This is a genomic window from Actinomadura livida (assembly GCF_014648675.1).
Taxonomy (GTDB): domain Bacteria; phylum Actinomycetota; class Actinomycetes; order Streptosporangiales; family Streptosporangiaceae; genus Spirillospora; species Spirillospora livida.
In genome coordinates, this window is record NZ_BMRO01000008.1 from 111,503 (window position 1) to 166,553 (window position 55,051).

55 protein-coding genes and 1 pseudogene (1 of these 56 only partly in view) are annotated in these 55,051 nt (G+C 70.5%); 28 read left to right on the forward strand and 28 right to left on the reverse strand.

All coding sequences use genetic code 11. The features are described from left to right. The 4 genes from IEZ03_RS20235 to IEZ03_RS20250 all read left to right on the forward strand — a co-directional run. Window positions 1–46: the end of a carbohydrate ABC transporter permease gene (locus IEZ03_RS20235; protein ID WP_229808427.1), read on the forward strand. Its footprint begins 836 nt before the window's first position; 46 of the gene's 882 nt are visible here — the last part of the coding sequence; its start codon lies off the left edge, out of view; the stop codon is at window positions 44–46. 35 nt (window positions 47–81) lie between these two features. Continuing rightward, entirely contained in the window at window positions 82–1,497 is a 1,416-nt protein-coding gene (locus IEZ03_RS20240; protein WP_184880309.1) for a GH1 family beta-glucosidase, read from the forward strand. Next, window positions 1,494–2,486: a LacI family DNA-binding transcriptional regulator gene (locus IEZ03_RS20245; protein WP_184880311.1), complete on the forward strand. Its 993-nt coding sequence runs from the start codon at window positions 1,494–1,496 to the stop codon at window positions 2,484–2,486. The genes IEZ03_RS20240 and IEZ03_RS20245 overlap by 4 nt, the downstream gene beginning before the upstream one ends. 205 nt (window positions 2,487–2,691) lie before the next feature. After that, window positions 2,692–3,909 carry a cytochrome P450 gene (locus tag IEZ03_RS20250; protein ID WP_184880313.1) on the forward strand — a complete coding sequence of 406 codons (1,218 nt, stop codon included), beginning with the start codon at window positions 2,692–2,694 and terminating at the stop codon, window positions 3,907–3,909. On the opposite strand, the gene IEZ03_RS20255 is transcribed toward IEZ03_RS20250, so the two are convergent. The 7 genes from IEZ03_RS20255 to IEZ03_RS20285 all read right to left on the reverse strand — a co-directional run bounded on the left by IEZ03_RS20255 (window position 3,893) and on the right by IEZ03_RS20285 (window position 10,411). Then, entirely contained in the window at window positions 3,893–5,173 is a 1,281-nt protein-coding gene (locus tag IEZ03_RS20255; RefSeq protein WP_184880315.1) for a cytochrome P450, read from the reverse strand. The genes IEZ03_RS20250 and IEZ03_RS20255 overlap by 17 nt on opposite strands. Continuing rightward, window positions 5,170–5,814: a GTP-binding protein gene (locus IEZ03_RS20260; protein WP_184880317.1), complete on the reverse strand. Its 645-nt coding sequence runs from the start codon at window positions 5,812–5,814 to the stop codon at window positions 5,170–5,172. The genes IEZ03_RS20255 and IEZ03_RS20260 overlap by 4 nt, the downstream gene beginning before the upstream one ends. After that, on the reverse strand, window positions 5,795–6,160 hold the full coding sequence (locus tag IEZ03_RS20265; RefSeq protein WP_184880319.1) for a DUF742 domain-containing protein: 366 nt from the start codon (window positions 6,158–6,160) through the stop codon (window positions 5,795–5,797). The genes IEZ03_RS20260 and IEZ03_RS20265 overlap by 20 nt, the downstream gene beginning before the upstream one ends. After that, a complete protein-coding gene (locus IEZ03_RS20270; protein ID WP_184890329.1) occupies window positions 6,157–6,570 on the reverse strand; it encodes a roadblock/LC7 domain-containing protein in 414 nt (137 codons plus the stop codon). Before IEZ03_RS20270 ends, IEZ03_RS20265 begins: the two co-directional genes overlap by 4 nt. A 92-nt stretch (window positions 6,571–6,662) precedes the next feature. After that, window positions 6,663–8,360, reverse strand: a complete 1,698-nt coding sequence (locus IEZ03_RS20275) for a sensor histidine kinase (protein ID WP_184880321.1) — start codon at window positions 8,358–8,360, stop codon at window positions 6,663–6,665. 427 nt (window positions 8,361–8,787) lie between these two features. Further along, entirely contained in the window at window positions 8,788–9,417 is a 630-nt protein-coding gene (locus IEZ03_RS20280) for a TetR/AcrR family transcriptional regulator (RefSeq protein WP_221480552.1), read from the reverse strand. Between the two features lie 76 nt (window positions 9,418–9,493). Further along, window positions 9,494–10,411: an NADP-dependent oxidoreductase gene (locus tag IEZ03_RS20285; protein WP_184880323.1), complete on the reverse strand. Its 918-nt coding sequence runs from the start codon at window positions 10,409–10,411 to the stop codon at window positions 9,494–9,496. A gap of 389 nt (window positions 10,412–10,800) precedes the next feature. On the opposite strand from IEZ03_RS20285, the gene msrB reads away from it, so the two are divergent. Together msrB and msrA are read left to right on the forward strand one after the other, a co-directional pair. Continuing rightward, window positions 10,801–11,268, forward strand: coding sequence for a peptide-methionine (R)-S-oxide reductase MsrB (gene msrB / locus IEZ03_RS20290; RefSeq protein ID WP_184880325.1), 468 nt, complete (start codon window positions 10,801–10,803; stop codon window positions 11,266–11,268). Between the two features lie 9 nt (window positions 11,269–11,277). Further along, entirely contained in the window at window positions 11,278–11,784 is a 507-nt protein-coding gene (gene msrA / locus IEZ03_RS20295) for a peptide-methionine (S)-S-oxide reductase MsrA (protein WP_184880326.1), read from the forward strand. A gap of 97 nt (window positions 11,785–11,881) precedes the next feature. Here msrA and IEZ03_RS20300 read toward each other — a convergent pair whose 3' ends face one another. The 3 genes from IEZ03_RS20300 to IEZ03_RS20310 are packed head-to-tail and all read right to left on the reverse strand — an operon-like array spanning window position 11,882 to window position 13,458. Further along, window positions 11,882–12,145 (reverse strand): DUF6510 family protein, encoded by a 264-nt coding sequence (locus tag IEZ03_RS20300; RefSeq protein ID WP_184880328.1) that lies wholly within the window; start codon window positions 12,143–12,145, stop codon window positions 11,882–11,884. 3 nt (window positions 12,146–12,148) lie between these two features. Continuing rightward, on the reverse strand, window positions 12,149–12,889 hold the full coding sequence (locus tag IEZ03_RS20305) for a ferredoxin reductase (protein ID WP_184880330.1): 741 nt from the start codon (window positions 12,887–12,889) through the stop codon (window positions 12,149–12,151). Further along, window positions 12,859–13,458 (reverse strand): sulfite oxidase-like oxidoreductase, encoded by a 600-nt coding sequence (locus tag IEZ03_RS20310; protein ID WP_184880332.1) that lies wholly within the window; start codon window positions 13,456–13,458, stop codon window positions 12,859–12,861. The genes IEZ03_RS20305 and IEZ03_RS20310 overlap by 31 nt, the downstream gene beginning before the upstream one ends. Window positions 13,459–14,770: 1,312 nt before the next feature. Between IEZ03_RS20310 and IEZ03_RS20315 the strand changes: the two genes are divergently transcribed. Beyond that, a complete protein-coding gene (locus tag IEZ03_RS20315; RefSeq protein WP_229808456.1) occupies window positions 14,771–15,751 on the forward strand; it encodes an NBR1-Ig-like domain-containing protein in 981 nt (326 codons plus the stop codon). A 44-nt stretch (window positions 15,752–15,795) separates the two neighbouring features. On the opposite strand, the gene IEZ03_RS20320 is transcribed toward IEZ03_RS20315, so the two are convergent. From IEZ03_RS20320 to IEZ03_RS20330, 3 genes are read right to left on the reverse strand one after another with little or no spacing between them, the layout of a single operon-like run. Further along, a complete protein-coding gene (locus IEZ03_RS20320; protein WP_184880336.1) occupies window positions 15,796–16,737 on the reverse strand; it encodes a SpoIID/LytB domain-containing protein in 942 nt (313 codons plus the stop codon). Window positions 16,738–16,771: 34 nt separating this feature from the next. Beyond that, window positions 16,772–17,659, reverse strand: coding sequence for a peptidase inhibitor family I36 protein (locus IEZ03_RS20325; protein ID WP_184880338.1), 888 nt, complete (start codon window positions 17,657–17,659; stop codon window positions 16,772–16,774). 44 nt (window positions 17,660–17,703) lie between these two features. Beyond that, window positions 17,704–18,546 (reverse strand): peptidoglycan-binding protein, encoded by an 843-nt coding sequence (locus IEZ03_RS20330; protein ID WP_184880340.1) that lies wholly within the window; start codon window positions 18,544–18,546, stop codon window positions 17,704–17,706. Between the two features lie 421 nt (window positions 18,547–18,967). Between IEZ03_RS20330 and IEZ03_RS20335 the strand changes: the two genes are divergently transcribed. Together IEZ03_RS20335 and IEZ03_RS20340 are read left to right on the forward strand one after the other, a co-directional pair. Next, on the forward strand, window positions 18,968–19,678 hold the full coding sequence (locus IEZ03_RS20335; protein ID WP_184880342.1) for a GAF domain-containing protein: 711 nt from the start codon (window positions 18,968–18,970) through the stop codon (window positions 19,676–19,678). A 127-nt stretch (window positions 19,679–19,805) separates the two neighbouring features. Beyond that, window positions 19,806–20,546 carry a GAF and ANTAR domain-containing protein gene (locus IEZ03_RS20340; protein WP_229808428.1) on the forward strand — a complete coding sequence of 247 codons (741 nt, stop codon included), beginning with the start codon at window positions 19,806–19,808 and terminating at the stop codon, window positions 20,544–20,546. Between the two features lie 209 nt (window positions 20,547–20,755). Here IEZ03_RS20340 and IEZ03_RS20345 read toward each other — a convergent pair whose 3' ends face one another. Beyond that, window positions 20,756–21,280 carry an STAS domain-containing protein gene (locus IEZ03_RS20345; RefSeq protein ID WP_184880346.1) on the reverse strand — a complete coding sequence of 175 codons (525 nt, stop codon included), beginning with the start codon at window positions 21,278–21,280 and terminating at the stop codon, window positions 20,756–20,758. Window positions 21,281–21,677: 397 nt separating this feature from the next. Between IEZ03_RS20345 and IEZ03_RS20350 the strand changes: the two genes are divergently transcribed. The 4 genes from IEZ03_RS20350 (at window position 21,678) to IEZ03_RS20365 (ending at window position 24,464) form a co-directional block, all read left to right on the forward strand. Continuing rightward, a complete protein-coding gene (locus IEZ03_RS20350) occupies window positions 21,678–22,640 on the forward strand; it encodes a YihY/virulence factor BrkB family protein (RefSeq protein WP_221480553.1) in 963 nt (320 codons plus the stop codon). A gap of 360 nt (window positions 22,641–23,000) precedes the next feature. Then, window positions 23,001–23,372: a hypothetical protein gene (locus IEZ03_RS20355; protein ID WP_184880349.1), complete on the forward strand. Its 372-nt coding sequence runs from the start codon at window positions 23,001–23,003 to the stop codon at window positions 23,370–23,372. 47 nt (window positions 23,373–23,419) lie between these two features. Further along, the gene (locus IEZ03_RS20360) at window positions 23,420–23,998 is read left to right on the forward strand and encodes a DUF5994 family protein (protein ID WP_184880351.1); all 579 of its coding nucleotides are present in this window, start codon (window positions 23,420–23,422) and stop codon (window positions 23,996–23,998) included. A 58-nt stretch (window positions 23,999–24,056) separates the two neighbouring features. After that, entirely contained in the window at window positions 24,057–24,464 is a 408-nt protein-coding gene (locus IEZ03_RS20365; protein WP_184880353.1) for an STAS domain-containing protein, read from the forward strand. A gap of 161 nt (window positions 24,465–24,625) precedes the next feature. Here the strand turns inward: IEZ03_RS20365 and IEZ03_RS20370 are convergent, their stop codons facing one another. From IEZ03_RS20370 to IEZ03_RS20385, 4 genes are all read right to left on the reverse strand, one after another. Further along, complete coding sequence (locus tag IEZ03_RS20370) at window positions 24,626–25,864, reverse strand: PP2C family protein-serine/threonine phosphatase (protein WP_229808429.1); 1,239 nt, start codon at window positions 25,862–25,864, stop codon at window positions 24,626–24,628. A gap of 236 nt (window positions 25,865–26,100) precedes the next feature. Next, window positions 26,101–26,703, reverse strand: a complete 603-nt coding sequence (locus IEZ03_RS20375) for a TetR/AcrR family transcriptional regulator (RefSeq protein ID WP_184880355.1) — start codon at window positions 26,701–26,703, stop codon at window positions 26,101–26,103. Window positions 26,704–26,707: 4 nt separating this feature from the next. Further along, a complete protein-coding gene (locus IEZ03_RS20380) occupies window positions 26,708–27,838 on the reverse strand; it encodes a hypothetical protein (protein WP_184880357.1) in 1,131 nt (376 codons plus the stop codon). 15 nt (window positions 27,839–27,853) lie between these two features. Then, a complete protein-coding gene (locus IEZ03_RS20385) occupies window positions 27,854–29,317 on the reverse strand; it encodes an FAD-dependent oxidoreductase (RefSeq protein WP_221480554.1) in 1,464 nt (487 codons plus the stop codon). 225 nt (window positions 29,318–29,542) lie between these two features. Between IEZ03_RS20385 and IEZ03_RS20390 the strand changes: the two are divergent. The 3 genes and pseudogenes from IEZ03_RS20390 to IEZ03_RS20400 all read left to right on the forward strand — a co-directional run. Continuing rightward, window positions 29,543–30,193, forward strand: a pseudogene (locus tag IEZ03_RS20390) (SulP family inorganic anion transporter); the annotation flags it as partial. After that, window positions 30,189–30,584 carry a MarR family winged helix-turn-helix transcriptional regulator gene (locus IEZ03_RS20395; RefSeq protein ID WP_229808430.1) on the forward strand — a complete coding sequence of 132 codons (396 nt, stop codon included), beginning with the start codon at window positions 30,189–30,191 and terminating at the stop codon, window positions 30,582–30,584. The pseudogene IEZ03_RS20390 and the gene IEZ03_RS20395, both read left to right, overlap by 5 nt. A gap of 368 nt (window positions 30,585–30,952) precedes the next feature. Then, window positions 30,953–31,507 (forward strand): cysteine dioxygenase family protein, encoded by a 555-nt coding sequence (locus IEZ03_RS20400; protein WP_184880362.1) that lies wholly within the window; start codon window positions 30,953–30,955, stop codon window positions 31,505–31,507. A gap of 94 nt (window positions 31,508–31,601) precedes the next feature. On the opposite strand, the gene IEZ03_RS20405 is transcribed toward IEZ03_RS20400, so the two are convergent. Continuing rightward, the gene (locus IEZ03_RS20405) at window positions 31,602–32,285 is read right to left on the reverse strand and encodes a LysR family substrate-binding domain-containing protein (protein WP_184880364.1); all 684 of its coding nucleotides are present in this window, start codon (window positions 32,283–32,285) and stop codon (window positions 31,602–31,604) included. A gap of 55 nt (window positions 32,286–32,340) precedes the next feature. Here IEZ03_RS20405 and IEZ03_RS20410 point away from each other — a divergent pair, with 55 nt between their 5' ends. Further along, window positions 32,341–32,724 carry a DUF5997 family protein gene (locus tag IEZ03_RS20410; RefSeq protein WP_184880366.1) on the forward strand — a complete coding sequence of 128 codons (384 nt, stop codon included), beginning with the start codon at window positions 32,341–32,343 and terminating at the stop codon, window positions 32,722–32,724. Window positions 32,725–32,762: 38 nt separating this feature from the next. Here the strand turns inward: IEZ03_RS20410 and IEZ03_RS20415 are convergent, their stop codons facing one another. The 4 genes from IEZ03_RS20415 to IEZ03_RS20430 form a co-directional block, all read right to left on the reverse strand. Then, window positions 32,763–33,242 carry a nuclear transport factor 2 family protein gene (locus IEZ03_RS20415; RefSeq protein WP_184880368.1) on the reverse strand — a complete coding sequence of 160 codons (480 nt, stop codon included), beginning with the start codon at window positions 33,240–33,242 and terminating at the stop codon, window positions 32,763–32,765. A gap of 45 nt (window positions 33,243–33,287) precedes the next feature. Next, window positions 33,288–33,509, reverse strand: a complete 222-nt coding sequence (locus IEZ03_RS38865) for a hypothetical protein (protein ID WP_184880370.1) — start codon at window positions 33,507–33,509, stop codon at window positions 33,288–33,290. Between the two features lie 150 nt (window positions 33,510–33,659). Further along, window positions 33,660–33,833, reverse strand: coding sequence for a hypothetical protein (locus IEZ03_RS20425; protein WP_184880372.1), 174 nt, complete (start codon window positions 33,831–33,833; stop codon window positions 33,660–33,662). Between the two features lies 1 nt (window position 33,834). After that, a complete protein-coding gene (locus IEZ03_RS20430; RefSeq protein ID WP_184880374.1) occupies window positions 33,835–34,134 on the reverse strand; it encodes a hypothetical protein in 300 nt (99 codons plus the stop codon). Between the two features lie 404 nt (window positions 34,135–34,538). On the opposite strand from IEZ03_RS20430, the gene IEZ03_RS20435 reads away from it, so the two are divergent. Further along, window positions 34,539–36,344, forward strand: coding sequence for a carboxypeptidase-like regulatory domain-containing protein (locus tag IEZ03_RS20435; protein ID WP_184880376.1), 1,806 nt, complete (start codon window positions 34,539–34,541; stop codon window positions 36,342–36,344). 482 nt (window positions 36,345–36,826) lie between these two features. Here IEZ03_RS20435 and IEZ03_RS20440 read toward each other — a convergent pair whose 3' ends face one another. After that, a complete protein-coding gene (locus IEZ03_RS20440) occupies window positions 36,827–37,474 on the reverse strand; it encodes an NAD(P)H-dependent oxidoreductase (protein ID WP_221480555.1) in 648 nt (215 codons plus the stop codon). After that, on the reverse strand, window positions 37,471–38,559 hold the full coding sequence (locus tag IEZ03_RS20445; protein ID WP_221480556.1) for an LLM class flavin-dependent oxidoreductase: 1,089 nt from the start codon (window positions 38,557–38,559) through the stop codon (window positions 37,471–37,473). The genes IEZ03_RS20440 and IEZ03_RS20445 overlap by 4 nt, the downstream gene beginning before the upstream one ends. Window positions 38,560–38,708: 149 nt before the next feature. Here IEZ03_RS20445 and IEZ03_RS20450 point away from each other — a divergent pair, with 149 nt between their 5' ends. From IEZ03_RS20450 to IEZ03_RS20460, 3 genes are all read left to right on the forward strand, one after another. After that, entirely contained in the window at window positions 38,709–39,173 is a 465-nt protein-coding gene (locus IEZ03_RS20450; protein ID WP_221480557.1) for a MarR family winged helix-turn-helix transcriptional regulator, read from the forward strand. Window positions 39,174–39,553: 380 nt separating this feature from the next. After that, window positions 39,554–40,237 (forward strand): response regulator transcription factor, encoded by a 684-nt coding sequence (locus IEZ03_RS20455; RefSeq protein WP_184880378.1) that lies wholly within the window; start codon window positions 39,554–39,556, stop codon window positions 40,235–40,237. Next, the gene (locus tag IEZ03_RS20460) at window positions 40,234–41,727 is read left to right on the forward strand and encodes a sensor histidine kinase (protein ID WP_221480558.1); all 1,494 of its coding nucleotides are present in this window, start codon (window positions 40,234–40,236) and stop codon (window positions 41,725–41,727) included. Before IEZ03_RS20455 ends, IEZ03_RS20460 begins: the two co-directional genes overlap by 4 nt. A gap of 58 nt (window positions 41,728–41,785) precedes the next feature. On the opposite strand, the gene IEZ03_RS20465 is transcribed toward IEZ03_RS20460, so the two are convergent. Then, the gene (locus tag IEZ03_RS20465; RefSeq protein ID WP_229808457.1) at window positions 41,786–43,864 is read right to left on the reverse strand and encodes an MMPL family transporter; all 2,079 of its coding nucleotides are present in this window, start codon (window positions 43,862–43,864) and stop codon (window positions 41,786–41,788) included. Between the two features lie 1,039 nt (window positions 43,865–44,903). Here IEZ03_RS20465 and kdpF point away from each other — a divergent pair. The 6 genes from kdpF to IEZ03_RS20495 are packed head-to-tail and all read left to right on the forward strand — an operon-like array spanning window position 44,904 to window position 52,993. Then, window positions 44,904–44,993 carry a K(+)-transporting ATPase subunit F gene (gene kdpF, locus IEZ03_RS20470; RefSeq protein WP_184880381.1) on the forward strand — a complete coding sequence of 30 codons (90 nt, stop codon included), beginning with the start codon at window positions 44,904–44,906 and terminating at the stop codon, window positions 44,991–44,993. Further along, a complete protein-coding gene (kdpA, locus tag IEZ03_RS20475; protein WP_184880383.1) occupies window positions 44,994–46,655 on the forward strand; it encodes a potassium-transporting ATPase subunit KdpA in 1,662 nt (553 codons plus the stop codon). Then, window positions 46,655–48,844, forward strand: a complete 2,190-nt coding sequence (gene kdpB, locus IEZ03_RS20480; protein ID WP_184880385.1) for a potassium-transporting ATPase subunit KdpB — start codon at window positions 46,655–46,657, stop codon at window positions 48,842–48,844. The genes kdpA and kdpB overlap by 1 nt, the downstream gene beginning before the upstream one ends. Further along, window positions 48,841–49,755: a potassium-transporting ATPase subunit C gene (locus IEZ03_RS20485; protein WP_184880387.1), complete on the forward strand. Its 915-nt coding sequence runs from the start codon at window positions 48,841–48,843 to the stop codon at window positions 49,753–49,755. The genes kdpB and IEZ03_RS20485 overlap by 4 nt, the downstream gene beginning before the upstream one ends. Window positions 49,756–49,772: 17 nt before the next feature. After that, window positions 49,773–52,319, forward strand: coding sequence for a DUF4118 domain-containing protein (locus tag IEZ03_RS20490; RefSeq protein ID WP_184880389.1), 2,547 nt, complete (start codon window positions 49,773–49,775; stop codon window positions 52,317–52,319). Beyond that, a complete protein-coding gene (locus tag IEZ03_RS20495; protein WP_184880391.1) occupies window positions 52,316–52,993 on the forward strand; it encodes a response regulator in 678 nt (225 codons plus the stop codon). The genes IEZ03_RS20490 and IEZ03_RS20495 overlap by 4 nt, the downstream gene beginning before the upstream one ends. Window positions 52,994–53,187: 194 nt before the next feature. Here IEZ03_RS20495 and IEZ03_RS20500 read toward each other — a convergent pair whose 3' ends face one another. Next, window positions 53,188–53,436, reverse strand: a complete 249-nt coding sequence (locus IEZ03_RS20500) for a hypothetical protein (protein ID WP_184880393.1) — start codon at window positions 53,434–53,436, stop codon at window positions 53,188–53,190. Further along, window positions 53,418–54,359 (reverse strand): DUF6924 domain-containing protein, encoded by a 942-nt coding sequence (locus IEZ03_RS20505; RefSeq protein WP_184880395.1) that lies wholly within the window; start codon window positions 54,357–54,359, stop codon window positions 53,418–53,420. Before IEZ03_RS20505 ends, IEZ03_RS20500 begins: the two co-directional genes overlap by 19 nt. Before the next feature lie 152 nt (window positions 54,360–54,511). Here IEZ03_RS20505 and IEZ03_RS20510 point away from each other — a divergent pair, with 152 nt between their 5' ends. Beyond that, window positions 54,512–54,793 (forward strand): DNA ligase LigA-related protein, encoded by a 282-nt coding sequence (locus IEZ03_RS20510; protein WP_184880397.1) that lies wholly within the window; start codon window positions 54,512–54,514, stop codon window positions 54,791–54,793. Window positions 54,794–55,051: the final 258 nt, after the last annotated feature.

Sequence of the window (55,051 nt, forward strand, 5' to 3'; positions counted from 1 at the left end):
GCGGCAGATCATCAGCGGGATCATGGACGGCGCCCTCAAAGCATGAGCCACCACTCGCCAGCGGAGAGACCAGCCAGAACGATGACGGCCACCACGCCCGATACCGACACGCCCCAGACCGACGCCCGGCCCCTGGCCTTCCCACCCGGCTTCGTCTGGGGCGCCGCCACCGCGGCGTACCAGATCGAGGGCGCGGCGCGGGACGACGGACGCGGCCCCTCGATCTGGGACACCTTCAGCCGCGTCCCGGGCAAGGTCGCGGGCGGGGACACCGGCGACGTGGCATGCGACCACTACCACCGGTTCCGCGACGACATCGGCCTGATGGCCGGCCTGGGCCTGCCCGCCTACCGCTTCTCGGTGGCCTGGCCGCGGGTGCAGCCCGACGGCTCCGGCCCGGTCAACCCGCGCGGCATCGGCTTCTACGACCGGCTGGTCGACGAGGTGCTCCAGGCCGGGATCACGCCGTACGCCACCCTCTACCACTGGGACCTGCCGCAGGCGCTGGAGGACCGCGGCGGCTGGACGGCCCGCGACACCGCGCTGCGCTTCGCGGACTACACCGGCATCGTGCACGACCGCCTCGCCGACCGCGTCGACACCTGGACGACGGTCAACGAGCCATGGGTGGCCGCGTACCTCGGGTACGCGGCGGGCGTGCACGCCCCCGGCCGGACCAGCGCCGCCGACGCCTTCCGCGCCGCGCACCACCTGCTCGTGGCGCACGGCCTGGCCACGCGGCGGCTGCGGGACGGCGGGGCTCGCCGCGTCTCGCTGACCCTCAACCTCGCCCCGATCGTCGCGGGCGGCACCTCGGAGCAGGACGCGGCCGCCGCCGACCTGGTGGACGCGATGCTGAACCGGCAGTTCCTCGACCCGGTGCTGCACGGCGCGTACGCCGAGCCGGTCCTGGCGGTGGCGGCCCGGCACGGGGGACTCGACCACGTCCGCGGTGACGACCTGACCGTGATCGCCGAGCCGATCGACTCACTCGGCATCAACTACTACAACCCCACCTACGTTGCGGCCGCCCCCGGCACCCCGCCGAACCCCGCCTACCCCGGCTGCGCGGGCATCGCGTTCCCGCCGGCCGTGCCGCCGCTCACGGCGATGGGCTGGCCCATCGTCCCGGACGGCCTGGGCGACCTGCTGGTCCGGCTCAGCCGCGACTACCCGGGCGTGCCGCTCGTCGTCACCGAGAACGGCGCGGCGTTCGACGACGTCCCCGACGCGGACGGGCGGGTGCGCGACGACGCCCGCATCCGGTACCTCGACGGGCATCTGCGCGCCGCGCACGCCGCGCTCACCGCCGGTGCGGACCTGCGCGGGTATCTCGTATGGTCGCTTCTGGACAATTTCGAGTGGGCCGAGGGCTACGGCAAGAGGTTCGGCATCGTCTACGTCGACTACGCCGACGGGCGCCGCCTGCCCAAGGACAGCGCGCGGTGGTTCCGCGACGTCATCGCCCGCAACGGACTCGGGGGAGAACCGGCATGAGACGTCCCACGCTGGAGGCCGTGGCGGCCAGGGCGGGGGTCTCCCGCGCCACGGTGTCGCGCGTGGTCAACGGATCCGACACCGTGAACCCCGAGATCCGCGCGACCGTGCTGCGTGCTGTGGAGGAGCTCGGCTACGTCCCGAACTCGGCGGCCCGCAGCCTGGTCACCCAGCGCACCGGGTCGATCGGGCTGGTGGTCTCCGAGCCGCCCGCCCGCGTCTTCTCCGACGACCCCTTCTTCTCCCAGGTCATCCGCACGGTGAGCCAGGAGCTGGAGGCCGTCGACAGGCAGGTCGTGCTGATGATGCCGTCGTCGCCGGCGGGGCAGGCGAGGGTCGAGCGGTACGTCGCGGGCGGCCACGTGGACGGCGTCATCCTGCTGTCCCAGCACGGCGCGGACCCGCTGCCCGCGGCGCTCCTGCGGACGGGCGTGCCCGTGGTGTCGCACGGCCGGCCGGTGTCCACGGCGAGGCCCCCGTACTGCGACGCCGACAACACCGGGGGCGCGCGGGCCGCCGTGCAGCACCTCCTGTCCCGGGGCCGGCGGCGCATCGCCACCATCAGCGGCCCGCCCGACATGTCCGCGGCGCTGGACCGGCTGGCCGGCTACCGCGAGCTGCTCTCCGACAGCGGCCGCCGGTCGCTGGCCGCCATCGGGGACTTCACCCGCGAGTCGGGGGCGGCCGCGATGAGCCAGCTCCTGGAGGACGACCCCGACCTCGACGCGGTGTTCGCCGCGAGCGACCTGATGGCGATCGGCGCCCTGTACACGCTGCGGAAGTCGGGCCGCCGCGTGCCCGAGGACGTCGCCGTCGTCGGCTTCGACGACATCGACGCCGCCCGCTTCACCGATCCGCCGCTCACCACCGTCCGGCAGCCGATCGCCGAGGTCGCCAAGACCATCGTCCAGATGCTCGTCGACGGAGTCGACGACAAGGCGGACCCGGTGATCTTCCCCACCGACCTCATCGTCCGCGACTCCACCTGACCCGCAAGCGAGCGGGTGCCCTCGTCGGACTCAGGAGAAGCCCGACGCCGCCACCTCTTCTGCGTGACCCCTGCGATCGGGTCTGGAGTTGAAGCGGTCGATTTCGGTCGGTCGTTAGCGTGTCCGAAACCCGGGTTATCTGGACTTTACCCCGGTGGGTTCCTAATCTCGGCAGCGGTGACCGAATCACGTTCATGGGAGTGGAATGACCACCAGTCCGGAACTTCCCGATATCTTGGCGGACGGCTTTGCCGCCGACCCCTACAGCGCCTATGGAGTGCTGCGCGAGAAGGCGCCGCTCTTCTGGCATGAGGGGACGCAGAGCTACGTGATCTCACGGTACGAGGACGTGGCGCGGGCCTTCCGGGACCCGGTGTTCACCACCGCGAATTACGACTGGCAGCTCGAACCCGTGCACGGGCGGACGATTCTGCAGCTCAGCGGCCGGGAGCACGCGGTCCGGCGGGGCCTGGTGGCGCCCGCGTTCCGCGGTGACGAGCTGCGGGACAAATTCCTGCCGGTCATCGAGCGGAACGCGCGCACCCTGATCGACGATTTCCGCGACGCGGGAAAGGTGGAACTGGTAGGCCAGTTCAGCACGCACTTCCCGATCAATGTCATCGTCGACATGCTCGGGCTCGACCAGGCGGACCACGCGCGGTTCCAGCGCTGGTACACCTCGATCATCGCGTTCCTGGGGAACCTCGCCCAGGATCCCGAGGTCGCGGAGGCCGGGCTGCGGACCCGGGAGGAACTCGCCGCCTACATGCTCCCGATCATCGCCCGCCGCCGCGAGGAGCCCGGGGACGACCTGCTGTCGCGGCTGTGCCTGGCGGAGATCGACGGGACGCGGATGAGCGACGAGGACATCAAGGCGTTCGTCAGCCTGCTCCTGGCCGCGGGCGGCGAGACGACCGACAAGGCCGTCTCCGCGCTGTTCGCGAACCTGCTCGCCCACCCGGACCAGCTCGCGGCCGTGCAGCGGGACCGCGAGCTGATCCCGCGGGCGTTCGCCGAGACGCTGCGCTACTCGCCGCCCGTCCACATGATCATGCGGCAGCCGGCCGAGGACGTGGCGGTCACCGGCGGGACGATCCCCGCCGGCAGCACGGTCACCTGCCTGATCGGCGCGGCCAACCGGGACCCCGAGCGCTACCGGGACCCCGGCCGCTTCGACATCTTCCGGGACGACCTGACCACCACGAGCGCGTTCTCCGCCGCGGCCGACCACCTGGCGTTCGCGCTGGGACGGCACTTCTGCGTCGGCGCGCTGCTGGCCAAGACGGAGATCGAGGTCGGGACGAACATGCTGCTGGACGCCATGCCCGACGTCCGGCTGGCGGCCGGGGCCGACCCGGTCGAACACGGTGTGTTCACCCGCGGCCCCGCGCGCCTGCCGCTGGAGTTCACGCCCCAGGGCTGAACGGCACCGCGCCGAGCCGGTGGGCGGCCGGGCTGAAGGTGACGGGGAGCGAGTGCAGGCCCCGCATCCAGAAGGACGGCCGCCACTCCAGGCCGTCCGGCGCGACGGCCAGCTCGATGTCCGGCAGGCGGTCGAGCAGCACCTCGATGGCCGTCCGCGCGATGACCTCGGCGTGCTCGGGGGCGGGGAACGGGCAGCCGTGCTCGCCGTGCCCGAACGACAGGTGCGCGCGGTTGCCGGTGGCGGCGCCGGCCTCGGGCCTGACCTGGGGGTCGGCGTTCGCCGCGGCCAGCCCCATGACCAGCAGGTCGCCGGCGCGGATGTCGCGCCCCCCGAGCCGGCAGCCGTGCACCGCCCAGCGGCCGATGAAGTTCTGGGTGGGGGTGTCCTCCCAGAGCACCTGGGTGAGCGCCTGGTCGACGCTGCTCCTGCCGCCCTGGAACGTCATGGAGAAGTGGTCGTCGACCAGCATCAGCCGCAGGGCGTTGCCGATCCAGTTGCCGGTGGGCTGCTGCGCGGCGGCCATCACCACCAGCAGGTCGATGATCACCTCTTCGGCGCTGAGCCCGGCCGGATGCGCCAGCAGCCGGGACGGGAAGTCCGGCCCCGGGCGCTGCCGCCGCTCGGCGACCAGGTCCGTCATGCGCTGCTGGATGCGCTGGTGCGCCGCGACGGCCTTCTCGTCGGCGTCCAGGGACTCGGCGACGTCCTGCACGAGGGCGGGCACGTCGGAGTCGGGCAGCCCGAAGAGCCGGGCGATGACCAGCAGCGGGATGCGGTGCGAGTACTGGTCGACGAGGTCGGCCTCCCCGGTCCCGGCGAACTCGTCGATGAGCCCGTCGGCGAGCTCCTCGCAGATGGCGGCGAGCTCGGTGCGGTGGACGGCGTCGAGGGCGTCGCCGATCGCGCCGGCCCGCCGCTGGTGCTCCTCCCCCTCGGCGAACATCACCGACGGCGTCCACCCGACGTAGGGCATGAGCGGCCAGTCGTCGGGGACCTGGTCCCAGGCGTTCCAGCGCCGGCAGTCGCGCGCGAACAGCATGGGGTTGCTGGTGATGTGGTTGACCTCCCGGTAGCCGACGACGAACCACGCGGGGACGTCGCCGTCCAGCAGGACCGGGACCACGGGGCCGTGGTCCCGGCGCAGTTCGCGGTAGAGCGTGTCGGGGTCCCGGGCGACGGCGGCCCCGTACAGCCGCACGGCGCCGTCGTCCTGCGGGCTGTCCCCGGCGGGGGCGGACGACGGGACGGACGATTCGGTCACGGTGCGACCTCCTGGACGGCGGACGGTTCGCGGAGATGGGTGAGGTGCCGGACGAGCGTGATCAGCACGGACTTGGAGGACTCCCGGGTGCGGGCGTCGCACTCGACCAGCGGGATCCCGTCGTCGAGGGAGAGCGCGTCCCGGACCCGGTCGAGCCGCGGCCGCGGGCCGTCGAACCGGTTGACCGCCACCACGAACGGCATGGCGTGCGCTTCGAGGCGGTCGACGCTGTAGAAGCACTCCTCCAGCCGGCGCGTGTCCACCAGGACGATGGCGCCGAGGCTTCCGGAGAACAGCTGATCCCACAGGAACCAGAACCGCTCCTGGCCGGGCGCCCCGAACAGGTAGAGCACCCGCTGCTCGTCCAGCGAGATGCGGCCGAAGTCGAAGGCGACCGTGGTGGTGCGCTTCGACTCGACCCGGCCGGGGTCGTCGATCCCGATCCCGGCCCGCGTCATGGTCTCCTCGGTGCTGAGCGGCCTGATCTCGCTCACCGAGCCGACCATGGTGGTCTTGCCGACGCCGAATCCGCCGACGATCACGATCTTCAGCGCGTCCCGCGCGGTCTGCCGCAGCGGCGTCCCGGCGAACCGGTCGCCGGGCTGTGCGCCCGCTGCCGGGTCAAATGCTTTCGAGTCCAACGAGCACCTGCTTCAGCGTTTCCAGGTCGGCCGCGTACGCGGTTGGGGCGGCGGCCGAGGACGGATGGCGGACGGTGATGCGGCCCATGTCGCGCAGGTCGAGCAGCAGGATCTTCATCACGCTCACCGGCAGCCGCAACCGGGCGGACAGCTCGACGACCGCGACCGGGTTGCCGCGGCAGAGCCGCAGGATCGCGGCGTGCTCGGACTGCATGCCGGGCTCGGGCTCGTCCTCGGCGACGATCAGCGCCACCAGGTCGAGCGTGTCGTCGCCCGCCTCGGAGCGTCCCCGCGTCACGGTGTAGAGCCGGTCGGGGTCCTCCCTGTCGAGAGGGCGGGGGTTCATGAGCGGACGTCGTGCTCGAGTCTGCGTGGCGCGGCCGTCAGGTATCCGCCGATCTGCTCGACCAGCTCGTTCATGCAGTGCCCCACCAGGCCGACGTCGGCGATCTCGTCCGCGACCACGGCCAGGTGCGCGCCCTGGCCGGCCGGGACGATGAGCAGGACGCCGCCGGCGAACTCCACCATCGACTGACCCGCTCCGAGGCCCTCGCCGAACTCGGCGGACGCGCTCAGCGACAGGCTCTGGATGCCGGACGCGATGGCGGCGAGCTGGTCCGCCCGGTCCTCGTCGAGGCCGGCCGTGAAGCAGATCTTGAGGCCGTCGCTGGACAGCACCAGGACGTGCCGGGCACCCGGTGCGCGGTCCACGAGGCCCGCGAGCAACCAGTCAAGATCACGCTGATCGGTGTTCATCCGTTCCCAGGGCGGCCGGTGGTCCGGGGACGCCCCTCCTCCCATCTGTGGATCCTGCTGTCCGTCGTTCTCCGCGGGGCCTGCCGCGGATCTCACTCGTCCGCGGCGGGCCCGGTCCCCCCCGAGCCGGTCCCCCCTGAGCCGGTCCCCCCGGTGCCTGTTCTCCCGGTGCCTGTTCTCCCGCTCCCGGTCACCTCGGTCCCGGCCTCGTCCGGCTCGGCCGCGGACGCGGCCGGGGCGCCGGCCGCGGACTGGCGGAACGCGGCGAACCGGGTCCCGGTGTCGCGCGGACGGGGCTCGCTCGCCGCGGGCCGTCCCGCGGGCGCGCTCGCGAGGGCCGCGCCGCGTCTGCGTTTGGGCAGGACCAGATCATCGGATTCCATGCCGTCCGACTGGGGCATCGTGACCTCGCGCTTCGGCTCCACCGGACGGCGCGCCGCGGGAACGGCGGCGTACTCCGCGTCCGCGGCCTCGGGCGGGGTGTAGACGATGAGCTTGGCGGGGATCAGCACGATCACGCCGATGCCGCCGCGCGAGGACGGGCGGAAGCTGACCCGCAGGTCGTGCTTGCGGGCGAGCCGGCCGACGACGGCCAGGCCGAGCCTGGTGCCGGGCAGCGAGCTGAGGTCGGCGGCCTCGGAGACGAGCCGCTCGGCGCGCTGCCGTTCGCGCTGCCGCATGCCCAGGCCGCCGTCCTCGATCGTGACGAGGATCCCCGCGTCCTCCTCCTCGACGTACACGTGCACGATGCTGCCCTGCGGGGAGAAGTTGGCGGCGTTGTCCATCAGCTCCGCCAGCGCGTGGATCACGCCCTCCGCGGCGAAGCCGGCGACCGCGGCGGTGCTGGTCAGGTGGTACTGGACGCGCTGGTACGCGCCGATCCGGCCCATGGCGCCGCGCAGCACGCTCTCCATGACGATCGGCTTGGTCCAGCGCCGCCCCGACCGGCCGCCGCTGAGCAGCGCGATGCTGTCGGCCAGCCGGCCCAGCTGGGAGACGTCGTGGTCGAGGCCGAGCAGGTCGCCGAAGACCTTGTCGTCGCCGTAGCGGTCCTCCAGCTCGCGCAGCTCGCCGAGCATCCGGGTCGTCCGCGCCTGGATCCGCGCGGCGGCGCTCGCGCAGGCCGCCAGCGCGGCGGCGCTGGTCCGCTCGCCCTCGGCGAGGTCCTCGGCGACCCGGTGCAGGACGCGCCGCGTCGAGTCGTGGGCGGGTTCCGTGAGCTCGGCCAGGACGGCGGGCACGGCGGCCCGGTCCTGCCTGATCCGGGTGGCCAGGGCGGGCAGCGCGGTGTCGGCGAGCCAGGCCACCTCCGCGTCCAGTGCGGCCGACTCCGCCCGCACCTGCGCCTCCGCGCGCTGGCCGGCCGCGAGGCCGTCCACGACGATGCGCAGCAGCCGTCCGAGGGCCCGGTCGGTCACCGGCGGGAAGCCGACCAGCACCTTCTCGGGCGGGGCGCCGTCGCGCAGCCGGGCGACCAGGGTGGGCAGCGGCCCGTCGACCAGCTCCGCGAGCTGCCGCTCCAGCCGGTCGTCCTGGACGCTGATCTGCGCCAGCCGGCCCTGCAGCCGCCGGTTGTCCGCGGCGAAGTACACGGCGACCGCGACGGCGGCGCTGAGCGCGAGGACCATGGTCCCCCCGCCGGCCGCGACCAGGGAGCGGGAGTGCGGGCCGACGGCGAGGAGAGCGGCCAGCCAGGCGCTGCCGCCGACGATCGCCGTGATGAGCCACGCCAGGAGTGCGCGTTCCAGCGGAGCGCGCTCGATGCGGAATCGGCCTGCGGGTACCGGCATCCATCCTGTCCTTTGAGCGAGGGGCTGGCTGATGAATCGTGCGCAAGCCCTGTGGACAGTGGGCGTCAACCCGGATGCGGACCTCAACACGCACGAACCCCGAAATGGGGCGCAACCCATGATGCACGAAGACACGGGAGTAAGGGGAGATACTTCAGCGAACGACTGTCCAATTTGCTCCGAATACCCAACTTCAAGGACGATCACCCTAATCGGAAGAATCCCCGGGCAAAGGCCGTGGACCGTTCCAATTCCTAAGGCCCGCCCAACCGGAGATCCGCCCGCATCGCGGGACCGGTCCGTGATCAGGAAACGCTCGCCGAAGCGGCAGTCCTAAACGATCATCATCGGCCGCCTCCGCGGATTCACCCCACCGACGGACAGTCGCGTTGCGGGGGTGATTGGTGGCAGGTGAACGCCGCGCTTATCAGGTCGAGACGTACAATCTGACATGGTCGAGCGCCATGTCTAGGGCAATCTCCATGGGCCTGATGTCATGGGCGGTCTGGGCCAGCAGATAGCCCCCTTGCAGCGCTGCAATCAGGCCGATCGCAAGTTGCTGGGGATCGGCTTCGGCGGCGAGTGTCCGGGCCTCCTGCATGCGACGCAGGCCGGCCTCGATGAGCTGTTCCCACGCTTCGAAGGTCTCCGCGAGGGCAATGCGGGCGACCTCGTCCTGGTCGGAGACCTCGCCGGCGATCGAACCGAGGATGCAGCCGTACGCGCCCTTTTGCAGGGCGTTGCGCTGGACGAGCGCGTCCCTCCACCGAACCAGGCCGTTGAACGATCTGAGGCGCTGTAGCGCAGCGTGCTCGCGCTCCATGATCTCTTCCGCGCGGAGCCGGACCACGGCGCGGACCAGCTGCTCCTTGTCGGCGAAGTGCTTGTAGAGCTGAGACTTGCTCGTCGCGCTGGCGGCGCGGACCTCGTCGAGGGTGGTCGAACTGACGCCCCGCACGTACATGAGCTCGGCCGCGGCCTCGATGATGCGCCGCCTGGTCGCCGCGCCGCGACGCGTCAGCCTCGGCCTCTGCTCGGCACTCTGCGACCCGGTCACGCAGGCAAGGCTACCGGCCGGGATGATCGGGGCCGGGCGCGCCGAGTGTCCGCCCCCGGGCGGCGGCCGAGGGCCCTCACGGATGGACGCGGATGATCGTCTTTCCCTTGATCCGTTCGGTCGGGGTGAAGGCGGCGACCGCGTCGTCGAGGGGCGCCACGCGGCCGATGTTCGTCCGCAGCCGCCCGTCCCGCACCCGCTCGACGATCTCGCTCAGTTGCGCGCGATCGGCCTCGACGACGAAGTCGACCGCCAGGCCGTCGGCGGGGCGCGCCTCGGGCGGGCCCGCGATGGTCACCAGCATTCCTCCGGGCCGGATCAGGCGTGCGGACCGCTTCCCGATGTCTCCGCCGATGACGTCGAACACGAGATCGACTCCGCCGGCGTCGTCCAGCGAGTCGTTGTCGAGGTCGACGAACTCCCGCGCGCCGAAGTCGAGCGCCGGCTGCCGGTCGGCGGCTCGTCCGGTGCCGATGACGTAGGCGCCGGCCTGCCGGGCGAGCTGCGTCACCATCGAGCCGACTCCGCCGGCCGCGCCGTGGACGAGGATGCTCTGCCCCACCTGGAAACGGCCGTGCACGAACAGTCCCTGCCACGCGGTCAAGCCCGAGATCGGCAGGCTCGCGCCCACCGTGAAGTCGACATCGCCGGGCAGCGGCGCGAGGTTGCGCGCCTCGACGGCCGTGTACTCCGCCAGAGTGCCGTCGCGGGTCCAGTCGGTGAGCCCGAACACCCGCTGTCCCACCGACAGCCCCCTCGTGCCGTAGCCGAGAGCGCTGACCACCCCGGCCAACTCGTGCCCGGGAATCGACGGCGTCCGGTCACGGCCGAGGCGATCCGTCCAGGTTCCGGGCCATGTCAGCTCGCCGGGAGTGAATCCCGACGCATGGACCCGAACGACGACATCGTTGCCCGCCGGCTCCGGCTCCGGCCGCTCCACCAGCGTCATCCCGGCCGTCCCCGCGGCCTCGTCCGTCACCACGATCGCCTTCATCGAACGCACCTCCCTCGCTTCAGTCCTTGCCCGCACGACATCGCCGTTCACCAGCACTGGTTCCCCGCCATCGTCAGTCGGTCCACATCGGACGGTCGGTCGCTATGGGAGGGCCTGTCGAGGCTCGGTCGATTATGGACTTGATGGTCCAATGATGCTGGGACGTCCGCGCCGCCCGGCGGGTCTCCAGTTGCGTTGTGCCCGACTATGGGGGCGGGAGATGCCGGGATGACCTCGGGTGGCGTCGGTCCGAAGTTGAAAGATCTTAGGACCTTAGGGTCCAGTTGGGCGGGGAATACAATCGGGCCGCCGAGCGTCTGTACCTGTGCGTCCAGGTGCGTTCCACCTGGTTCCGCAGTCTCACGCCGCAAGGCCGGGAAGGGAGAGCCGTGACCCGGCAGACCCAGTACCACAAGAACCCGGAAGCCGTCTCGCGGCTCGATCCGGAGCAGTACCGCGTGACTCAGCAGGACGGCACCGAGCGCCCGTTCGCCAACGCCTACTGGGACAACCACGAACCCGGCATCTACGTCGACGTCGTGTCCGGCGAGCCGCTGTTCGCATCCGCCGACAAGTACGACAGCGGCACCGGCTGGCCGAGCTTCACGAAGCCGATCGCCCGGACGAACGTCGTCGAGCGAGAAGACTCCGGCCACGGAATGATCCGGACGGAGGCCCGCTCACTGCACGGGGACAGCCACCTCGGCCACATCTTCCCCGACGGCCCCGCCGACAAGGGCGGCCTGCGCTACTGCATCAACTCCGCGTCGTTGCGGTTCATTCACCTCGACGACCTGGAGGAGGCAGGGTATGGCGAGTACCGGACCCTGTTCACGAGTGACACCGAGGGCAAGTAAGGAGACGACGTGAATTACGAGAAGGCGATCCTCGCCGGCGGCTGCTTCTGGGGCATGGAAGAGCTGTTCCGCCACCAGCCCGGTGTCGTGTCCACGCGCGTCGGGTACAGCGGCGGCGACGTCCCGAACGCCACCTACCGCGACCACGGCACTCACGCGGAGTCCATCGAGGTCGTCTACGACCCCGAGCAGACCGACTTCCGTGCGCTGCTGGAATTCTTCTTCCAGATCCACGACCCTTCGACGAAGAACCGCCAGGGCAACGACATCGGCATGAGCTACCGCTCGGCGATCTTCTACACCAGCGACGAGCAGAAGCGCGTCGCCGAGGACACGATCGCCGACGTCGACGCCTCGGGTCTGTGGCCCGGCGAGGTCGTCACCGAGGTCGCCCCGGCGGGCGACTTCTGGGAGGCCGAGCCCGAGCACCAGAACTACCTGCAGAACTACCCCAACGGCTACACCTGCCACTTCCCCCGCCCGGGGTGGAAGCTCCCCAAGCGGGAGACGGCCTGACACCCGCCGGCCCGCGGACCCCGGTTCCGCGGGCCGGCCCGGCCGTGGTGGTCGGCCCGCGGAACCGGCCCGGCGAAAGGGTTCGCGTCCGCCAGTATCAAGGAAGGGGAATGCGCAGCGAGGTGATGCCGCGCATGTCGAGCCACGCCGCGTCCGGTGTCCGGACCATGCGCAGGACGACCTCTTCGCAGGCGGGGCAGCGGGCGACGAGTCCCGGGGCGCGTTTGTAGAGACGCAGGGTCGCGACCGGGCCGGTGCGGGCGCAGCACGCGCAGCTGGCTTCGGCGGTGGTGACGTCGAACGCGAGGATCTCGCCCAGCGGGCCGGCCAGCGCGTTCCCGTCCTGGTAGTCGTCGCTCATCCGTCAGCCTCCTGTCGGGCCGAATCGCTCGGTCTTGATCTTGCGGGCGTCGTGGCCGAGGGCCAGCAGCAGGTCGGCGGCCGTTTCCACGAACCCGGTCGGGCCGCAGACGAAGCAGTCCGGCTCGAAATCGGCGGGCCACCCGTGGCTGTTGAGGTCGGCGACCGTGAGCCGTCCGGGCGGCCGTCCGCCGTCGGGCGCCTCGCGGGTGTAGAGGTAGGCGACGTCCAGGCCGGGGGCTCCGCGGCGCAGTTCGGCCCTGTAGTACCGGTCGGCGGGCGTCCGCACCGAGTAGACGAGCCGGAACGGGGTGCGGCTGCCGGCCTGCCCGCGGGCGCGGATCATCGCCGTCAGCGGCACGATCCCCGACCCGCCGGCGACCAGCAGCACCGGCGCCGTGGACTCCGGGCGCCAGACGAACCAGCCGCCCACCGGCCCGCGGATCTCCACCGGGTCGCCGCGCGACAGGCCCCCGGCCAGGTAGGACGAGACCTCGCCGTCCGGCACGCGCTGCACGGTCAGCTCGACCCGGTCGCCGTCGGCGGGCGCGGCGATCGAGTAGCTGCGCTGGGCGCTGTAGCCGTCCTCGGCGGTGAGCCGTACGTCGACGTGCTGGCCCGCCGCGTGGCCGGGCCAGTCCGGCACGTCGAAGACCAGTGTCTCGGCGGTGGGCGTCTCGGTCCGTGTCTCGGTGAGCCGGGCGACGCGCCAGGTCAGTCGCCTTGGTACCGCTGTTCGCGCCATGGGTCCCCGTAGTCGTGGTAACCGGCCGTCTCCCAGAAGCCCGGCTCGTCCTGGTCGAGCAGGCGGAGGCCGCGCACCCACTTGGCGGACTTCCAGAAGTACAGGTGCGGCACCAGCAGGCGGGCCGGACCCCCGTGCTCGGCGGGGAGATCCTCGCCGTCGAAGCGGTACGCGATCCACGCCTGCCCGTCCAGGACGTCCTCAAGCGGCATGTTGGTGGTGTAGCCACCGTAGGAGTGGGCGAGCACGTAGTCGGCGGCGGTGTCCACGTCGGCCAGCAGCGTGTCCAGTGACACCCCTTGCCACCGGGTGCCGAGCTTGGACCATTTGGTGACGCAGTGGATGTCGACGGTCGGCGTCTCGCTGGGCAGCTCCATGAACTGGCGCCAGTCCCAGCTGTACTCCCGGCCGCTCTCGGTCGTGACGGTGAACTCCCAGTCGTCCTTGCCGACCCGCGGCGTAGGACCGGCCGACAGGACCGGGAAGTCCTCCGTCAGGTACTGACCGGGAGGAAGCTTGACGTCCCTCCCGCGCCCACGCCCGCGAAAGCCCGGCGAAACGATCCCCATCACAACCCCCTTCCCGGCCGGAGGGAATCGACGCGAACGCCATGCCCGCACACCCCACCACCGAAACCAGCCCGCCCCCCGTCTCACTGCCGCGCTCGAAGCCCAGCGCTTCACGGCACACGTGGATTCAGGCTCAGGACGAGAAGCGTGCTCGGTGCTCCACCACCGGGTAGTGCTTCGGCGACCGCCCACATCGCGGACGAGCCCTCCGCGTTCGCCATCGACCGGAACAGTATGTTCGTCCCCCACTTCTCGGGGAGGGGGACTCGGGCCCACGTGCCGTTGGAAGAGCGGTGCAGCAGGTACGACGTGGTCGTGGCGATCCAAATGCCACCACTCCCGTCGGGCGCCACATGGGTGAGACCTATGCCCCTCAGGCCATTTGTCTTCCGCGGGTCGAGCTAATCCGGGCACGGGCGTGTTCACCCAGTGATCGCCTTGCCGGCGGCGGAACGTGTTACTCGGCCATACGCCCCATATGTGGGTGGCGGAGGCCGCGGCGAGGCGCTGCGGCGGTGATGGCGCCGTCAAGTTCTGCCAGCGCCGACCGTCCCAGGTCTGGAGGAAACCGGGTCCTGTGGCCACCAGGCGGTGGCCGCCCACGACGGCGACGTCCCAGAAGCCGCTGCGCCGAGCGGGCCGCATCGCTTGGGGCGACCATCGGTCACCGTTCCAGCACCAGGCGCGATTGGTGTCGCGGTCCGAACCGAAGATCCATCGTCGGCATTCCAGCAGATTCCCAATCCCACCACCACACGACCACCAATCGGCGTCGTGGTACTCGCCGCCGAGGCTGTCGGTGTCGCTCCCGACGAGCAGGTCACCTCCGGCCGTGGCGACGAGGGCCTCCACCCCGTGACCTCGGGTGCGTGTCGGGTTCCAGGGGATGTCCTTCGACAGGCCCGACCGGCCGGTCTCCCACCGGGCGGCGGAGTCGCAGAGCGCCTCCGTGCCGAAGCCGCCCCCTCCGGTGGTCACGACGACGAAGTAGGAGCCGCCGGGAGAGAAGTCCATGCCTCTCATGTAGGCGTCGTACGCGGGGCTGCACGCGTCGGCGTACGCGTCGGTCTCCCAGGTGGACAGCACCGGTGCCGTCCCGGCCAGGTCGATCATCGCGAGCTGCGGTCGATTCTGACCGTTCACCTTGGTGAACGCTCACCGGGCGTCGACACGGCACGGTTCCGGCACGGATCTGACCTCCGCCGGGCGGGCGGAGTCCTGTTGGGATTCAAGTGCGTTACGGATGATCATGGATGGGTCTTTGGAGGTTGAGGGGAGGGCGGGGCGCTGTTAGCTTCACCCGGTGGACGACATGCGTGCACAGGCGGAGGCGATCGAGGGCTTCGCGGCGGCGCTGCGGGAACTGCGCGAGTCGGTCGGTAGCCCACCTTTCCGGGAGATGTCCGGGCGATCCGGGGCAATCTCGCACACAACGTTGCATGAAGCCACGAAGGGAAACCGGCTCCCGAGCTGGGGGACCACCGTAGAGTTCGTCAAGGCGTGCGGCGCGGATCCGGACGAGTTCCGCGAGCGCTGGGAGGCGGCGAACCAGGCGGTCAGGTCGGTGAGCGCGCGCAAGGCGGAGGTCGCTCGTCCGGCCGGTGAAGTCGCGGCCGCAAGCGCCGTGGAACCGCGTCCCGTTGACGTCGACATCAAGCCGTCGGCCTTGGTGCCCATGCCTCCGGAACAGGTCGCCGACGATGGGCGGTTAGGCGCCGCCGCCGCGCGGGGGCGGTTTCGGGTCGGGCGGTTGGGCGCGCTGGCCGCGGTGGTCGTCGGCGCGGGGGCGGTGATCGTCGTCGCGGTCGTCGTCAACCGCGACGCCGGGGCCGGCGAGGACGGGCTGAAGCCCGTCGACGGCCGGTCCAAGGCCGCGCTGTCGCCGGCCGACTGCCCGGTGAAGGCGACCAATCCGCCGCCCGCGCCGCCCACGCACAAGGGCGACGCGGCCGCCTTCATAGCGGACATCACCTTGCCCGACTGCACGCACGTCGGCGGAGGCAAGACCGTGACCAAGGTGTGGCGGCTCAAGAACGCCGGGAAAGTGCCGTGGGAGGGGTATTCGCTGCGCCGCCTCGACGTCCCGCAGCAGGCCGATCATTGCCAGACCATCTCCGACGTGCCGATCGACGACACGCCGCCGGGAAAGATGGTCGACATCCGGACCCAGATCACCACGCCGAAGAAACCGGGCCTCTGCTATGTGCGGTTCAAGATGGTGGACGCGGCGGGACAGGTCGCGTTCCCCGGAAACCGGCCCGTCAACTTCCAGGTCATCGTCGACGGACCCTAGTTCCCCGCCGCGGCGGGCGCGGCGGGGAACCGGGGAGCGCGGGATCAGGAGAGGGTGATCCCGCTGTAGTAGGCCTTGAGGATCCTGGAGTAGGCCCAGCCCGCGTTGGCCTTGTCGCGGGAGCCGTACTGCGACATCCAGTCTCCGGTGACCCATGCGCCGCACGCCGTCGTCGTGGAGCAGTAGTGGGCCTGGAGGATCTTTCCGCCGCGGGTCATCCGGGTGCCCCACGTCGCGTCCACCGCGGAGCTGGTCGACGCCTTCGCGGAGCCGGGCTTGTACACCTGGCTCGACGTGGTGTCGTAGACGTCGAAGCACCGGCCGTCCGACGTCTTGCGCGTCGAGTGCAGCGCCCAGTACCAGCCGTAGCTCTTGACCGCCATCGCCCCGGCCTTGAGGGACTCCTGCGGCCAGCTCGTCACCCACTCGTTGGGCAGGACGTTCTTGACGTAGGTCTTGAACGCCACCCGGTCCACCCGGTCGAGCGAGACCCGGTACACGAGGATCGTCGTGGGCAGCTTGGTGTGCGTGCCGTCGGTCTTGCAGCCGGTCGATCCGGAGCTCAAGAACCGGTGGGACGCGTTCTGGTTCTTCAGGGTGGCGTTGAGGTTGCCCTTGGCTCCGGCCTTGAAGTCCTGGTAGGTGCCGCCGTAGTTGCTGTTGTAGTAGACGCGGACGGTCTTGCCGCTGCGGTTCCAGACCGAGGCGGCCTCGTTCTTGATGCACAGGCCCTTGCCGTTGCCGGGGCCTTTGAAGTCGTAGCAGGACGGCTGCTCGGTGCCGTAATCGGCGATCGATCCCGCGAAGTCCGAGACCGACCCCGCGTTGTCGCTGTTGTAGTAGTAGCAGAACTCGCCGCTCTCGCAGACGCCGTCGCGGCCCGCCGCGGCGGCGGACGTCGCCGGGATGAGCACCGTCCCGCCGAGCGCCACCGCGGCGGTCGCCGCGGTGAGCCGCGGGATCAGTCGCGCTGTTCGTGTCGACACAGTCGTCTTCCTGTTCTGGTGGGGACGCGGCGGGCTAGGAGATGTTGTAGCCCCGGGCGTGCCAGAACGAGGTCGGGTTCGGGTTGTCGAGGGTCGGGTCGTTGACGCTCTTGGCCGCGTGGGTCTGCCGTCCGAGGCGCATCTCGACGTGGGTGTGCGCGGCCGAGCTGGACGACACCCCGCGCCACGCCTCGTCCGCGATGGTCTGGCCGCGGCTGATCGACTGGCCCACCGCCAGCGACGAGCGCGGGGCGGTGTGCAGGTAGATCACGGTCTTGTTCAGCGAGGCGTTGTAGATGGAGATCGTGGAGAGGCCGCCGCTGCCGTTGGCGCCGCGCGCGATGTAGATGACCTTGCCGGCCACGAGGGCGTGCACGTCCGAGCCGACGCCGCGCGCGATGTCGATCCCCTCGTGCCGGCCGGGCGTGGACGTGTAGCCGTCGAAGCCGCAGGTGATCCGGCCGCCGCTCGCCTTGTACAGGCCGGTCGTCATCTTCGTGCGCGACGACGGCGAGAACTGGTGGGAGGCGTTCTGGTTCTTCAGGGTGGCGTTGAGGTTGCCCTTGGCGCCGGCCTTGAAGTCCTGGTAGGTGCCGCCGTAGTTGCTGTTGTAGTAGACCCGGACGGTCTTGGTGCTGCGGTTCCAGACCGAGGCGGCCTCGTTCTTGATGCACAGGCCCTTGCCGTTGCCGGGGCCTTTGAAGTCGTAGCAGGACGGCTGCTCGGTGCCGTAGTTGGCGATCGATCCCGCGAAGTCGGAGACCGATCCCGCGTTGTTGCTGTTGTAGTAGTAGCAGAACTCGCCGCTCTCGCAGACGCCGTTGCGGGCCGCGGCCGAGGCGGGTGCCGCGAGGGCGACCGCCGCCCCGCCGAGCGCGACGGCGGCGGTCGTCGCGGTGAGGACCTTGTTGAGCGTGCTCATACTTCTCTCCTTCTGTTCGCGAATCCTGGGCTTGGCGGAGGAGTTCAGCGGCGCTGGTACTCCTCCCAGGTGCGGATGGCCACCTGCGGGCCGTCGTCCGGATTACGGCCGGCGAGCCCGTTGAGGCCGAGGTAGTAGTCGCCCGTCTGGTGCTGGGCCTGACTGGAGAGGTCGGTGTCGCTGATGGCGGCGGCGTGGATGTGCCACGGCCAGTCGCCCTGCTCGGGGCTGCGCACCCAGGCCGCGAAGCCGACCCGGCGCAGCGCGCGGGCGGCCGCGGTGCGGACGGCGGGGCTCATCCCCTCGACCGAGATGTCGACGACGCCGCCGCCGTCATGGGTGCCCGCGGACGTGGGGTCGCCGCCGGGGTTGTACGACCCCTGATCGAGCACGAGGTCGCGGCCGAGCAGCCGCTCCGCCTCGGCCAGCATGTCCCGCGTGCGGGTGTTGACGAGGACGCCGCCGGTGGAGACGCGGGCGCCCGGGCCGATGACGCGGGTGACCGTGAAGCGGCCGGCTCCGAGCTTGGCGAGGGACGTCTTGCCGGGCAGGCCGTTGGCGTCGAGCCCGGTGTAGCCGAGCGACTTCTGGTACTTCGCGTAGGCGGCGACCGTCGTGGTGCCGAAGTGGCCGTCCACCCACTGGGCGTCCAGCAGGTTCCGGTCGCGCAGCGCCCGCTCGACGAGCAGGACGCTGGCCTTGGCGCCCGGGGTCAACGCGCTGCCGGCCCGCCGCGGGTCGATCTGGGCCGCCTTGACGGTGGCCTCCATGTTCACGTTCGGAAGCGCCTTGGCCCCGGCTGCCTGCGCCGGCGTCCCGGACGCCCCGGTCAGCGAAGTGAGCAAGACCGCCCCCAGAAGGGCGGCGGCAGAGGACGGCAGGTTCATGTGATCTCCTGAATGCGGGCCAAGGGGAGCGAAGCCCGCGACTGAGGCCACCGTCACCGATGGCTCAGGTTGTCCTCAAGAAGATCCGTGTTGTCAGCCTGTCCGCCGGACACCCCCGTACAGCCGGACACGGTCTCCACCAGGCGCCGAACCGCGCCCGGCACACCGCCCCCAGGCCCAGCCCCGCCGACGGCGGGCTCGCCGACCGCGGATTCACCGACCTGGGCGCTCTGCCGGCCGCCCCCCAGAGCGGCACGAAGGCGGCCGGGCTGCGGTGCGTGGACCTGAAGCGTTTCAGCGCCCATCGATGCTGTTCGGGAGGCTGTGGGACGCTGGGTTCAAGGTGTGGCCATCCGGTCGCTTCGGACAGCGGGGGCGGTGAGCGGCGATACCGACGGCGGGTGAGGCGCGGGCGGCCCGGTTGTGGGAGCTGGTCGCCGGGTGCGCGGACGGGGAGATGGTGTCCCCCGCGCACGTGTGTCAGGCGGCGGTGGTGGCGGTGGCGGTGGACGGGGCGGCGGTGTCGGTGGCGACCCGGCCGGACCGGCGGCAGCGGGCGCACGCCACCGACGCGGTAGCCGCGCTCTTGGAGGAGCAGCAGTTCACCCTGGGGGAAGGTCCGGGCATCGAGGCCGGCACCTCTGGAGGCCAGGTGCTGGTCGCCGATGTCTCCTCGCCGGCCGGCGCCTCCCGGTGGCCGGTGTTCGCGCCGGTGGCCACGACGGCCGGGGTACGGGCGATGTTCGCCTTTCCGCTGCAGGTGGGGGCGATCCGGCTGGGCACCCTCACCCTGTACCGGGTCATGCCGGGACCGCTGACCGCGGAGCAGGTCGCCGACGCCGTGACGCTGTGCCGCACGGCGGTGGCGGTGATGCTGGCCGCGGACCGGACCTCGCCGGACGGCGCGACCTCGGACCAGGGCGCGTGGCCGCTGGGCGGGCCGGGCGAGGGCAGGATCGAGGTGTACCAGGCGACCGGGATGGTCGCCGTCCAGCTCGGCGTCGGTCTGCAGGACGCGTTCGCGGCGTTGCGCGCCCGCGCCTTCACCGACGGCGTCCCCCTGGCCGTGCTGGCCCGCCAGGTGGTGGACCGGCGGCTGCGGTTCCACCCCGACGACCTTCCCGAAGGCTGACGACAGGATGGATCGACACGACGACCACCGCGGTCAACCAGAGACGACGTAACACGACAGGACCCCCAGCCACTGGGGCGAGGAAACGGATTGAGCAGTCATGCCACAGCAACAACGACTCGCTGAGGTGTTCGTCGAGCTGGCAGACACCCTGGTGGTCGACTTCGATCTCATCGAGTTCCTGCACCGGCTGGCCGAGCGCTGCGTGGAACTGCTGGAGGTGGAGGCGGCCGGGATCCTGCTGACGGACCAGGCCGACGAGCTGCAGGTGATCGCGGCCTCCACCGAACAGACCCGGCTGCTGGAGTTGTTCCAGCTCCAAGCCCGGCAGGGCCCCTGCCTGGACTGCTTCGCCACCGGCCGGCCCGTCAGGGTCGCCGACCTGGCAGCCGAAGCCGCCCGGTGGCCGCTGTTCACCCCCGCGGCCCTTGACGCCGGTTACGGGGGCGTAGTGGCGTTGCCGATGCGTATGCGAGAGCGGATCATCGGCGCGATGAACCTGTTCACCGCCCCCTCCACCGTCCTTGCCGTCGACGAGGCGAGCACGATCCAGTCGCTCGGGCAGGCGATGGCCGACGTGGCCACCATCGGCATCCTGGGCGAACGCGCGGCCCGCGAACATCAGCTGCTGTCCCAGCAACTGCAGATCGCGCTCAACAGCCGTGTGATCATCGAGCAGGCCAAGGGCATGCTCGCCGAACGCCACCAGATCTCACTCGACCAGGCCTTCGCCGCCCTGCGCGCCCAGGCCCGCAACACCAACCGCAAACTCGCCGACCTCGCGCAAGCCGTCATCGACGACGACCCCGCCGTGGTGGACTTCCTGCACGCGCCGCACGATCCCAGCCGCCGCGCCGGCCACGGTTGACCGCGGAACGATGACGGGAAGGGCGGCGCCGGCAGCGACACACCGGCCAGGATCGGAAACCACCGGTCCACACTGCGGACGCCGGGGCCGGCGAGCGGATCCTGGTCTCGACCCTTGCCTCCTCGCTGGGTGTCTCCGCTTCTGGAGCGCACCGGATACCCGAACTACCCCGACCCCATGCCTCCACTCAGAACGGAGCGCATGGCAGGTCAGCCGCCGGGGGCGCTTTCCGGTTGCCGAGCCGTGCCGCCGGCACGTCGGCGCAGCGCCGCCAACGCGTCCGCCGGCTCCGGATGCAGGGTGATGACGTCGTCGATGCCGACGAGGCGGAGAACGCGGTCGACCCGCCCTGTGGCTCCGGCCAGGCTCAGGACCAGCCGCTGATTGCGGGCGTGCTTGAAAGCCTTGACCAGGACCGTGATGCCGCCGGCGTCGCAGAACCTGAGGCGCGTGAGGTCGATGACAACACCGCTGCTCGGGGCGGCGCCGGCGTGGCCGGTGGACGCGTCGGTGATCATGTTGCTGAGCCGGACGGTCAGCCAGCCGCTGTTGGAAGCGTCGATCTCTCCGGCGAGTGTCAGCAGCGTCGCGGTCGACCCGGCACCGCACTCGACGTCCGTCCGGCGGAGACTGACCTGCGCCCCGGCTCCGCCGCGGTCGCCGGTCGTGGTGTGCGGCCGCGTCCGCCGTGCCTGTGGAACGGCGGACGGGGGCGATGGTTCGAATGCCGTCATGACGACCCTCCCTGGAGCGTACCCACTACGCCGCCAGGGTCTGGAGCGGTCCGGCAGAAGACTTCCGCCGTCGCACGCAGCATAGGCCGCTCATGACCTGCGGTCTAACCCTGCGACCCGGTCAGTGTGGAGCGCGAGCGGGCACGCCTGCTGCTCCGGCCATGTCAATGCGGCCGCGGAGGCGCAACCGCTAGCACCCTGCTCGCTGAGGACACCGGTCCCGGGGCACCTGTTCCCGTCTGGCGGAGCCGAACGTCCTGCACTACGAGGCCGAGGCGCGGGTACTGCCGCCGGACGTCGCCGACCGGACGGGAGGCGGCCGCTCGCCCAGCCGGGCGGTTGAGCGTTGGGCGCGCGCTGATGCGGGAACAAAGGCCGGGTGGGAGTAGTCGGCCGCGTGGACGCCTATCAGAGGCGGCACCGCTGGGCGGGTCTGCCGCTGGCGGTGGTGTACAAGTTCGTGGACGACCAGGGCGCGTACCTCACGGCGTTGATCACCTTTTACGGGTTCGTGTCGCTGTTCCCGCTGCTGCTGCTGTTGGTCACCGCTCTGGGGTTCGCGTTGGAGGGCAACCCGGATCTGCAGCAACGCGTACTGGATTCGGCGCTTGCGCAGTTCCCGGTCCTCGGAGACCAGATCGGCGCGAACATCTATTCCTTCCAAGGCAGCATCCTGGCCCTGGCCACGGGCGTCGTAGGCAGCCTGTACGGCGGATTGGGCGTCGTACAGGCCACGCAGAGCGCCCTGAACAAGATGTGGGGAGTGCCGCGCAACTCCCGGCCGAACCCGATCGCCGCCAGGGTGCGCAGCCTGGCGCTGCTGGCGGTCGGGGGCGCGGCGGTCCTCGTGACCACGCTGCTGTCGGCGGTCACCGCATCCGGTGGCGTCTTCGGTGCCGGTGTGCGGACGGCGGCGATCCTGGTGGCCGTCGCCGTCAATATCGTGCTGTTCACCGTGGCGTTCCGGGTGCTGACCGCTCTGCCCCTGACGTTCGCGCAGGTCCGGACGGGAGCGATCAGCGCGGCGCTGGTCTGGCAAACCCTGCAGTGGGCCGGCGCGTTCTTGCTCGAGCACATGCTCAAGGGCGCCACCGCCACCTACGGCATGTTCGGCATCGTCCTCGGCCTGCTGACGTGGATCTATCTGGGCGCGCTCACCTTCGTCCTGAGCGCCGAGATCAACGTCGTCCGGGAGCGGCGGTTGTGGCCGCGCAGCCTGCTGACGCCCTTCACCGACAACGTTGAACTGACGGCGGGGGACCGGCGCGCCTACACCTCCTACGCCGAGACCGAACGCCACAAAGGCTTCCAGAACGTCGACGTCGACTTCGACCCGCCCCCGCGCGACGACGCGGACTGAAATCCGGGCCCAGTTGCGGCGGGGCGCGTCAGCGGATGGACGCCTGAGGAAGAGCAGCATCATGTCGTGCCCGTTCAGTCGGGCGGACCGGTCAGCGGCGGGCGGGCCTGCGTTCGCCCGCGCCGGAGTCTAGGGCGGCGGAGAGCCCGTCGCCTCGAGCGGAAAACGGCAGGAATGGGGGGTGGGTTTCTCGCGCTCCGGCGCCGGCGGTCACGATGCGCGAGTAAAGCGGCCAGAAACTATTTGCGTTTCCCGTATATCGGCAATTATTCGGGTAGGATAAAAATATCCGGCAAAAGACGACATCCCAATTAAGGGGTGATTCGCCACGCCGGGCCCGCCCCCCTGAGAGGGGGAGTCATGCAGACCTCGCACAGGCCGCGCGTCAACGGGCGCACCGGTCAGGCCGGTTCAGTGTCCCAGCTCCACCCACCCGGCCCCAGGGTCCCCGATCGGCGCGAGCCGCCGCCTGCGCAGCGAACGGCGACGGCGGTCCGCACCAGCGTGGTGTGGTCCGAGCTGTGGGCTGTCGCGGCCATCTTGTTCCTCTTCATGGTGCTCGTGGTGAGCAACACCGGCGATGTGCGGATCTCCTTCGCCGGGCTGAGCGGCGTCCTGCCACTGGCGGTCGTGCTCATGGCCGCCATGGCCGCCGGGATCGCGGTCACCCTGATCCTGGGATCCGCCCGCCTCACGCAACTGCGCCCGCTGACCCGCAAGCGCCTCCGCTGAGCACCCCAGCCGCCGCACCCGATCGGAAGCCAAGGAAGGCGCCTGCCATGTGGTCCACAGCCGAACGCCGCACCGCGATCAGCTTGTCTCCGCCCTCGACGCCGCGGCTGCTGCTGCGCCTTGCGGCCCCTCCCGGCTCGGCGCGGGCCGCGCTGGACGGCGCCTGGTGGCCCCGGTCGGCCGACCCGGTCGCGGAGCTGCCGGGCCTGATCCTGGCCCTGCAGGACCACGGTCCCAGCGACGACCAGCGTCCCATCACCCACGTCCTGCTCCGGGCGGACGACTGGGACAGCCGTCCCCGCCGGTTGCGCATCGACGGCCCGGCCGACACCCGGGTGGTGCGGCTGAGCTGGTTCGACTCCCTGCCCACCGGGCTGCTGACCGCGATCCACGCCGACGGCCGGCGCGTGGATCTGTTCACCGTCCCGGCCGCCACTCACCGGGACGGAGCCGAGGCGTCGATGGAGCTGGCGTCCCACCCTGACAACTTCCTTCACACCCCTGAACTGCTGGCCGCCCTCACCTCACCACCCGGCCGGACGGACCGGGCCGGCGCCCCGGACAGCTCGGAGAGCGCCTGGGAGTCCGAGGGCGGGCGACTCCGAGCAGAGTTCGCGGCACGTTGATCCGGCCCGCTGCCACGGGCCCCCCGGCACTATGGACCATCTGCGATCGGAGATCGCCATGACCGCTCCCATCACCATCCCCGCGCCGGCTGCCCGAAGTCCGGTCCGGGCCCCCGACGAGGTGAGGATGCCCGCCCGCCAGCGCCCCGGCCACACCATCGTCGCGTTGTCGGGCGCCCTGGACGGCGCCTCCGCTCCAGCACTGCGCGCGCACCTGATCGGCGCGTTGCGGCGCAGCGGCCGCCTGCTGATCCTCGACCTGGGGGAGGTGGCGTCCGCCGACGCCGCCGGACTGGCCGTACTGGTCGGCATCCGGCGCCGCGCCGCCGCACTCGGCATCACCCTCCGGCTCGTCGCGCCCGGCCCTCAGGTCGCCGCGCTGCTCCGCGTCACCGCGCTCGGCCGCGCACTCCCCGTCTACCCCGATCCGGATTCGCTCTTGGAAGCGCCTGCCCGACGACCATGAAGGACGCATACCTGCGGCTGATGACGGGTCTCATCGGCGGCATGGCCATTGCGGTGGCCCTCGTCTGCGCGCTCATCGCGACGGCCGCCTTCGTCTCCTGACGCGGCCGAGGACGAGGAGCCACGCCGTGCCGGGCGCTCGGCCGGCCCGGGATCTTTCGGTCACAGGAGTGGTCTGGTGAGGTGGTCGGCGGTTCCGCCGCGCCATTCGATGAGGAAGAGTGTGGCGTCGTCGCTGGTGACCCCGCCTCGTTCGCGCATGAGGGTGTGGGAGAGGTTGCGCACCATCTGCTGGACGGTCGCGCTGGCGGATCCGACGCGTTCGATGGCGGCGATCAGGCGGTCCTCGCCGAACAGTGTCCCGCCGGTGGTGTGCTCTTCGACGAGGCCGTCGGTGTAGGCCAGGACGCGGTCGCCGCGGCGCAGTTGCCGGGTGTTGATCTGGGGTTTCGAGCCGCCGAAGCCGACGGGCAGGGTGCCGGTGCCTTCCAGGGCGCCGATGACGCGGTGGTCGCGGATCAGTATCGGGGCGGGGTGGCCGGCGTTGACCCATTCCAGGTGGCCGGTACCGGTGTAGAGGCGCATCATCTGCGCGGTGACGAAATGGTCGGGGCCGAACTGGGCATCGATGGCGGTGTCCATGAACTCGTACAGCTCCGCGAGTCCCGCGTGGGCGCGCCTGGCGTGGCGGTAGGCGCCCACGGCGACGGTGGCCAGTACGGCGGCGTTCAGACCGTGTCCCATCGCGTCGATCATGGCCAGGTGGAGGACGTCGTCGTTGAGGGCGTAGTCAAGGCTGTCGCCTGCGACGTTGTAGGCGGGTTCCAGGATGCCGGCGACGGCGACCTGCGGCGTCGTCATGGTCAGCGGGGGCAGCAGCGACCACTGGATCTCCGCCGGGACGCTCATCGGCTCGCGTCGTCGCGTCCGCAGGAACTGGTCGGTGTAGTGGTTCTTGGTGACCAGCATGTCGGCGACCAGGCCGGCCAGCCGCCGCAGCAGCCGGCGGTCGTCGGCATTGACGCGGTCCAGGGTCAGGGCCATCACGCCGATCTCGTCACTGCCGTCCAGCAGCGGCAAGAACATCCGCACACCGTCGTCCCGCGGCTGCTCGACGACGGTCTCCGACAGGAACGCGCGCCCGGCCGGAGACCCCTCCAACGGCAGTGGTTCGCCGTCGGTGAGGCCCCTGCCCGGCAGCGGTACCAGGGAGAGCTGGGCGTAGTCCTGCAACAGGATCGAGATGTCCCGGCCGCCGATCGCGCGTATCTCCTCGGCCACCAGGGGGGCGATGAGCTGCGGCGGCATCTCGTGCGCCCGGTCCAACAGCTGGCCCAGCAGCCGCTCGCCGAAGCCTTCGCTGCGGTCGACCGCGTCCCCAGGTCCGCTCAGTTCTCCCACAGTCGTCTATGTGCCCTCCGAAACGGTCGGTGACCCTACGTATCGGAGAGTGTTCAAAGCCGTGAGCGGTCTGATGGGTGGCTTCTCGGCCATTGGGGGGAGCGCGTGCCCGGATCCGTCAGACCAGACGTTCGTGGACGTAGCGCCATCCCCGCTGGATTCCGATTCCAGGTCAGGCAGATACGCTGTCGCGATCGAGTCGCGGTGGTTGATCGGTGCGCCTTCGCGGGCGGCGGCTAACGCGCCGTGTTGAACGCGGGGGCCAGCCAGCGGTCGAGGAGGGCGCGGAGCCGGGTTTCGTCCTGCGGCGGGCGACTCGGGTGCTGCAACAGCGAGGTCAGGAGTCGCATGATGATCTCGGCGAGACCGTTGAGGTCGTCTTCGCCGATGCCGGCGGCCGCCCAGTCGACGGGGAAGCGCTGCAGCATCTTTGCGCCGTAGGCGATGGTGTCCGCGGTGGTGGCGCCGCGACTGAAGGCGCTTGAGTCCCCGAGTTGCAGCAGCAGGCTCAGACGCGGCTCGGTCGGGATGGTCCGCACGCAGAAGACCATGCCCTCGACCACGGCCTCGGCCGGATCGCCGACTCCTTGGAGGTGGGCGATCAGCCGATCGACGAACGACTCCGCGCCCTGGGCCGCGACCTCACCGATGATGTCGCTGATCCGGTCGAAGTGCCGGTAGACGGTCTGGCGGGTGACACCGAGCTCGTTCGCGACGTCGGACAGGGTCGTCTTGGTGACGCCGTGCCTGTCGATGCAGCGGGCGGTCGCGTCGACGATGCGCTGCCGGGCCTCGGCATCGGATGCGGGAGGCCGGCCTCCCCAGCCGTGGCGCGCCATGCCCCTAGGATCGCACAGGCGCCGCGACCGATCGTGAGCTGGTCGCACGGAGCGCGACCAGGATGAATCCGGTCGCGGCGACGGTGCACAACGCGGCGTACCACAGGCTGCCGGTCGGTGTGCCCTGCTCGGTGACGCCGTTGGCCGCCGCGAAGTACGCCGGCAACGCGATCAGCCACAGGACGACGTGGACGCCCAGGTACAGCGCCGGATAGGCCCGCGCGAACAGCGGCGATGCCACCGGGGCCGCCGTGTCGGCGCGCACCGCGCGCCAGGCGTCCACCAGCAGGAAGAGGCCGACGATCCAGACCACGGCGAGTTCGGTGCCGAGGATGGCCCGCTGGATCCCGAGCCGGTCCTCACCGCGGAAGGCCCCGCTGGGCGCACTCACGACGATCATCGCCAGCGGGGTCAGGGCGCCGGCGACGACGGTACGCCAGCCGATCCGCGGCCCGGTGAGCGTGCCGCGGCCGTCCTTCTCCCCGACCAGGCGGACGACGAGGTAGGTCATGGCGCCGAAGGAGACCGAGGCGAACAGGAGCATGCTGTTCATCGGCACCGAGGCGAGCGCCGGCTGGTTGATCGTCTCGTTGTCGGTGTTCCAGGCCCACCATTTCAGTTGGGGCCCCAGGTGGTCGAAGATCTCGTAGAAGACCTGGCAGGCGAACGCGACCGCCATCGAGCCGAGCAGCGGGCCGCGCCGCGCGAAGACGCCCAGGGCGCGGACCAGCTCGTAGGCGAGCTGCGACAGCGCGGGGTAGAAGGCCACGATGTAGAGCGGCAGCCGGTCGTACATGAACTGCACGGTGAACACGTTGTGGGAGAAGATGAACCCGACGTGCTCCTCCAGGCCGAACCAGCCGGGGAAGTACAGCGGCGGCTCGATCACGGCCAGGTACACGACCGAGGCGAACCACAGCGAGATGTTGACCGGATCGCCGTCGCGCCGCCACCGCCGCCACGCGTGGACGAGCGCGAACACGGCCCCGCCGATGATGAGCAGCTCGAGGACCGGCATGGTGCCGTTCTCGAGGCCGAACGGGTTGCGGAAGTCGATCACGGGATTGGCGTCGTGGCAGGAGAAGCCGAGTCTCTCGGCGACACGCGCGGCCGCCGCGTCACAGGTGTAGTCCATTCCTCGCCTCCGGGGTCAGGCGCCGACGCGGTCGTCACCGCGGCGGGCTCCACTGGACGACGCCCGCCCCGGTCCGCGGTAGCCGGTGAAATCGGTGCCCGGCGGGTCGTGCCGGGCGTCGAACCCGCCGGGCACCACCGTGCGGCCGGTCAGCTGGCGCACCTTGTAGCGCGCGAGGCCGAACCAGAACCTCGGGTCGGTGAGCATCTCCTTGAGCGACTTGTCGAGGTTGAACACCTGGGCGAAGGTCTCCTCGACGTAGGCGTCCTCGCGGCTGGTGGCGTTGATGGCGTTGAAGATCGGCCAGCTGAAGCGCGCGGCCAGCCTGCGCCGCCATGGGGCGGCGACCTCGCTCCCGGTCGCGAAGTCGTAGGCCTGGTCACGCGCCATGGCGAGCATCCAGGGCACGTCGAGGGACTTCTTCTGCCGGTCGAGGAACTCGCGGAAGAAGGCCGGGTCCACCGCGTCGCGGCCGCGCAGCATCTCCCCGAGGATGAGCGCGGAGCGGGCCGCCGAACTCATCCCCTGGGCGTAGAACGGGTTGAAGGCGCAGATCGAGTCACCGACGCAGACCAGCCCGGTCGGCGGCACGTCGACCAGGTCGAAGCGGCGCCACTTGTTGCCGGTCGAACGAGTCAGATGCACTTCGGAGGTCGGTGTGCACGCACGCGCCGCCTCGCCGAAGGCCGTGGCCCTCACACGGGTCAGCGCGGCCTCGAATGCGTCGGTCTTGCGCGGCATCTGGATGCCCCACGACCCCATGCACACGATGGCGCGGTCGCCCTCGATCGGGAAGAAGTTGCTGAGGAACTCGTGCTCCTCGGGGTGGTCGCCGGTGTCCTGGGTCGGAGTGATGACCAGGTGCTTCCACCACCACGATTCGGGGCGCCGGCCGGCGGGAGGCAGGTCGTACCACCGCGAGACGTAGGTGACCTTGGCGTCGAGGGTCTTCTCCGGCGGCACGGACCAGCCGGCCGCGCCGAGCCAGTCGATGACCGAGGAGCCGCGCCCCAGCGCGTCGACGACCAGGTCGGCGGCCAGGTAGCCCTCGTCGCCGTCGGCGGTGCGGTATTCGACTCCCTCGACGCGCCCGTTCGTGGTGCCGCCCCCGGTGGACCGCAGCCCGGTGACGGTCACGCCCTCCCGGATCTCGATGGCGGGCAGTTCACGAACCTTGTCGCGCAGGACCCGTTCGATGAGCACCCGGGAGCTGTAGACCATCGTCATCGATCCGGACTTGCGCGGGGCCCAGCCGTCGTTCTCGCAGTAGGCCGCGTCCATCGACGGCATCAGATGCATCCCGCCGTCGGCGATCAGCGCCTCCTCGAACCCGGGGAAGATCTCGCCGATCGCGCGGCGGCCGGAATTGAGGAGGAAATGCGGATGCTTGCTCTGCGGCACCCCCCGGCGGTGCTCCGCGTCCGGCGGAAGCTCATCCCGCTCCAGGACGACCACCTCGTCGAAGTGCTCCGCGAGCACTCCGGCAGAGCACAGTCCCGCCACGCTACCGCCGAGTACCACGGCCGTCCTGCTCCGCATCCGTACCCGCCACCCCTCATTCATACAAATGTTGGATGAACGTATGACTTGCAGGGTGGCGAGTCAACCCTTGGCCCGCCTCCCGGAAGTGGCCGCACCCCCGGCGCATCCGACTCTTCCGTAGCGTTAGAGTGGGGATCGCCGCAGTGCGGTCCGCGGCGTGACCTGCGCGGCCGTGCCTGCGAGCTGGTGCTGGCGGGGCTGGTGGTGGCGCTGGCGCTGATCCCCGAGGCGATCTCGTTCTCGATCATCGCCGGGGTCGACCCCAGCGTCGGCCTGTTCGCCTCGTTCACCATGGCCGTCACCATCGCCGTCGTCGGCGGCCGGCCCGCGATGATCTCGGCGGCGACCGGCGCGATCGCCCTGGTCGTCGCGCCACTGGCGCGTGAGCACGGGCTGGGTCATCTGATCGCCGCGGTCATCCTCGGCGGCCTCTTGCAGATCATCCTGGGCGGCCTCGGCGTGGCGCGGCTGATGCGGTTCGTGCCGCGTTCGGTGATGGTCGGGTTCGTCAACGCGCTGGCCATCCTGATCTTCATGGCCCAGGTCCCCGAACTGCGCGACGTGCCCTGGCCGGTCTACCCGCTCGTGGTGGGCGGCCTGGTGCTGATGGTGCTGTTCCCCCGGGTCTCCAAGGCGGTGCCCGCGCCACTGGTGTCGATCGTGATCCTGACCGCGCTGACCATCGGCGCCGGCATCGCGGTCCCCACCGTCGGCGACAAGGGCGCGCTGCCTTCCTCGCTGCCCACGCCGGGGCCGCCGGACGTGCCGTTCACCTTCGACACCCTGGCGCTCCTCGCCCCGTACGCTCATGCAGCTCCAGCACCTGGTCCGCGTCGAGCTACGGGACGCCCTGACCGATCTGGACCTCACGCCGGTGCAGAGCACGGTGCTGCACCTCATCGCCGCCACACCCGGCATCTCGTCGGCCGAGCTGGCGCGGCACACGCACGTCACCCCGCAGACGATGCACAAGATCGTCACCGAGCTCGGCCGCCGTGACCTGCTCGAACTACGCCCCCGCCCCGGACATGGCCGCATCCGCGGCGCCACGTTGACCGAAGCGGGACGCGAACTCCTCGAAGAGGCCGACGTCGTTGCCGAGGCCATCGAGGACCGCATGGTCGCCGACCTCGACGACCGTCAGCGCAGGCAGCTCACCGACCTTCTCCAGCGCTGCGTCACAGCGATCGGTGAGGCGAGATGAAGCCGATCTGAAGCCGCCTGGTGGTTCGATCGGGTCAGTTGACGCATGTGCTGCATGACGAAGGGTCAATGGCGACATCGCGGTATCGCGGTGAAGTCCGACGTACCGTGTCGAGACGGCCCGGTCGGCTCCGACCTTCTGGTGACCGGCGCCGGAGGGCGGCGCCGACGGATCCAAGGAGTGCTCTAGATGTCCGAGTCCAGGTCCCGCTCCTACTCGGCCGCGGCGTCCGGCTCTGGGACGGCCTGGAATCACTGGAAGAGGCCTACGACATCGAAGCCGTCTCCACCCCCTCCGGCGTCACCCACCTGACCTTCACCGCCAAACGCCGATGACCGCGAAGGCAATCGAGTTGCAGGAGGCAGACCATGGAGACCTTCATCAAAGACGTGACGTCTCTGGTCAGCACCATCGACGACGAGCACGAGATCACCAAGCGGATCGCCGAGCGGTTGTCCGAGCTGCTGGCCGGCGACTACCGGCTCCCGCCGGAACTCACCAGACCTTCGAACGAACACCATGTCAACTACCCGGTCTACATCGCTCCCGACGACAGTTGGTCACTGGCGTGCGTCGTCTGGGATGTGGGTCAGCACACACCCGTCCACGGACACCAGACATGGGGCGTCGCCGGAATCTACGCCGGGGCCGAACGCGAGACCCGCTATCTCAAGCCCGTGGCATCCGAGCCCAGGAGGGCCCTGACGCCGGCCGGTGAGCACGTCTGGGAACGCGGGCAGGTCACCGTATGCTGCACGACCGACGACGACGTCCACGCCGTCGCGGCCGTCGGCGAGGAGCCCACCGTCGGGATCCACATCTACGGAGGCAACATCGGCACCCTCAACCGGCCGTTGTACGACCCGGCCACTGGAGAAGTCCAATGGTTCGTCTCCGGCTGGGACAGCCCTCCAGGCCAATGAGCGACCGGCCGTTCCGGTCGGCGTGAGCGGCGGATGCGCATGATCCCCCTCCGCCTGTGAGAGGGCGGGCTGTTGTCGGTGAGTACGGCTCTCGTTACCGCCGGCGGCGCTTCTGGCGGCGGTGCTTGGAGGCGGGGCGCTGTTGCGGTGGCTTCTTAGTGGTGGGCTGTTGCCGGGGATTGCGGCCACGGGAGCTGTTGGGGGTGCGGCCGCGGACGATGCCGATCAGTTCCTCCATGAGGTCGGTCGTCACGGCGTCGAGCCAGGCCAGGCCGATCTGGGACTGAGGAGCGTCGGTCACGGTTCGGTAGGTGAGGTCTTTGCGGTGGTGGACGCGGGCCAGAGACTGCGGGAGCAGCAGGACGCCGGCTCCCGATGCCACCAACTCGATCGCGCCGGCGGTGCTCTCAGGACGGGTGAAGGCAGGTTGCCCGGGGCGGTCGTCCCAGCTCAAGACCTCGTCGAGTGGTTCGAACACGTCCTCGTCGGCGAGATCGGCGAGTTCCACCTCCTCCACTGCGGCCACCGCGTGGTCCTTGGGCACCACGACCACGGTCGTCTCCAGGTACAGCGGGATCACATGGAGGGCCTCGCGGTCGACGGGCAGGCGTACGAACGCCGCGTCCACGCCACCGTTCCGCAGCAGGGGGACGACCTCGGCCGCCGGCATCTGCAGCAGGCGAAGCGGCACTTCGCGGACCCGCTCGGCCCACACCCCGGCCCACTTCCCGGGCGTCACGCCCGGCACGTAGGCCAGCCGGAACTCACCATCGGTCACTCCGCCACCCTAGTCACGGCCAGACAGTTCCCTCCCGCTGACTACCCTTGAGGCCATGGGCACGTCCAAAGCAAAGACCCCGCAGACCATGAAGTCCGCGACCGCGGCCAAGAAGCTGGGGATCCTGCTGTCGGCGGCACCCGCCGACTTCCAGGAAGGTCCTGTCTCCCGGGACGAATTGAACGCGCTCCAAGCCGACCCGCCCTCATGGCTGGCGAACCTGCGCCGTGAGGGCCCCCACCCCCGCCAGGTCGTCGCCGCCAGGCTCCGCGTCTCCATCTCAGGTCTGGCCCGCGCCGGCATCACGGGCCCGCTCACCACGGCCGAGATCGAGAACCTGAAGGCCGAAAGGCCCGACTGGCTGGAACGCGAGCAAGCCGTCCGAGCCGAGGTCCGCAGGGAAGAACTCCGCCTCAAGCAGCAGCGCGCCAAGACCTGACTCACGACACACGCATCAAGCCTGACTTTTGATACAGGTCAGGTTTTCGGGGGCGTCCAGCGGTCTGCCAGCAGCCTGAAGCTGGGCACATCGTCGAGCGATATCGAGTACTCGTAGGTCCGTTCATAGCCGATGCCACTGATGCGCCACCCGCCGTCCGCGCAGCGCCGATACGTCTCCTCGTAGAAGGCGGATCCGCGGATCAGCACCCGGAATGCCTTGGCGATGACCGTGTCCTCCAGACACCAGGTGCCCTCGGCCCTGTCGCCGTCGACCCGGATCTCGGGTTGGCCCGCGAAGTGCACCGTGGTGATCTCGGGACCGAGATTGTCGCGCATGTAGTCGACGATGGCGTCCCGGCCTTCCAGGCGCAGCGGCCCGCCGACCGCGCGGGTTCCGTAGGCGCCCAGAGCGTCCTCGGTGAGGGTGTCGGCGAACCCGTCCCAGTCCTTCAGGTCCAGGCAGCGCAAGTAGCGGTACTTCACCTGACGGATCTCTTCCAGGGCATTCAGGTCCATGCGACGTAGCTTGCTCGACCCCGCCCCCGTTGACAAGAACACGTTCTAATTTCCGAGGTCCCGGAGTCCGAGGGCCGCGCCCTCTGACGGCGCGGCTCCGGGGCCGGTTCCGGTTGAGATCGCGGCGTGCTCGTGGGGCCGGGAGTGTTCACGCACCTGGTCGGCGTCCCAGCGGGCATGGTTGAGCAGCCGCTGCATGCCGTCCGGAGTGGCGTCCCCGGCGAACTCCGCCAGGGACCAGCCGTTCTTACGTTCCAGCCCGCTCAACAGGCCCAGCAGATATGACCTGGCTCGCAGCCGAGATTCCCGAGGGCCGAAGAACGGGGCTACGACCTGCGCAAACAGCTCATCGAACTCATCAGCCCAGCCAGCAGGGCCGATCTCTTCTACAGTAGGAATCGAGCCCCCGCCGGAAGATCAGTTCATCTTGTGTCGCTGCTTCCATTCGGCGACGACGGCCTCGACGTGTTTGCGGATGTCGTCGCTGCGGTCCGTGCTGCCATTGATGTCACGGCACGCCTGGTCGTACTCGGCCCACAGGGCATCGTCGGCGAGGCGGAACTTCCGTTGTGTGCTGCCCGGTGTAGGCATCTCAGCCGCCCAGCTTCATGACCAGCGAGCGCAGGTGAGGTGATGCGGCGTTCTCCTGGCCGCGCTTACCCCACACGGCGATATGTTCGCTGACCAGTTCGGCGAGGCTCGCACGCTCGTCGTCGCTGAGCTCGACCGTGGTGGTGGTGTCGGTCCGGCAGCCGTATGCCGTGAAGAGGATGTCCCCGACTGCCTGTACGGACGCGGGGGGTTTTCGGTTGCGCTGAGCATGCCAATCGGCACTGTTGTTGACGACGCCCCAACCGTACAGGGCTTCGTAGTTGGTGAGTTCGAGCCTCATGGGGCCGGTACCTCTCAGTGCATGGTGTGGCCACACCCTACGTGACCGTCCTAGGAGCCATCTACAACGAACACCGTCCCAGCAGGGCATCGGCATGCTGCTTGACCTGCTCGGATGGATTTTTTTGCCAGGCGCACCGCCGGCATCGGCTATCACGGCATCTGTTCGTCGCTGGGCCGATGCCAATGAGGGCGCGGCCTGGCAGGGCGGCCGCGGCCGACCGCCGATGACCGCGTCACCGGGAGCGAGCTGATCAGCTTCTCAAACCACTCGATGGGCCCGAAGCGACCGGATACGGTCAGAGTCAATGGGTTCTTACGCTCGTCTGTCAACCGAACAGAGCCGTCGGCTGTCTCCGTTATATCGCCGATTCTCGCGGAAGGGCGAGCGGATGGAGGGGGCCCATGTTCTTTCGACGCTGCCTATGGTCAATTGCGATCATCGCCATCATCATGGCGGGAAGTTTCCTCTCCGTCCCCGCTCATGCGGACACCGATGGAATCACCGGAACGATCACCGATGCGAAGACCGGTCAACCTGTGGCGGGCGCCTGGGTCGCAGCTTATGGCGCCGCCGGCGGCGTCTCCGGCGGTACGAACACCGATGATTCCGGCCACTACCATCTGTACTGGCTGGCACCGGGGGAATACCGGATCGAAGTGTCGGGCACCGATTACCATGCCCAGTGGGCCTTCGATAAGTCCGATCAGGCCACGGCCGATCCGGTGACCTCTCCCGGTACCGCCTCGCTGGCCCTGCAGCCGATCGAATACGGCTCGATCTCCGGCCGGTTCGTGACCGCTTCCGGCGCCGGGGTCCCCGGCGCCGCGGTGGAAGTGCACGACGCTTCGGGCAACTCCCAGGGCCGCGAGATCACCGATCCCGACGGAGCGTTCAGGTTCACCAGGCTCCACGCGGAGGACCACAAGCTGTCCTTCGACTCGAACGGCAACATCCAATGGGCCCACGGGAAGTTGGACCAGTACGAGGCGGACCCGATCACGGTGCGGCCCGGGCTGGAGACGACCGTCACCGAGACCGCCCTCCCCACCGGGGACCTTGAAGTGACCGTCCTCGACTCCAAGAGCCGCGAGCCGGTGCCCGGCGCTTACGTGGCGACACGCGGCGGCCCCCGATCGCTCTTCGCCGAGACCGACGCCAAGGGCAAGGCGACGTTCGACGGCGTCCTCACCGGGACCTACTCGTTCTCGATCTCACCGCCGGAGGGCTACCTCTACGGATCGATCGACGACGTGGTGGTGCAGGCAGGTCAGGCCACTCGTGTCACCACGGAGCTGGTACGGGAGGCGACGATCGTCGCGACGGTCCGCGACGCCAAGACGGCACAGCCGGTGGCCGGCGCATGTGTGACCCTGTTCGAGCAGACGGCCACCGTCCACAAGAGGGTCACCCGCAAGCGCGGGAACAAGACGGTCGACCGGGAGTGCAGTGACGGCAGCGGCGAGCTCCGCATCCCTCAACTGTGGCCTGGCAAGTACAAGCTGTTCATAACGCCCACCGATGGTGTGCATGGCCGCCAGTGGGTCGGCTTGAACGGCGGCACCGGTGACATGGAGAAGGCGGCGCGGTTCACCGTGGCCAGCGGTGAGGTCATCGAGACCGGGGTGCGACTGGACGGGACGGGATCCATCGCCGGTACCGTCACCGACGCCCGCACCGGCAAGGCTGTCGAGGACGTGTGCGCCTGGGTGCTGCCCGCCGGCCCGTCCGGCCCGGAAGCATGGGGCAGGAACTGCACCGACTCCGGCGGGCGCTACACCATCGACGGTCTCGGCCCCTACGACTGGCGTGTCCAGTACCCGGATTTCCACGGCCGCTATGTGTGGCAATGGTCCGGCGGGGCCCCCGACCGCTTCGCCGCCCGCCCGATCAGCGTGCCGGCCGGGGCCACGGTGACCGCCGATGCCCGGTTGCCGGAGACCGGCAAGCTGGGCGGCAAGGTCATCGGCTCGGTGGTTCCCAACGAGTATGTGAGCGTCATCGCCGTCAGCTCCCGAACCGGCGACATCGCCGCGCCATTCGCGAGGATCACCGGGGACGTCGACTACGCCCTCTACGGGCTGGCCACCCAGTGGATCAAACTCGGTTACCGCGGCGGTCCCGCCGACACGGCCTGGTACCCGAAGCCCCTGCATGTCGTCGCCGGGGAGGCGATCAACGGCCCCGATCTGGTGATTCCGAAGGAATGACGGGAGCTCTCAGGCCGCGCGGCACGGGCGGAATCGCACGCCGCGCGGCTTGGGCGTCACTTTCCATGCAGTGGCGAGGGTGTACCTACCGAGAACTACGTCCGTCCAGGTCAGCCGGGCGCGTGAGCCCGCTGACCGGTGTCCGGCTGGTCAGCGGCGCTCGGCGTGCCGTCAGCGGTCGGTGTGGAAGGAGGGGCCGCCGCACATTCACCAAGGACCACAAGGCCCGGCTTCTGGTCGCCTACGACGTCTTTCGAACGCGCCGCCCCGCTGCGCGCCGAACGGCTCTCTACTCCCATCTTGAGCACTGGCAAGCCGGTTGACGGAGATCGCGCCAGCTCGATCGTGTGCGATCCGGCGAGGTTCGAGAAACCGGTCTCGTGATCGACGAGGACGACCGCGCTGTTCTCGACGGCAGGTGGCGTGCGGCATGACTTGCTCCTTGGTTGTCTTCACTTGTGGTCACCGTGCCGCGGCCGATGTCAGTCGGCCGGCTTCCCCCGAGTCGCCACGCGCGTGAGGATGTCGCTCACGTCCTCGACGGCCATCTCGATGCGGCCGTAGACGCGCGGGGTGAGGAGCGTGGTGCCGTCGAAGTCGCCGGAGGACGCGAAGACGGCGACCGGGAGGGTCATCGATTGGAAGAACCCGAACAACGGGCGGAGGGCGTGTTCCAGGACCAGCGCGTGGTGATCCCCGCCGCCGGTGGCGGCGAGGAAGACCGGCTTGTTCGCGAGTGCGTACTGGTCGACCAGGTCGAAGAAGTGCTTGAACAGGCCGGTGTACGAGCCGCGGAACACCGGGGTGGCGGCTATGAGCAGGTCGGCTTCCTCGGCGCGGCGGAGCGCGTCCTCGATCTCGGGGGCGATGCCCTCCCTCTCGACGGCTCCGGTGAAGGCGGGGCCGAGCCGGTAGACGTCGATCCGGGTGTGCTCGACCGCGACGTCGTGGACGGCGAGCACGCTGGTGAGTGTTCGCAGCACGACGCCGACCAGTCCGACGGTCTTGGACTTCTCACTCGGGCTGCCGTTGACGACCACCACCCGTAGTGTCCGAGCCTCCTCCTGGGAGGGGGCACGGCCGGTGCGGCCGCTGATGAGAGCCCGCTGGTCGCTCACTGTGGTGGTCACGCCGCCTGCTCCTTCCGGGAGCCGACTTCGCGGCGTACGACGGGGGCGACCTCGGTGCCGAGCAGTTCGATCGCCTTGAGGACGTCCTGCTGCGGCATCCCGCCGAAGCCGATCTGGATCAGGGCGCGGTCCAGGCCGTAGAGCTCGTGGTAGGCCAGCAGCTTCTCGATGACCTCCTGCGGGCTGCCGACGACGAGACCGGCGTCGGGGGAGGTCTGGGCTTGGAAGGCGGCCCGCGGCATCCTGAACCCGCGGCCACGCTGGTGGTTGTTGGCCATCATGCCCTCTGCGAAGTAGGGGTACATCGTGTCGCGGGCGCCCTGGCTCGTACGCCCGACGTAGCCGTGGAGGTTGATGCTGGTGCGCAGCGCGGCGGGGTCGTGTCCGGCGTGCTGCGCGGCTACTCGGTACAGGTCGATGGTCTGCCGGTGAGATGTGATCGGCCCGAGCAGCAGCGCCATGGCCATGGGGAGGCCGAGTCGGCCGGCGCTGATGGCGGAGGCGGGGGTTCCTCCGACGCCGACCCAGATCGGCAGCTCCTCCTGCATCGCGCGGGGACCGACGTCGGCGGCGTCCAGTGCGGGGCGGAACCGTCCGTTCCAGGTGATCGGGTTCTGCGCGCGGATCCGCAGCAGCAGGTCGAGCTTCTCGCGGTACAGGTCGGCGTAGTCGGCCAGGTCGTAGCCGAAGAGGGGAAAGGACTCGGTGTAGGAGCCGCGGCCGGCGATGATCTCGGCCCGGCCTCCGGAGATCTGGTCGAGTGTGGCGAACTGCTCCCAGACCCGCACCGGGTCGTCGGAGCTGAGCACGGTGACCGCGCTGGTCAGCCTGATGTTGGTGGTGGCCTGGGCGGCCGCGGCCAGGACGACGGCGGGGGCCGAGCCGACGAAGTCGGTGCGGTGGTGCTCGCCCACGGCGAAAAGGTCGAGCCCGGCCTCGTCGGCGAGCCGCGCCTGTTCGATGGTCTCCTGGGCACGCCGGCGCGCGGAGGGAAGCGTACCGGTAACCGGGTCGGCGGTGATCTCGGCGAACGTCATGAAGCCGATCTCGAAAAGGGATCGCCCGCCGGTGACGGTGGTGGACAACGTGCTCTCCTTACGGTCTCTGGTGCGGACGCCGTTCGGTGTCCGATCGCAATAAGGTGTCTGCGCAGGCAGATATTCCCCTCGATGTACTGCCTGCGCAGACACGTATGCCCGGCGATGACCGACGGCGGTCGCGGTACCCTTCGGACGTGGCGACTCCACGTCTGAGCGACCTTGAGAACGAGGCCTGGCAGGGCTTCCTGTATGCCCACGACCGCGTCTGGCGTGAGATCGAGGCAGGGATCGCGCCGCTGGGCGTGAGCATGGCCGAGTACAGCGTCCTGTCCCTGCTCGGCCGAGCCGGTCGCTCCGGCATGCGGATGTCCGAGCTGGCCAGGGATCGGCTGATGTCGACCGGTGGTCTCACCCGGCTCGCCGACCGGCTGGAGCGCCGCGGGCTCGTCGAGCGTCAGCGTGCGGCCGGGGACGGGCGCGGCTACGTCGCCGTCCTGACACCCGATGGGCGCAACCTCCTGCGCAAGGCATGGAAGAAGCAGCATGCCGACGTGCGCCGACTCTTCCTCGACCGTTTGGACGACGACGACCTGCACGCCCTCACGCGGATCTGGTCACGCCTCGGGCCGGAGAGCGACGAGGAGGCGAGCCTGCGGTGACCGCCCCGGCCTCAGGCGAACCGCTTGCCGATCACCCCTGCCCACCGGACACCGGCACGGCCTCCGGGCACAGCGACCCGGTCGGCCCTTTGCCTGCCGAAAACTACATCCGTGCAGGTGGGACGTGCAGGACGTGGGCTCAGAGTCCACACCTGACGAATACCCCTGCGCCCGTGACCGGCGCGGAGGATCTACCGTCTGGTTGCCGGGTGTGATGGTCATCTGGTCCTCCCCCTGCTCATGAGCCGACGGCAGGTTCCATTTCTTAGGTCTCCGTAAGAGCGCGGTCCCCAGCGACGCGCTAATCCTGCTCTCAGGTTGGTCGGGGACAATGAGCGGCAAAAGCATCGCCTGGAAGGGGGCGGGCCGGCGTGCGGATCATGATCGCGGATGATGAGAGGGCCATCCGTGAGTCGCTGGAGCGGGTGCTCCAGGTCGAGGGTTACGACACCAGCACCGTCGCCAACGGTCTCGCCGTGCTCGACGGGGTCGGGGAGGGCGGCGGTGACACGCTGGATCTGCTGATCCTCGACGTGATGATGCCCCGCCTCGGTGGGTTGGAGACCTGCCGGCGGTTGCGGGCCGCGGGTCGGGATCTTCCGGTGCTGATGCTGACCGCCCGTGACCAGGTCTCCGACCGGGTCGCGGGGCTGGACGCGGGCGCCGACGACTACCTGCCCAAGCCGTTCGCCACCGAGGAGTTGCTGGCCCGGGTGCGGGCCCTGCTGCGCCGGCGCACGCCGCCCGACGGGGAGTCGCAGATCCTGTCGTTCGCCGACGTCCGGGTCGATCCCGACAGGTTCGAGGCGTGGCGGGGCGGGAGGCCGCTGCGCCTGACCCGGACCGAGTTCTCCCTCCTGCAGGTCCTCGTGCGCAACGCGACCCGGGTCTTGACCCACGACGCGCTGTTCGAGGCGATCTGGGGCTTCGACATGAGCGCCACCGCCAACAACCTCCAGGTATACGTGAGCTACCTGCGCCGCAAGATGGAGGCCGAGGGTGAGCCGCGATTGATCTACACGCTGCGCGGCCTGGGATACACGTTGCGGGAGACTCCTCCGTGAGCAGGCCCGCCGGCCGGGAACCGCGCCGGCTGACCCGATGGTGGCGCCGGCGGTCCCTGCGGGCCAGGCTGACGGTGATCGCGGCGACGGCCATCGCGGTCAGCGTGTTCGCGGCCTTCCAGGTGGGCATCGAGCTACTGAACTGGGAGCTGCAGGACACCGCCGAGAATCAGCTACGCGCCGACTCCCGCGTCCTGGCGACGAACGCGGAGCGCGCCGGTCTGGCGCAGGTCCAGCTACCGCCGTATCCCGGGTCCGGTCAGCTGGTGCGGGTCATCCTGCCCGACGGCTCGACCCGGACGCCGGCCGGCCAACCCGCGCTGCCCCCGGTCAGCGAGCACGCCGGGCGCGTGGCGCAGGGCGCGTCGGCCGACCTGATGGAGTCGAACGACAGCGACGGCTACTTCATCTACACGCTGCGGGCGGGCGACGGCGCGGTCCAGGTGGCCCGCGTCGCCGACGACAGCCCGGTCACCCGGTTCGGGCTGGGCATGCTGCTGGTCGGGCTGCTCTGCGTGGTCGGCGGCGCCCTTGTCGGGTGGGCCGTGGCGCGGACCGGGCTGGCGCCGATCGACCGGCTGACCGCCGCCGCGGTACGTGTCGCGCGCACCCGGGACCTCGACGCCGACATCCCGGATGAGGGCGGCGGGGAGATCCGGCGGCTGATCCAATCGATCAACGACATGCTCGCCGCGCTCCGGGACTCCCGGCGGGCCCAGCGGCTGCTCGCCGAGGACGCCGCCCACGAGCTCAAGACCCCGCTCACCAGCCTGCGCCTCAATGTCGAGCTGCTGAGCCGGCTCGATCGGCGCGGCACGCTGGACGGCGCACTGCCGGCGGAGAGCCGGACCCGGCTGCTCAACGACCTCGGCGCCCAGGTGGCCGAGTTGAGCACCCTTGCCGCCGAGCTGACCGATCTGGCGCGCGGTGACGTCGGCGACGAGAGCACCGAGCTGCTCGACCTCGCCGACGTGGTGGTGGCCGCCGCGACCCGGGCGCGTTCCCGCGTGCCCGACATCGAGGTCGCGCTCGACGAGACCTCCGTGTGGGTGAGCGGGCGTCCCGCCGCGCTCCAGCGGGCGGTGCTCAACCTCATCGACAACGCCGGCAAGTGGTCCCCCGCGGACCAGCCGGTCCAGGTCCGGCTCCGTGCCGAGGGCGCGTCGGCGGTGCTCGAGGTCGACGACGCCGGGCCGGGCATCGACGCCGCCGACGTACCGCGGGTGTTCGACCGGTTCTACCGTGCCGACAGCGCCCGGGCGTTGCCGGGATCCGGTCTGGGACTGTCGATCGTGCAGCGGGTCGTCGACGCCCACGGCGGCCGGGCCACCGTCGCCCGCTCCGCACGCGGTGGCGCGCTGCTTCGGGTCGCCCTTCCGGCCGCGGCCCCGCCCGCCCCGACCGCGCGGCTCACCGCCGGGGCAGGACACGGTGCGCCGACCCCAGCCCCAGCGCTTAACACTGAAGGGCGGCGGCCGTCCGGCCCATGAAAAAGATCCGGGACGGGCCTGGGTCCCCGCGTCCCGGATCTCGTCCGTGCCGCCGCGCTCACCGTTGCAGCGAGGGCTCCTGGTCGTCGGCGAGCGACCGTTGACCGTCCGGCAGCTCCGCCGCTGGCCGGGACAGCCGGCTCGGCCACCAGATCCGCCGGCCGATCAGCAGGGTGAGGGCGGGCACCAGGACCGACCGCACCAGCAGGGCGTCGAGCAGCACGCCGAAGGCGACCAGGAACCCGACCTCGATCAGCATCACCAGCGGAAGTGTGGTGAGGACCGCGAACGTGGCCGCCAGGACCACGCCTGCCGAGGTGATGACGCCGCCGGTGGCGGAGAGGGCTTTGAGCATGCCCTGTCTGGTGCCGAGACGCACGGTCTCCTCCCGGGCCCGGCTGGTCAGGAAGATGTTGTAGTCGACGCCGAGCGCCACCAGGAACAGGAATGCCAGCAGCGGCACGGAATAGTCGATGCCCTTGAACCCGAGGATCGTGCCGAAGACGAACACGCTGCCGCCGAAGGCTGCGGCGAATGAGACGATCACGGTGGCCATCAGGACCAGCGGTGCCACGATCGCGCGCAGCAGCAGCCCGAGGATGATCAGGACGACGGCGAGCACCAGCGGGATCACCAGCCTCTCGTCGCGGCTGGTGGTCACCTCGGTGTCGAGGTTCTCCGCACTCGGCCCGCCGACGATCGCCTCCGCCCCGCTCACCGCGTGCACGGCGGTGCGCACCCGCTTGATCGTGTCGTACTCTGCGGCGGTTCCCGGCGCGTCCGACGGGAACGCGGAGATGCTGGCCCAGCCACCGCTGGTCTCCTCCGGGATGGCCAGGGCCACACCGCGAGTGTCCTTGACGATGTCGAGCACCCGCTCCTGGTGCGCCGGCCGCGTCAAGATCGTCATCGGCTGGCCGCCGAGCTCCGGGAAGTGCTGGCTGAGAACGGTGAAGCCGGTGACCGACTCCGGCGCGGACAGGAACTGGTCCTGCTCCCGCAGGGCGCCGGTGTTGCCCGCCAGACCGATGGCGAGCATGCCGAGGATTCCGAGCGAGCCGAGCGCCGCAACCCACCGGCGGCGGTTGATGGCGGTGCCGAGCCGTCCCCACAGCCCCGGCTTCTCCTCCACGGCCGTGCTGAACCGCGGAATGGCCGGCCAGAAGATCCGCCTGCCGAGCACCACGAGCACCGCCGGGAACAGCGTCAGCATGGCCACCAGCGCGCACAGGATGCCGGCCGCACCGATCGGGCCCAACCCGCTGGTGCTGTTCAGGTCCGCGACGAGCAGGCAGAGCAGGCCGGCGACCACGGTGGCCGCGGACGCGACGATGGCCGGCGCCGCGCTGCGCAGCGCGTGGACCATCGCGACCCGGACGTTCTCGTGGTGGTGCAGTGTCTCCCGGTACCGGGAGATGAGCAACAGCGCGTAGTCCGTGCCGACGCCGAATACCAGGATCGTCAGCAGCGCCGAGTTCTGGCTGTTGACCACGATGCCGAAGCCCTTGACGAGCAGGTAGACGGTCGCCATCGCGGTCAGTGCGGCCGCGCCCACGCCCACCAGCGGGATCAACCACAACACCGGGCTGCGGTAGGTGAGGATGAGCAGGAGCGTGACGACGGCGACGGTGGTGAGGAGGACCTGCAGGTCGATGCCGTCGAAGACGGCGTCCATGTCGCCGTCGATCGCGGCCGGGCCGGTCACGTCGAGTTCCAGGCCGGCGGGGCGGTCCTTCGCGGCGTCACGCAACGGGCCGACGATGGCCTCCGGTTCGCCGTAGGTCGTGCTCACCGGGAGGGTGAACATCATCGCCTTGCCGTCGGTGGAGGATCTCGTCGGTGGGCCCTCGTCCTCGCCGCCGGCCGGGGCCGCCTCCTTCGGCGGGTACCGCTTGGCAAGGGTGTCGTAGTGGCGCTCGACCGTCGCGCGGTCGGCGTGGGTGATGCCGCCCGCGCGGTGGTACACGAAGACGAACGTGTGCTCGTCACCGCCGGGGAGACTGTCCTCCAGCACCGCCACCTTGGTGGACTCGGCACTGGCCGGCAGGGTGTCCGCGGCGCTGTCGGTGGTGACCGAGCTCAACTTTCCGCTCAGCGGCACCATGAACGCCGCCAGCACCATCCACAGGCCGATCACCAACCACGGCACCCACCGACCGGCCAACCGACCGGCCGGCGCTTCCCCGGACGGCGCTGCGTCGACTGCCATCACTGGCCTCCTACATACGGGTTACCTCGCTGATCTGATGCCTGCTTCCTACCGAGCGAACCTGAGACGACGGTTAATACTGAGGTGCCCCGGCTTCTGTGCTGGGAGGCAAACCAGGAGGAGCTCGTGTCGCCCGAGCCCGAGGCTGTGCTGTCGTGCTCGGCAGGCCGGCCTGTCGCCGTCCGTGATGATCGATGCATCCACTGCAGACCCACCCTGCCCTTATGAGGAGAGCGAGGAGTGCCGGTGGTGTGCACCGGCGATGCGGCTGCGAGGGCCCGGCAGTGGCAGGGCGATGGGCCGCAGGTGCCCGCGGTTGGTGGCCGAGCGCAGCCACGGTAGCTGGTACCTGCGCCTCGAACTGGGCACCGGAACGGACGGTCGTCGGCGTCGTGTCCGGCGTGGCGGTTTCCGGACGCGTAAGTCCGCGTTGGAGGCGTTGGTGCGGTTGCGTGGCCCGGCGGGCCGCGATTGGTCGTCATGGCCAATGCGGGGACCCCTGGGCTGGCCGGGCATGGTGGTCGCGCTGCGGTCGATGGTGGGCTGTATGCCCCCCGGGGGGCGCCTGCTGGGCAGGCATGGCCCCGCCCCGAGTGCGGGGCGTCCTGTAGTGAGCGCGTGAAGATCGTGCGGTTGGCCGTAGGGAAGGCGTCAAGATGTGCCTTTTCTACTGCTAGTGGGTGTTTTCTGCGTGGTGTGTCGTGAAACCGCGCGGCATCGGACGGACGGCAGGCCAGGCTCTCTTGCCCGCTCTGGGAGTTCCGCGTTGACCGGTGGAGGGGACGCGCACTCCGGAGCGGGCCGGGTCCGGCGGGCAGCGGTCCGCGGCGGGTTCGAACCGGCAGCGCTCGGACGCGTGTCCAGAACCGATCGAGGGACTCGGAGTCATGGCAGACGTTGTGCTCGTGGCGTTGACCATCGCGGTGTTCGCGGTGCTCGCGCTGGTGGTGAAGGCGGTGGGGCGCCTGTGAGCGCCGCGAACGCGGCGGGGCTGGTGCTCACCGCCGGACTGGTCGTCTTCCTCGTGGTCGCGTTGCTTTTCCCGGAGAGGTTCTGAATGGGCTCCACGACCGCGGGGATCGTGTTCATCGGGTCCCTTCTCCTTGCTCTCGCCGCAGTGCACGTGCCCCTCGGCGACTACATGTACCGGGTGTACTCCTCGCCCCGGCATTCGCGGGTGGAACGGGCCCTCTACAAGGTCATGGGCGTGGACCCGGAGGGCGAGCAGACCTGGGGCGTCTACGCCCGCAGCGTCCTGGCGTTCTCCCTGGTCTCGGTGCTCGTGCTCTACGGGTTGCAGCGATTGCAGGGGGTGCTGCCGTACAGCCTGGGCCTCGACGGGGTGGAGGATCAGGTCGCCTGGAACACCGCTGTCAGCTTTGTCACCAACACCAACTGGCAGGCCTACTCCGGCGAGTCCACGATGGGCTACCTGACGCAGATGGCCGGGCTCGCGGTGCAGAACTTCGTGTCGGCGGCGGTCGGGATGTCCGTGGCGGTCGCGCTGGTCCGCGGCTTCGCACGGACACGGACCAGTGAACTCGGCAACTTCTGGGTGGACCTCACCCGCGGCACCCTGCGCATCCTGCTTCCCGTCGCCGTCGTCGGCGCGATCGTGCTGGTCGCGGGCGGCGTCGTGCAGAACTTCGCCGACCCGCACACCGTCACCACGATCGCCGGGCAGCGGCAGGCGATCCCGGGCGGGCCGGTGGCCTCGCAGGAGGTGATCAAGGAACTCGGGACGAACGGCGGCGGCTTCTACAACGCCAACTCCGCCCATCCCTTCGAGAACCCCACGGCCTGGACGAACTGGATCGAGATCTTCCTGCTGCTGCTGATCGCGTCCGCGCTGCCCCGTACGTTCGGCCGGATCGTCGGGCAGAAGCGGCAGGGCTACGCGATCGCCGCGGTGATGGCCGTGCTGGCGGTGATCGCCGTCTGCGCGACCACGGCGGCACAAGTCGTCCACCACGGCACCGTCCCGCAGGCGGCGGGCGCGGCGGCCGAGGGGACCGAGACCCGCTTCGGGATCGTCGGATCGGCGATGTTCGCCGCCGCGACGACGCTCACCTCGACCGGCGCCGTCGACTCCGCGCACGACTCCTACACCAGCCTCGGCGGCGGGATACTGATGGTGAACATGATGCTCGGCGAGGTCGCGCCGGGCGGCGTCGGCTCCGGCCTGTACGGCATGCTGATCCTCGCCGTGATCGCGGTGTTCGTCGCAGGGCTGATGGTGGGCCGGACGCCCGAGTACCTCGGCAAGCGGATCGGTGCGCGCGAGATCAAGTTCGCGTCGCTGTACTTCCTGGTCACCCCCGCCCTGGTGCTGGTCGGCACGGGGGTGGCGATGGCGCTCCCCGGGCCGCGCGCGTCGATGCTGAACGGCGGGCCGCACGGGTTCTCCGAGGTGCTGTACGCGTTCACCTCGGCGGCCGGCAACAACGGGTCGGCGTTCGCGGGCCTGGCCGCGGCGACCTGGTTCTACGACGTCGCGCTCGGCCTGGCGATGCTGCTCGGACGGTTCCTCCCGGTCGTCCTTGTGCTCGGCCTGGCCGGTTCGCTGGCGCGGCAGGCCCCGGTCCCCGCGTCCGCCGGGACGCTGCCGACCCACCGCCCGCTGTTCGTCGGCATGGTCGTGGGCGTGGCGGTCGTCCTCGTCGCCCTGACGTTCTTTCCCGCGCTGGCCCTCGGGCCGCTCGCCGAAGGGATCCGCTGATGTCCTCCCGAGACCTCCGGACGCGACCGTCCGGGCGGCGTCCGGAGGCCGGGCACCCAGCGGCCGGCCGGCCCCGCACCGGCCGGGTGGGGGGCGGCCTGCTCGACCCCGGGCAACTGCTCGTCTCGCTGCCCGCCGCGCTCCGCAAGCTCGACCCGCGCGCCATGTGGCGCAACCCCGTCATGCTGATCGTCGAGGTCGGCGCGGTGTGGACGACGATCCTGGCGGTCATCGGCCCGTCGTCGTTCTCGGTGCTGATCGCGGTGTGGCTGTGGCTCACGGTGCTCTTCGCGAACCTCGCGGAGGCGGTCGCCGAGGGACGCGGGAAGGCTCAGGCCGACACGCTGCGCAAGGCCAAGAAGGACACGTTCGCGCGCCGGCTGCGCGGCTGGACGCCCGGCGCGGCCGCCCTCGGAGAGGAGGAGGTCCCGGCCGCCGACCTGCGGCGCGGTGACGTGGTCGTGGTGGAGGCCGGGCAGATCATCCCGGGTGACGGCGACGTCGTCGAGGGCATCGCCAGCGTCGACGAGTCCGCGATCACGGGGGAGTCGGCCCCGGTGATCCGGGAGTCGGGCGGCGACCGCAGCGCGGTGACCGGCGGGACGAGGGTGCTGTCGGACCGGATCGTCGTCGAGATCACCCAGCGGCCCGGCGAGTCGTTCATCGACCGGATGATCGGGCTGGTGGAGGGCGCCGCCCGGCAGAAGACGCCCAACGAGATCGCGCTGAACATCCTGCTGGCCGCGCTGACGATCATCTTCCTGGTCGCCACCGCGACCATGCAGCCGTTCGTGATCTACGCCAAGAGCGCCAACCCGGGCGTCCCGGACAGTGCGGCGCTGGACGGGAACGGCGTCACCGGCGTCGTGCTCGTCGCGCTGCTGGTCTGCCTGATCCCCACGACGATCGGGGCGCTGCTCAGCGCCATCGGCATCGCCGGCATGGACCGGCTGGTGCAGCGCAACGTCCTGGCGATGTCCGGCCGGGCCGTCGAGGCCGCCGGCGACGTCGACACCCTGCTGCTGGATAAGACCGGCACCATCACCCTCGGCAACCGGCAGGCCGCGCAGTTCATCCCGGTCGGCGGCGTCACCGAGGAGGCCCTCGCCGACGCCGCCCAGCTGTCGAGTCTCGCGGACGCGACGCCCGAGGGCCGCTCCATCGTCGTCCACGCGAAGGAGACCTACGGGTTGCGGGAACGGTCCCCGGGTGAACTCGCGCACGCCGACTGGATCCCCTTCGCCGCCCGGACCCGCATGTCCGGCGTCGACGTCGACGGCCGCCGGCTCCGCAAGGGCGCCGCCGGGGCGGTGGCCGCGTGGGTCCGCGAGCAGGGCGGGCAGGTACCGCCCGCGCTCGGGGAGACCGTCGACGGGATCGCGGCGGCGGGCGGCACACCGCTGGTCGTCGGCGAGGTCCGCCCGGGCCCGGACGGGGCACCGCGCGCGGAGGTGCTCGGCGTCATCCACCTCAAGGACGTCGTCAAGCAGGGAATGCGCGCCCGGTTCGACCACATGCGCGCGATGGGCATCAAGACGATCATGGTGACCGGCGACAATCCGCTGACCGCGAGGGCGATCGCCGAGGAGGCGGGCGTGGACGACTACCTCGCCGAGGCCCGGCCCGAGGACAAGCTCGCCTTCATCAGGGCAGAGCAGCAGGGCGGCCGGCTCGTCGCGATGACCGGGGACGGCACCAACGACGCGCCCGCCCTCGCCCAGGCCGACGTCGGCGTCGCCATGAACACCGGCACCTCCGCCGCCAAGGAGGCGGGGAACATGGTCGACCTCGACTCCGACCCCACCAAGCTCATCGAGATCGTGGAGATCGGCAAGCAGCTCCTCATCACCCGGGGCGCCCTGACGACCTTCTCCATCGCCAACGACGTGGCCAAGTACTTCGCGATCATTCCGGCGCTGTTCGTGACGCTGTTCCCGGGCCTGGACGCCCTCAACGTCATGCGGCTGACCAGCCCGGAGTCGGCGATCCTGTCGGCCGTCGTGTTCAACGCGCTCGTCATCGTCGCGCTCATCCCACTTGCGCTCCGGGGCGTCCGCTACCGGCCGGGCCCGGCGTCCCGGCTGCTGCGCCGCAACCTCTCCCTGTACGGGCTGGGCGGCGTCCTCGCCCCGTTCGCCGGGATCAAGGTGATCGACCTCATCATCCAATTCATCCCGGGAATCTCATGAACACGCTTCCCGCCCGGCTCCGCCGGCATCTGGCGGCCCTTCGCGCGCTGCTCGTCTTCACCGTGATCTGCGGTGTCCTCTACCCCTTGGCCGTGACCGCCGTCGCCCGGGCGCCCGGGCTCCGGCACAAGGCCGACGGCTCCCGCGTCAGCGCGGACGGAAGGGGCGTCGGTAGCGCACTGATCGGTCAGAGGTTCACCGACGTGCGGGGCAACCCGCTCGGCCAGTACTTCCAGAGCCGCCCATCCGCCGCCGGTGACGGCTACGACCCCGCGGCGTCCGGCGCGAGCAATCTCGGCCCCGAGGACGTCGTCGACTCCCTCCCCGACCCCGCGCTGGCCAGGGCGGGTGAACCGGACCCGGACGCCCGGCAGAGTCTCCTGACCCAGATCTGCGCGCGCAGCAAGGCGATCGGTGCCCGGGAAGGCGTGGACGGGTCGCGTCCGTACTGCACCGGCGGCGGTGTGGGCGCTGTGCTGTCCGTGATCGGCCCACGCGACGCGCGCGGTGCCGTCGTCCGCCCGACGCGGGTCGTCAGCGTCAACGAGGCATGTCCCGCGACGCCGTTCCTGGCGACGTACCGTGGAGTCAGGGTCGAGTGCCGCACGCCCGGCGAGGACGTCGGCGCCGGCCGGATCATCCCCGTCCGCGGCGGCGCGCCGACGCGGCCCGCCGTCCCGTCCGACGCCGTCACCGCGAGCGCCAGCGGTCTGGACCCGCATATCTCCCCCGCGTACGCGAGACTGCAGGCAGGACGGGTCGCCCGGGCGCGCGGCGTCGGCGTCGACCGGGTCCACGCGCTGATCGACAGGCACACGACCCGGCGGACACTGGGGTTCATGGGAGAGCCGGCGGTGAACGTCCTGCAGCTCAACACCGACCTCGACAGGACCGCCCCGTACCGGGGCTGAAGGAGGCGAGACCGACCATGGCCAGGGGGCGGCTCCGCATCTACCTGGGGGCCGCCCCCGGCGTGGGCAAGACCTACGCCATGCTCGCGGAGGGGCGGCGGCGCGTGGCCCGCGGCACCGACCTCGTCGTCGGCTTCGTCGAGACCCACGGCCGCGTCCACACCGCCGAGCTCCTCGACGGGCTGGAGACCGTCCCGCGCCGCACCCTCACCTACCGCGGCGCCGACTTCACCGAAATGGACACCGAGGCCGTCATCGCCCGTTCTCCCCAGGTCGCGTTGATCGACGAACTCGCGCACACCAACGTCCCGGGCAGCCGCAACGCCAAACGCTGGCAGGACGTCGAAGAAATCCTGGAGGCGGGTATCGACGTCGTATCCACCGTCAACATCCAGCACCTGGAGTCGGTGAACGACGTCGTCGAGCAGATCACCGGGGTCGCGCAGCGCGAGACCCTGCCCGACGAGGTCGTGCGCCGCGCCGACCAGGTCGAGCTGGTCGACATGTCCGCCGAGGCCCTGCGCCGCCGGATGGCGCACGGCAACGTCTACCCGCCCGAGAAGGTCGACGCGGCGCTGTCGAACTACTTCCGCGTCGGCAACCTCACCGCCCTCCGCGAACTGGCCCTGCTGTGGCTGGCCGACAAGGTCGACGAGCAACTCGACCGGTACCGCGCCGACCACGGCATCGCCGGCACCTGGGAGGCCCGCGAGCGCGTCGTCGTCGCGCTCACCGGCGGGCCCGAGAGCCAGACCCTGATCCGCCGCGCGTCCCGCATCGCCGCGCGCACCAAGGGCGCCGACCTGCTCGCCGTGCACGTCATCCGCGGCGACGGCCTCTCCGGGACCCGCCCCGACTGGCTCGCCCGCCAGCGCGACCTCGTCGAGAGCGTCGGCGGCACCTACCACCAGGTCATCGGCGACGACGTGCCGAAGGCGCTGCTGGAGTTCGCCCGCGCCGTCAACGCCACGCAACTCGTCCTCGGCATCTCCCGCCGCAACCGGTTCGCTCAGGCCCTTTTCCCCGGCGTCGGCGTCGCCACGACCGCGCTGTCCGGCTCGATCGACGTCCACCTGGTCACCCATGAGCATGCCCACCGCGGCCTGCGGCACCGCCGGTCCGCCGGCCCCGCACTGCCGCCGCGCCGCCGACTTGCCGGGTTCGTCCTCGCGGTCCTCGGCCTGCCACTGCTCAGCTACACCCTCACCGAACTGCGCGGCGCGCTCACCCTGCCCGTCGACATCATGTTCTTCCTCGCCGCCATCGTCGGGGTCGCGCTCGTCGGCGGCATGTGGCCGGCCCTGGTCGCCGCCGTCAGCGGGTCCGTCCTGCTGAACTACTTCTTCACGCCGCCCCTGCACACCCTCGCCATCGCCGAGCACGAGGACCTGCTGGCCCTCGGCGTGTTCCTGCTGGTGGCCGCCGCCGTCAGCGGCGTCGTCGATCTCGCCGCCCGAAGATCCCGCGAGGCCACGCGGCTCGGCGCGGACGCCGAGGTCCTGTTCACCCTCGCCGGCAACGTCCTGCGCGGCGAGCGGGCGCTCGACGCGCTGCTCGGCCGGTTGCGGGAGACCTTCGGGCTCGACTCGGTCACGCTCCTGGGGCGCGCCCCCAACGCCCTCCCCGCGCCCGGCGGACACGGCGCCGGCACCGACTGGAAGGTCATCGCCGCGGTCGGCGGCCGACCCTGCACCAGCCCTGATGATGCCGACACCGAGATCCCCGTCGACAACGACCTCGCTCTCGCCCTGCGCGGCCGCCCCCCGACTGCCGGCGACCGCCGCATCCTGGAGGCCTTCGCCGTCCAGGCCGCCGTCGCCCTGGAACAGCAGCGGCTGGAGGCCGAGGCCGGACGTGCCCGGCCGCTGGAGGCAGTGGACCGGATGCGCACCGCCCTGCTCAGCGCCGTCAGCCACGACCTGCGCACGCCCCTCGCGGCCGCCAAGGCAGCCGTCGAGAGCCTCGGCAACACCGAGATCCGCTGGACGTCCGAGGAACGCGCCGAGCTCCTCGACACCGCCGCGCAGTCCCTCGACCGGCTGGACGGCCTCGTCGCCGACCTCCTCGACATGAGCCGCCTGCAGGCCGGCGCCCTCGGCATGGCGGCCAGCCCCCTCGCCCTGGACGAGGTCGTCCCCCGAACGCTGGACGAGCTCGGACCCGACGGCCACAACGTCAGCGTCCGAATTCCCACCGACATACCCGAGGTCGAGGCCGACCCGGCGCTGCTGCAGCGCGTCCTGGTCAACCTGATCACGAACGCGCTGCGCTACAACCCGCCCGGCAAGCCCGTCCTGGTCACGGCGGGCACCATCCGGGACCGCGTCGAACTGCGCATCGCCGACCGCGGCCCCGGCGTCCCCGCCGCCGACCACGACCGGATCTTCCTGCCGTTCCAGCGGCTGTCCGACCGCGACGGCCACACCGGCTCCGGCCTCGGCCTCGCCCTCGCCCGCGGGCTCATCGAGGCGATGAGCGGCGAGCTGATCCCCGAGGACACCCCCGGCGGCGGCCTCACAATGATCGTCTCGCTTCCCCGCATCAGCCGAACGGACCGCCCATGACCCGCGTCCTCGTCGTCGACGACGACCCCCAGATCCTGCGGGCGATGCGCATCAACCTGCGCGCCCGCCACTACGACGTCGAAACCGCCGCCGACGGCACCGCCGCCCTCCGCCTCGCCGACACCGCCCGTCCCGACCTCGTCATCCTCGACCTCGGCCTGCCCGACATCGAGGGCCTCGACGTCATCCACGGCCTGCGCGGCTGGACCGACGTCCCGATCATCGTCCTGTCCGGCCGGGCAGGCAGCCGCGACAAGGTCGACGCCCTCGACGCCGGCGCCGACGACTACGTCACCAAGCCCTTCACCATCGAGGAACTCGTCGCCCGCATCCGCGCCGTCACCCGACGCGCCAGACCCGGCGAGTCCCTGCCCACGGCCCCCATCGGCGATCACACCGTCGACCTGGCGAACAAGACCGTCACCACGTCCGACGGCACGTCCGTCCGCCTGACGCCGACCGAGTGGCACCTGCTGGAGATCCTGCTGCGCAACCCCGGCAAGCTGATCGGCCACCGGCAGCTGCTCACGAAGGTCTGGGGCCCCGCTTACGTTCGGGAGAGCCACTACCTCCGCCAGTACATGGCCCAACTCCGCCGCAAACTCGAAACGGACCCAACCCGCCCCCGACACCTCCTGACCGAACCCGGCATGGGATACCGCTACAACCCCTGACGCCGCTGTGCCTGCGAGGCCGCCACAGTAAGGCGCCACCTACGCAACCGGCTCCCCGGAAGGAGATAGTCGCGCCATTGGTGAAGACGGCTCAGGAATAGTCGCCGCCGTCGAAGACGGCATAGTGCGGTTCAGATCGTGGCCGCGCCAGGTAAACCGCCCGCGACCTGGTGCGCATACCCGGGAACCGGCTCTCAACAGGTCCAACTTGAAGGCGGGCGCGTACGGGCTCGATGCTGGTTCAGTTCGCGACCTGCGAAGGGGTCGATCGCGATTCCACCATCGATCACGGGGATGAGGTCGCTATAGGCGAGCTGGTTGAGGACTGCGCGCGGCCATGGCCGGTCGACGCAGCTGAAGATCACGTCGTAGTCGAGGGCGATGCGCTGGCCGAGGTCTTCGCAGATGCTCGGCGGCGCCGGCTTCAGGAAGCCTCCCACCACGGTTCGACGTCCTTCTGAGCGACGAATTCGTGGAAGTCCATGTTGGCGATCTCCAAATTGCACGCCAGCGATCCGACCTTGTCGCAAGGAAGGACAGCAGGCTGCCCAGGGGTATCGTAGAGGTCGACGACCGTCAGCGGGCTGCCCGCCTCGGCGAAGGTCCTGGTGTCGGCGAGCGCGACCAGCGTGGTGTGCTCCTCCGGCGGGACCAGTGCGGGGACCTGGCCCGGTTGGAGGCCCTCGAAGGCCCGGTCGTCGACGACCCGCGCCGTCAGCGGGTGGTTCTCGACGTCGATCTCGTCTGGGTCCAGATTCGCGCCGACCCAGCCCTCCTCGTCGACCCCGTTCAGGTCGGCGAGCAGGGCGCGCCAGCCGTCCTCGTCGTCGAAGCAGGTGCGGACCAGCAGGGCGGCGTCCGTGGCGGGCAGCGCCGGGAAGGCTCGGTGCGGGGGCGCTGTCGGCGCGGGGAAGGCCGGCCGGCCCCCTTCCCCCTGGTACATCCCGAACACGTCCATGTCGCGCACGAGCTGGTCGAACGTGAGGGCGCCGCTCGTCACGGCGGCCAGGACCTCGCCAAGCCGGGCCGGCGGGACCCGGACGCCGCGTCCGGGCGCGCCGGCCAGGTCGATCAGCAGCGGCCCGTCCCCGCCATAGGCCACCGAGGTGTCCGCCAGGACGGCGACCTGCTGCGCCGGGCCGCCGTCAGGGACGACCGCCGGTACGTTCCCGCCGTGCAGGGAATTCCAGGCGGGGCCTTCGACCAGGCGGAGCCGTACATCGCCGTCCACGACGAGCACATCACCTTCCCGGCGACCTCGGATCTCATTGAGCAGCCCGCCCCATAATGGCGCGCCGTCCCTGAAGCAGGTGGACACCAAAAGCACTTCGTCGGGCGCGGGCTGGGGAAGGGTGGGAAAGGCCATGGTTCTCCTCCGGAAAAGCCGCTGTCGTCGTGACGGTTCCGGGCCATGGTGGTGCATCGGTAGGACACTTTGCCCTCAAGGCCGTCGCCGCCGGCGGGCCGGGCCGGCGTGGCCGGGGGCGCGGTGTCAGTGGGGTGTCGTTCAATCGAGGCGTGGACGTTGAAGAGCGCATCGTCGAGCTGGCGGCCGAGGTCAAGCGGCTGAACGACCTGTGCTACGGCGCCGGCGACAGCCCCCTGCCGGACGCGGACTACGACGCGCTGAAGGACGAGCTGGCGGCGCTCGTCGCCGAGCACCCCGAGTTCGAGCTGGCCGACAGCCCGATCGGCAAGGTCAACGCTCCGGCGGAGCTGACCGCGCCGACCGTCCGGCACGCGCGGCCGATGCTGTCGCTGGGGGAAGGCGACGGGCGTGCGGGTCGAGGTCTGCGGTGAGGCCGTCACGCTGCGGTCGGTGTGGGCGGCCTACAACGAGGGCCTCGCCCGACCTGTACGGACGGAGTTTCGGTGAGTGCACGCTTAGCGCCCTGCGGTTCCTGCAGCGCAAGCCGGTCATTAAGGTCGACTCCAGCCAGGCGCAGCTGTGCCAGGTGGAGGACGGTGGGGTCCGTTCGTGGGGCGCAGTCGGAAAGCTCCGGCAATGGAGGGTGAGCAACTAGTTACTTGAGAGAACTCCGGAAGATCCGTGGCGCC

Bases quoted from the DNA above. Each gene is read 5' to 3' on its own strand.
- IEZ03_RS20240 (WP_184880309.1), top strand. From the start codon at position 82: ATGACGGCCACCACGCCCGATACCGACACGCCCCAGACCGACGCCCGG.
- IEZ03_RS20245 (WP_184880311.1), top strand. From the start codon at position 1,494: ATGAGACGTCCCACGCTGGAGGCCGTGGCGGCCAGGGCGGGGGTCTCC.
- IEZ03_RS20250 (WP_184880313.1), top strand. From the start codon at position 2,692: ATGACCACCAGTCCGGAACTTCCCGATATCTTGGCGGACGGCTTTGCC.
- IEZ03_RS20265 (WP_184880319.1), bottom strand. From the start codon at position 6,160: ATGAACCCCCGCCCTCTCGACAGGGAGGACCCCGACCGGCTCTACACC.
- IEZ03_RS20270 (WP_184890329.1), bottom strand. From the start codon at position 6,570: ATGAACACCGATCAGCGTGATCTTGACTGGTTGCTCGCGGGCCTCGTG.
- IEZ03_RS20275 (WP_184880321.1), bottom strand. From the start codon at position 8,360: ATGCCGGTACCCGCAGGCCGATTCCGCATCGAGCGCGCTCCGCTGGAA.
- IEZ03_RS20285 (WP_184880323.1), bottom strand. From the start codon at position 10,411: ATGAAGGCGATCGTGGTGACGGACGAGGCCGCGGGGACGGCCGGGATG.
- IEZ03_RS20300 (WP_184880328.1), bottom strand. From the start codon at position 12,145: ATGAGCGACGACTACCAGGACGGGAACGCGCTGGCCGGCCCGCTGGGC.
- IEZ03_RS20305 (WP_184880330.1), bottom strand. From the start codon at position 12,889: ATGGCGCGAACAGCGGTACCAAGGCGACTGACCTGGCGCGTCGCCCGG.
- IEZ03_RS20310 (WP_184880332.1), bottom strand. From the start codon at position 13,458: ATGGGGATCGTTTCGCCGGGCTTTCGCGGGCGTGGGCGCGGGAGGGAC.
- IEZ03_RS20315 (WP_229808456.1), top strand. From the start codon at position 14,771: ATGCGTGCACAGGCGGAGGCGATCGAGGGCTTCGCGGCGGCGCTGCGG.
- IEZ03_RS20325 (WP_184880338.1), bottom strand. From the start codon at position 17,659: ATGAGCACGCTCAACAAGGTCCTCACCGCGACGACCGCCGCCGTCGCG.
- IEZ03_RS20330 (WP_184880340.1), bottom strand. From the start codon at position 18,546: ATGAACCTGCCGTCCTCTGCCGCCGCCCTTCTGGGGGCGGTCTTGCTC.
- IEZ03_RS20345 (WP_184880346.1), bottom strand. From the start codon at position 21,280: ATGACGGCATTCGAACCATCGCCCCCGTCCGCCGTTCCACAGGCACGG.
- IEZ03_RS20355 (WP_184880349.1), top strand. From the start codon at position 23,001: ATGCAGACCTCGCACAGGCCGCGCGTCAACGGGCGCACCGGTCAGGCC.
- IEZ03_RS20360 (WP_184880351.1), top strand. From the start codon at position 23,420: ATGTGGTCCACAGCCGAACGCCGCACCGCGATCAGCTTGTCTCCGCCC.
- IEZ03_RS20365 (WP_184880353.1), top strand. From the start codon at position 24,057: ATGACCGCTCCCATCACCATCCCCGCGCCGGCTGCCCGAAGTCCGGTC.
- IEZ03_RS20375 (WP_184880355.1), bottom strand. From the start codon at position 26,703: ATGGCGCGCCACGGCTGGGGAGGCCGGCCTCCCGCATCCGATGCCGAG.
- IEZ03_RS20380 (WP_184880357.1), bottom strand. From the start codon at position 27,838: ATGGACTACACCTGTGACGCGGCGGCCGCGCGTGTCGCCGAGAGACTC.
- IEZ03_RS20395 (WP_229808430.1), top strand. From the start codon at position 30,189: ATGCAGCTCCAGCACCTGGTCCGCGTCGAGCTACGGGACGCCCTGACC.
- IEZ03_RS20400 (WP_184880362.1), top strand. From the start codon at position 30,953: ATGGAGACCTTCATCAAAGACGTGACGTCTCTGGTCAGCACCATCGAC.
- IEZ03_RS20410 (WP_184880366.1), top strand. From the start codon at position 32,341: ATGGGCACGTCCAAAGCAAAGACCCCGCAGACCATGAAGTCCGCGACC.
- IEZ03_RS20415 (WP_184880368.1), bottom strand. From the start codon at position 33,242: ATGGACCTGAATGCCCTGGAAGAGATCCGTCAGGTGAAGTACCGCTAC.
- IEZ03_RS20425 (WP_184880372.1), bottom strand. From the start codon at position 33,833: ATGCCTACACCGGGCAGCACACAACGGAAGTTCCGCCTCGCCGACGAT.
- IEZ03_RS20430 (WP_184880374.1), bottom strand. From the start codon at position 34,134: ATGAGGCTCGAACTCACCAACTACGAAGCCCTGTACGGTTGGGGCGTC.
- IEZ03_RS20435 (WP_184880376.1), top strand. From the start codon at position 34,539: ATGTTCTTTCGACGCTGCCTATGGTCAATTGCGATCATCGCCATCATC.
- IEZ03_RS20455 (WP_184880378.1), top strand. From the start codon at position 39,554: ATGATCGCGGATGATGAGAGGGCCATCCGTGAGTCGCTGGAGCGGGTG.
- kdpA (WP_184880383.1), top strand. From the start codon at position 44,994: ATGGGCTCCACGACCGCGGGGATCGTGTTCATCGGGTCCCTTCTCCTT.
- kdpB (WP_184880385.1), top strand. From the start codon at position 46,655: ATGTCCTCCCGAGACCTCCGGACGCGACCGTCCGGGCGGCGTCCGGAG.
- IEZ03_RS20485 (WP_184880387.1), top strand. From the start codon at position 48,841: ATGAACACGCTTCCCGCCCGGCTCCGCCGGCATCTGGCGGCCCTTCGC.
- IEZ03_RS20490 (WP_184880389.1), top strand. From the start codon at position 49,773: ATGGCCAGGGGGCGGCTCCGCATCTACCTGGGGGCCGCCCCCGGCGTG.
- IEZ03_RS20495 (WP_184880391.1), top strand. From the start codon at position 52,316: ATGACCCGCGTCCTCGTCGTCGACGACGACCCCCAGATCCTGCGGGCG.
- IEZ03_RS20505 (WP_184880395.1), bottom strand. From the start codon at position 54,359: ATGGCCTTTCCCACCCTTCCCCAGCCCGCGCCCGACGAAGTGCTTTTG.